We start from the raw sequence: 57,207 nt of genomic DNA on the forward strand, positions 1-57,207 counted from the left end.
ACGCGGCTACCAGCGTCCGACTAACCCACGACCTCACACGGACCAAGGAGCGACGACGTCAGCGAGCGACCGACACGATTTTCAGCCCGGAACGGGCCACCTCGCCAGAGGCGACAAGGACTAACCCTGCCTCCTCCTCACCTCTCATCCCTTTACCATCTCCCCCCTTCCCCACCCTGCGGCCTGAGCGACCCTGCGGAACCGTTCGGCAACTTCGTCCGCCGCGGCTGGCCTGCCGGATCTCGTGCTGCTCGGGATCGCCGGCATCGGGTGGAAGGTGTCCGCCTGGCCCCTGGTCGTCCTTCGGGACTCGCCACCGGGTCACCTCACTGACCCAGGTGTGACGCGCGGGGCGGGGCGTGGGGTTCGGGCCGGTTGATTTTCCGCCCCGGCGCCGTAGGCGGCCGGGGCGGCGGCTCCGCAGGAGCCGTTTGCCGCGCCCCGGCCCGCGCCGCGCGGAGCGCGCTTGATCTAGTACAGGCCAATTCGGCAACAGATCACGGACAGCGCGCCGAGCCGACCGAGCCGGAACGGCACAAGACCACAACGGCTGTCGTCATCCGGAAGCGACGCCGGGAACGAACGGGCTCGCCATGCGTGTGATGGCTCGTTGCTCTCACCGGCTCGCCCCTGGTCACTCGAAAGCTCCTCACACCGCTGACACCTTGGATCGCCTCACCATCGGCCCATGCGGACCCGAACTACCGCATCCCCTCCCTCAGAACGCCGAAAGGGCGGCTCCCTCAGAAGCCGCCCTCCGCCCTGCTGCCTGCAACTACGCCAGTGGCAATGCCTCGACGGTCCGCCACTCGTACATCTGCTGATCGCGGTGCATCTCGATGAGGTCGACATGGGTGATGGTCACAGGGGCCTGCTCGACCTTCGCCCGGCTGACCGTCTCGATGTAGGGCGCTGATGGTCCGTCCGCGGTGAGGTAGGCGACGCTGACGTGAGGCCGGAACTTCTCGGCGTTCTCGGGCACCTGCTCTTCCCCGAACACGCGGCCAATCGCAGTCCGCGTCAGCCGCCGCAACTCCTGTACTGGCTGCGGAGGTTCGGCGGGCATGACGATTGCTTCGTCCACGACGACCACCGAACCGAACTTCACCTCAAACGCCGGAACAGCGGCTAGCAGGTTGCGGGTCTCCTCCGCGAGCTGGTTGAGGTCAGCCGGCTGGATCTCGTCGGCGAAACCGACGCCCTGCATGGTGAGGTGCAGCCACTGGTCCGGGATCAGGGTCAGGCTGGGCATCTCGGCGAGAGCGGTCCGGTAGGTGGCGGCCAGGTCGTACAGAGCTGGTTGGTTGTCGAAAGTGATGTGGAAGGCGAAGAAGCGCCGCCCGACGTGCCAGCCAGGGCGCCACCACCAGTGGTTGCGTACCTGATCGGCGTTCTGGCCGGGCGGAAGGTCTGCGAGGGACACCTAGCCTCCTCAGATCTCGGATGGGGCGTCAGGTTCGGCCGGTTCGGGTTCCACCTCGTACTCATCGATCACGACGATGCGATCCGCCGGCCACACCGACTCGGAGACTTCCAGCACGGAGCCGTCCTCCGCTCGGGCGACGTGGATCACCTGCATCACCGGCGCTCCCGTTGGCAGCTCCAACGCTGCTGCTTCTTCGGCTGTGGGCAGCCGGGAGAACCAGTGGTCGCGGGCAGTGGTGTAGCGCTTGCCGCTCAGCTCTTCGAGGCAGAGGAACAGGGCCTTCGGCACCACCTTGGGCTCTTCGAGGTAGGTTCCGCCGGCAACCTCAGTGAGGATGTAGCTCGCCCCGATCTCCTCGGGCCGACCGGTCTCTCGGTCATAGAGGTGCCGACGGCGGACCACTACCTCTGTGCCCACCGGCAGATCCATCGCTGCGGCGATCTCGCCTCCGACCGGCGCCCGGCCTGCAAACACGATCTCGTGACGCAGATGAGCGGTGAGCAGCTTCTGATCGCTCCGAGCCCGGCCATACCGGTGCCGTGAGCGGCGTTGAAGGCGCCGGCTTTCACGCACGAACGTGCCGACACCATGTCGGGACTCGATCAGTCCTTCTGCCCTGAGAACGCCGATGGCGTTACGTAGAGTGATCGGACTGACTCGGAATCGCTCGGCCAATGCCGTCTCGGCCGGCAGGCGTTCGCCTACCTTGATCTGGCCATCGCGGATACTCCGCCGCAGCTCTGCTGCGATCTGCAGGTATTTGGGCGCCCTTGCGCCCAGGTCGTCGGTCATCGCCGTCCTAACTCGGTCGGTCCTCTCAAGGACAACCCCTCTACTTCACTGTACGTGTGTTGAACGGCTCACGCACCGGCCCTTCTCGCGACTCGCGCCAAACGAAGTCCTATAGAGGACTTGTGGACGCCTTCTCGCTCCGCTACGGTCCTCTATAGGTCTATATGAGTAGGCGGAGCGTTACAGACGCGTGGAGGTTGAGAGCGATGGCTCTTCGTGGTGGTACTCGGTTCTCTGTTCCGTTCGAGGCGGTGTTTCCGCATGGCGCGGTGTTCGTGCCGGATTCGATCGCGGAGGCGCAGGACTTCAACGAGGTGACTCGTCAGCGGACGCCGGCGAAGGACAAGGTGACGGGGCAGCGGGTGTGGCAGTGCCGGGTGATGGACATGGATCCGGAGTTGGGGTCGCGGTCGCGTGAGGTGGCGATCAAGATCCTGGCCGATGTGCAGCCGGTTCCGCCGGTGGGTCCGTTCGAGCGGGTGGAGTTCGAGGGCCTGAACGTGACGCCTTACGTCGGTTCGAATGGCCGGCTGGCGTTCTCCTACCGGGCTACGGCTCTGGTGGCGCCGAAGACCCTGGCTGAGTCGCGTGGGAAGGCGGCGTGATGGCGGGGCTGCACATGACGGCGAACGTGCACGTGAAGCCGGAGACGGAGCTGTCGTTCTCGCTGTACCCGATCGATGACCGGGTGACGGTGCAGATCGGTGGGACCGGTGGTGACGTGACCCTGTTCCTGCCGCGTAGCGAGATCGAACGGTTGGCCGGTGTGCTGGCCGAAGCGCGTGAATCCCTGTCGGTGCCGGCCGTGAAGGCGGCTGCCTGATGTTCGGCCGAAAGCGCTCCGAGTCGGAGCCGGTGCGTCGGGACCAGGTGATGAAGCTGATCAACCTGGGGATGAAGGAGACCGACGCCGCTGACCGGGACATCGAAAGCCCGGCCTTCATCAAGGCCCGCGACGCGTTCAACAGCGCGTTGGGCAACGCGACCCCGGCGGAGAAAGACGCAGTGTTCGACGCGCTCAAGCGGCACGGCTACTGAATGTGGCGCGGGGCGGCTCATGCCCTAGGAAAGCCGGCCGCCCCCGCTGCCCTCCACAACCCATCTCGACCTGGAGAGGCAGGTTCATCATGCCTGTTGTCCTGAACTGCACGCGCGGGAAGGCCGCGTGATGGCCACCGACAACGCTGGCCCGGTGCGCCGGGAGCAGGTGACGAAGCTGATCCGTCTGGCCCGCGCGGAAGACCGGGCCGCCGACCGCGACATCTTGAGCGCGGAGTTCGAGCAGGCACGCGCCGCAACGTATGCGGCTCTGCGGGAGTCGACGCCGGAGGAGAAGTACCAGGCTCGGCGGGCTCGCCGGTCCGCCAACAACTGACTGAACGTGGCGCGGGGCGGCCCATGCCCTAGGAAAGCCGGCCGCCCCGCTGCCCTCCACAACCCATCTCGGCCTGGAAGGGCAGGTTCATCATGCCTGTTGTCCTGGACTGGACGCGTACTGCGGGTGCCGGCGAGCCGGCCCCGTGTGTCATCTGCGCTAAGCCCGCCATCTGTCGGAGCCCGGCGGGCAAGCCGGTGCACAAGGTCTGCGCAGAGGCGTGGATCGAGCAGCGCAACACCAACGACCGCCGGGCGGTGGCGTGATGCGGGCGCCGCTGGTCAACTTCCGCCGGTTCCAGATCAGCGCTCCCTGGCCCCTGGTCTGGACCGTCACCGCCGTGTTTCTCCTGTTCCGGCTCGTCGCCGCCGTGGTGCGCCTCGGTGTGTTCGTAGTGCGGCACTGGCGGGCCTGGCCGCTCGTCGCCCTGGTCCTGCTCGCCGTCGACACCTACCGGGCGCACGGGTGGTGGCCTCACGCCCTGGTCGCCGTCGTTCTCGCCGCTGCTGGCGGCTGCTGGTGGTGGCGGGGCCGGGACTCGTTCCATCGCCACGTCGTCCTGCGGGCCGTCTCCCTCTGGCGGCGGCTGTGGGTGTATCGGCGGCAGTGGCACGAGGTGATGTCGCTGTGTGGGCTGGTGAAGAAGTACGACGGCGGTGAGGTGCTGCCGCGGCTGTTGTCGGTGCGCTGCTCCTACGCCACTGACGAGCTGGTGCTGCGGATGCCGAAGGGCCAGAACCCGGAGGTGTACCACAAGGCCGCCCGGGACCTGGCGTACTCGTTCGGCACCCGGCACTGCCGGGTCTTCTCCACCCGCCGCCACCCGACCCCACACCGCACCGGGCGTCTCGCCGTCGTGCTGCGGCTGATCGACCGGGTGCGCCTGCGGGATCGGCCCCGGCAGGTGTGGCTGGTGTTCATCCGCCGCGACCCGCTCACCCGCATCGTCGCTCCACTGCCGGTGCCGGCCCGACCGGACTTCACCGCACTGCCGCTCGGTCTGCGGGAGGACCTCGCCGCGTACTGCTTCCGGCTCCTGGCCACGCACGTGCTGATCGGCGGCGCTACCCGAATGGGCAAGGGCTCCGTCATCTGGTCCCTACTGCGCGCCCTGGCTGCCGGGATTCGGTCGGGGTTGGTACGGGTGTGGGCGATCGACCCGAAGGGCGGCATGGAACTGGCGATCGGCCGGCCGCTGTTCTCCCGCTACGTCGACGACGACTGGCACCGCATGGCGGACCTGCTCGAAGACGCCGTGGCTCGGATGCGCGCTCGTCAGCAGATCCTGCGCGGCAAAGCCCGCGTCCACACCCCGACCGTCGATGAGCCTCTGATCGTCGTCGTCATCGACGAAATCGCCGCCCTGCTGGCCTACCTGCCCGACTCGGAGGTGCGGCAGCGGATCGCTCAGGCGCTCGGGTTGCTGCTGTCGCAGGGTGCCGGCCTCGGCGTCCTGGTCGTCGCCGCCACCCAGGACCCGCGCAAGGAAGTCGTCTCGGTGCGCGACCTGTTCCCGACCCGCATCGCCCTCGGCCTGACCGAACGCGGCCACGTCGACCTGCTCCTCGGAGACGGCGCCCGCGACCGGGGAGCCCTGGCGGATCAGATCCCACTGTCGGGCAAGGGCGTGGCGTACGTGCTGCTCGATGGTCAGCCCGAACCGGCCCGTGTCCGTTTCTCCTACCTCTCCGATGACGTGATCCGCGACATGGCCGCCACGTTCCCGGCCCCGCCGGAGACGCAGCCCGAACCCGTCATCCAGCCCGCGCCCAAACCGCGAGCTGGCAACGGCAACGGTCGGCACACCTACCGGCCGACCCCGCCGAAGCAGGCCGCGCCGCTGCTGCCGCCGTCACTGCTCAACGCCCTGGACCTCAACGCCACGAACGGGAGTGACCCCCGATGAACCACGAGATGACCGAGGGCGCTGCGGTGCGGATGCCCTACGCCGACGAACCCGACCAGCAGACCGCGGAGCCGCGCCGCTTCTACCGGCTGCGCGCCCCGCACATCGACAAGGCATCGGTGCCAGTGACGGTCCGGGTCACCCCGGACGCCGACCTCTACATCGCCGTGGGTGCCGGCCGGCGCCGCATGTACCTCACCCCCGCTGAGGCGTGGGCGCTGTGGCGCTGCCTGTCCGAAGCCGTCGCGTCGACCGGTGAGCCGCCGGAGTGGATTCGCGTGCACGTCAACCCCACCACCCGCTGACCCGCCTGCCTGCTTGGAGATCCTGATGGCTACCCGTCGTCTCAACCTTCGGCCGATCCGCCGGACCTGCCTCGACCTGCTCCACGTCGACCCCGACCAGTCCTGCCCCTACTGCGCCCCCGACCCCGACGCCACCGACGTGATCGCTGCCGCGCTGCGTCAGCACGCCGAGATTGCCGCCGAAGACGCCGAAGCGTGGGGGTGGGCGGCATGAACCCGCAGATCTGGTCCTGGCTACTCATGGCCGTCGGTGTCACCGGCCTGTGGCTGGCCGGCAAGCGCTCCTGGACCGGCTGGGCCGTCGGCCTCGCTGGCCAAGGACTGTGGCTGGCCTACGCCATCGCGACCCGCCAGTGGGGCTTCCTGGCCTCCTGCTTCGTCTACGGCGCGGTCTACCTGCGCAACCTGCACGCCTGGCTCCGCCCCACCCCGTCGACGCCGGCCGTCCCACCGGCCCCGGCTCACGTGGAGCACAACCCCCCGGCTGCGGCGCCGCGTCCCCGCCGCCAGCACACCGGCCCGGCCCGCTGCCTCACCCCGTACTGCCTGCTGCACGCTACGCACTGGCACGACGGCGCACCGCGCTGCCTGCCCTGCGCCAACGCCTGCATCCGCGAGGAAGGACTCACCGGCGTCGAGCCGGTCCCCGGCAGTGATGCCGACTTCGCCGCCTACTACCTGACCCGCGACATGAACCCGGCCCTGCGCACGGACGGTGCCCGCTGATGCGCCGCTACCTCACCACCGACGGCCTCGAAGCCGTCGCCCTGGTCCTCATCCTCCTCGTGGTCGCCGGAACCGCCGGGTGGGCGTCGTTCTCCCACGTCCACGACTGGACCATGCGCCACGTCCCCGACGGCACCCCCGACGCCTTCGGCTGGGCCAACGCCGTCCTGTCCGACCTCGTCCCGGTGGCGTGCCTGCTCGACATCCGCCGCCGTCGACGCCGCCGGGACCCGATCGGCTACCCGGTGTTCCTGATGCTGGCCTTCGCCGCGTTCTCCCTCGCCGCCCAGCTCGCCGTCGCGGATGCCAGCCCGTCCGGGTGGCTGTTGTCCGCGCTCCCGGCGTTGGCGTTCATGGCCCTGACCAAGCTCGTCTTCACCGGCACCCCCACCCCGGCACCCGCCCCCGCCCGGCCGACCCCGGCACCGGCACCGGCTCCCGTGCGGGAGGCCGTCGACGCCGAACCCGTCAACGTCCCGACCACCCCGGCGCCCGTCTTCGCCCCGCCCGCTCCGTCCTCGGCTGCGGCTGTCGGCCCGGTCCGGTCGGCGCTCGTGTCGTCGGTCGTCCAGGCACCGCGCAACGGCCACATCGTCTCCGAGGTGACCCGATGACCCGCTCACTCACCCACCGCACCCCCACCCCGCCGGCCACCCTGACCCGCCGCGTCGTCGGGACGCCGGCTGAAGTCGCCGCCGCCCTCGCCGTCCTGCGCGAGTCGGGCCGGCTGATGTTCGCCGACCGCCCCCGCCACCACCCCGACGGCCGCGTCACGGTCACCGTCCGGTTCCTCGACACAGCCCGCACCGCCCCGCCGTCCGTGGTGCGTCGGCTGCGCCGGGGCCGGGTCATCGCCGCCACCGCCATCACTACCGCGGCTGTCGGTGCCCTGGCCGGCATCGGCTACCTCGCCGTTCAGATCGCCCACACCGTCCAGCGGGCCGCACCTGCGGTCGTCGGCGTGGTCCTGGTCCTCATCGTCCTGGCTGTGTTGCTGCTGCGCCGCAAGGCCACCTGCGGCGGGCTGCACTGCTCGGGATGCCGGCACTGACCGCCATGCGTCGGCCCACCTACTGCGCGCGCTGCCGTAGGTGGGCCACCGCCCTCATCGAAGCCGGCCACCCCGGCACCGGCCGCTACCGAGCCGAAACCACCTGCCCCCGCCACGAACCCGCTGCCCGCCGCTGGGCCAGCCACGCCGGCCCACCCCGCACCACACCCATCGGCCCCGCACCCGCTGTCCTGTTCGAGCTTCCGGAGGTGACCCGATGACCGCCCCGACCCTGCCCGGCCTCGCCCCCGACCCGGTGCCGCCCGCCGACCCGGTGACCATCCCGGCCGACGTCGCACCGGCGCCCGGCACTCGTGCCGCTCGCCTCTCGCTGCCGATGTCGCGCAAGGTCCTCACGGAGATGGCCGCGGAGTACGGCGTCTGCCTACACCCGGTCACCCTGCGCCGCACCGACCTACACACCGGCCTGACCGAAGTCGTGGACCTGCCCTGCGGCTCCACCCGCGAAGACAAGTGCGAGCCCTGTGCGAAACGCGCCCGCCGGCTGCGGCAGACGCAGATCCGGGAGGGCTGGCATCGCACCGACGAACCCGCACCCGCCCCCAACCCGGCGACCGACGCGCAACGCGAGTTGATCCTGCTGCGCGCGCATCTGGAGTTCGCCCGCGACGAAGCCCAACGCGCCGCCCAGTTCGACCAGCTCCCCGACATCGACGAGGCGATCGGGGAGGTAGAGGAAGCTATCGCCGCCGAAGGACTCCGCGGCACGGTCGCCCCCGCCCACGACTCCGACGACGACGACAGCCACGGCCGGCGCAAGCGCTCCACCCGCCGCCGCCAGGACGCACCCGACCTACCCCGCAAGAAGGTCGAGCCGCGCACCGTCGGGAAGGTCTACACCGCCCCCGACGGCACCGAACACCGGCCGTCCATGTGGCTATCGCTGACCCTCGACACCTACGGGCGGGTCCTGCCCGACGGCACCCCGGTCGACCCCGCCACGTACGACTACCGGCGGGCCGCCTGGGATGCGGTGCACTTCGCCCGGCTGTTGGACCGGTTCTGGCAGAACCTGCGCCGCTGCGCCGGCTGGAACGTCCAATACGCCGGCTGCGTCGAGCCCCAACGACGCCTCGCCCCCCACGCCCACTTCGCTATCCGAGGCACGATTCCGCGTGCGGTGCTGCGCCAGGTTGCCGCCGCCACCTACCACCAGGTGTGGTGGCCATCGGCTGACGAACCCGTCTACACCCTCGACCGGCCCCCGGTCTGGGATACCGACCGCGCGGAGTGGGTCGACCCGGAGAGCAGGGAACCGCTGCGCTCGTGGGCTGACGCCCTGGACCTCATCGACACCGACCCCGACGCGCAACCCGCCCACGTGGTCCGCTTCGGCCCACAGGTCCACGCCGAAGGAGTCACGCCGGGCACCGTGCACGCGAATCGCACGATCGGCTACATCACGAAGTACATCACCAAGTCCGCGGCTGACTGCCACAAGCCCGAGACTGACCGGCAGCGGGACCACCTCGACCGGCTCTGGCACGAACTGCGGGTCACGCCGTGCAATGAGCGGTGCGCGAACTGGCTGCTCTACGGCATCCAACCGAAGAAGGCCCACGGGCGCCTGCAAGCCGGCCGCTGCAAGGCCAAGGTCCACCAGCGGGCCACCCTCGGCATCGGCGGCCGACGCATCCTCGTCTCCCGCGACTGGTCCGGCAAGACCCTCGCCGACCACCGCGCCGACGCCCGCGCCTGGGTCCGCAACCTCCTCGGCGTCACCACCGGCGCCACCGACGCCGACACCGTCGACCAGAACGACCCACCCGCCTACGCCTGGGAGATGGCCCGACCCGACGACCCTGACCTACCACCGCTGCAACACCGACTCCTCAAAGCCCTATCCCAACGCGCCCAATGGAAAGCCGCCCTGCGCGCTGCCCAGGATCGAGCGAGCACCGGTTTCCCCGAGGCAGGTCAACTTCTTCGCCGAGGACTACTACCAGCAGTACCTGGCCCCGACAGCGGTCGTGCCGCCGACCGGAAGGAGATGGCGTGATGACTATCGCCAGTCACCCCCGCGCAGTCGCGCCCAGGAGCGTCCGCCCCGCCGAAGCCGCCGCGCTTCTCGGCGTCTGCCGGGACACCGTCTACGTGCTGATGCGCTCCGGCCGTCTCCGGTCGATCAAGGCTGGTCGGGCTCGCCTGATCCCGCTGACGGCGATAGACGATTTCCTGTCGGCTGATGAGGAGTTCGCGGCATGACCGGCCGTCGTCGGGCTCATGGGGAAGGCTCGGTGTACGAGCAGCGGCCGGGCGTGTGGGCTGCGGTGATCGACCTCGGGTGGATCGACGGAAAGCGAAAGCGGAAATACGTCTACGCCAAGACCGAGGCGGAAGCGGTCCGCAAGCGCGACGAGCTGCGGCGCCAACTCCAACTCGGCGTCGACCTCACCGCCCAGCCTCGGACCGTCGAAGCCTGGTTGACCGAATGGCTGAGGGACGTGAAAGCCCACGACGGCACCCGACCGTCAACACTCGTCCGCTACCGCCTGGCCGTGACCAAGCACCTGGTGCCGGGACTGGGTCGGGTAAAGCTCGACCGGCTGACGCCTCGGGAGGTACAGCGGTTCCTCACCGGGCTCCGCGGCAAGCTCGCGCCGGCCAGCATCATCAAGGTGCACGCGGTGCTGCGCGTCGCCCTGGCCGACGCTGAGCGAATGGACCTCGTCGCGCGCAACGTCGCCAAGGCGGCCAAGCCACCGGCCCTCGGTCGGGTCGAACGACGGGCTCTGACCCCCGAAGAGGCCAAGGAGCTGCTGTCGGTGCTCACCGGCGACCGGCTGGAGTCCCTGTTCGTGCTGGCGCTGGCCACCGGGCTTCGTCGGGCGGAACTGCTGGGCCTGCGCTGGTCGGATGTCGACCTGCCCGGTAAGGCATTGTTCGTCCGCCAGACGCTCCAGCGCACCGATCGCGGGTTGGAGTTCGTGCCGCCGAAGACGCACCGGTCGAGTCGTCCCTTGCCGCTGTCCGCGCTGGCGGTGCGGGCGTTCGAGTCTCAGCGGGTTCGGCAGGCCAAGGAACGGCCCGCGGCGGGGGAGCTGTGGTCGGACTTCGGGTTGGTCTTCGCCAGCACGATCGGCACCCCGATGGAGCCGCGGAACGTCAACCGGCGCTTCGAGCAGCTTCGGGCCGTGGCCGGCTTGGACTGGCTGCACCTGCACGACCTGCGGCACGCGTTCGCCACGTTCCTGCTCGACCAGGGCGAGGAGCTGCGCACGGTGATGGAGCTGCTCGGGCACTCCACGATCCGGATGACGGCCGACACCTACGGGCACGTCCTGCCGGCGCGGGCTCGTCAGGCTGCCTCGGCCATCGACCGGGTTCTCGGTGAGGAGGAAACGGCGTGACCGCTTGGCTGTACGAATGGCTGTACTCGGACCCGAGATCAACCAAGGAAAGTGCTGGTGGAGCCCAGGGGACTCGAACCCCTAACCCCTGCCTTGCAAAGGCAGTGCTCTGCCAGTTGAGCTAGGGCCCCGAGACGGCGCTCAGCGCAGGTCGGGAGCGGTGGTCGCCTCGTGCCACAGGGCGCGCTCGTCGTTCGACGCCTTGACCTTCTTGGCCACGACGGCGGCCACCCCGACGATGCCGGCCAGGATCAGGAGCTTCTTGAACATGGGATTGACCCCTTGCGCTCGACTACCGTCGGACGATGTGCGGTGGGGCTAGCTGGAATCGAACCAGCGACCTCAGAGTTATCAGCTCTGCGCTCTAACCGACTGAGCTATAGCCCCGCGTGGCGACGAGCAAGGTTAACCCATGCCCGCCAGCGCGCCCAAATCGGGGGGCCCGTGGCGGAAGCACCCGCGCCGTCCCGAACCTACCCGGACGCGCGACGCCGGGGCGACCGCTTTACGCGGTGCCCCGGCGTCGTCGAATCAGTCCCGCTCGGCGAGCGTCAGCTCGATCCCGCCGACCAGGTCGGCGCAGACGTTGTAGACGAACGCGCTCAGCGTGGCCAGCGCGGTGAACAGCACCACGTTCACCAGGCCGATCAGTGCGGACGTGAGAATCACGCCCTTCGCGGTGATGCGGAACCCGCCGCCGCCCGAACCGCCGCCGGCGTTCACCAGGTCGGTCAGGCTGTCGTTGACGCTCTTGAACACACCCATCGCGTCGAGAGCGAGGTAGAGCACCGACGTGGCCACCACCACCACGATGAAGAGCACCACCGAGACCGCGAAGGCGAACTTCATCACGGACCACGGGTCGATGCGCTTCAGGTTCAGCCGGGCCCGGCGCGGCCCGCGCGAAGCGGCCGAACCGACCGAGGTACGCGCGGCGCGTACCGCCTCACCCACGCGCGCGGCACCGACCGCTGCCGCGCCGCTGATGCCCGGCGGCAGGCCGCCGCCGTTGGCGGGGCGTCCCGGGTTGCCGCCGGCCGGACCGGTGGCCTCGGGTGCCCCCTTCGGGGCGGTGCCCAGGCCGGCGCCGATGCGCGGCTGGGTGCCGGTGGTGCCGGTGGAGGCCCGGGCGGTGGCCGTCGGCCTGGCCGGCGGTGTGTTCGTGGCGGGCTTCGCCGCGGCCGGAGCCGCGAAGCCGTCGGCCGACGTCGGCGCGTCGATCCTGGTCTCGGTCGCCTCGCGGGACTCCGAACCGTCGGCCGGCTTGTCGGGAGGCGGGGCCATGCCGGGGGCCCGGGTGAACTTCGGGGCAGGCGCGTCGGCGGGGACCGTGGCCCGACCCACGGCCGCACGGCCGGTCGCTGGTGTACCGCCCTGCGCGGCCTCCTCGTCGACCGGGGTGGCCGAGGTCCCCTTGTTCCCCGACTTCGCCTGTGTCTCCGTCATCAACTAGTCCTGTTCGTCAGGCTCGTCGGCATTGCGAGCAATCGCCACGATAGTCACGCCGTCCGGGAGGTCCATCAGCTTGACCCCCATTGTGTTCCGGTCACGCGTACGGCGTACAGGCTTCACCGGAGTCCGGATGACGCCGCCGTTGCTCGTGATGGCGAACAGCTCGTCCTCCGGATCGATCACGACCGCGCCGACCAGACCACCGCGTCGCTCGGTGATCTTCGCAGTCAGCACGCCCTTACCTCCCCGGCCCTGGACCGGGTATTCCTCGATCGGGGTACGTTTCGCGAACCCCCCGTTCGTCGCCACCAGCACGTCCAGGCCCTCTCGGACGACCTCGACGGCGAGCAGCTCGTCCTCACCGCTGAAGCGCATGCCGATCACCCCCGAGGTGGCCCGGCCCATCGGACGCAGCGCCTCGTCGGTGGCATTGAAGCGGATCGCCTGTGCGTTCTTGGAAACCAGCAACAGGTCGTCCTCCGGCGCCACCAGCACCGCACCGACCAGCTCGTCCTCATCGCGCAGGTTGACCGCGATGATGCCGCCGGAACGGTTGGAGTCGAACTCCTCGAGCCGCGTCTTCTTCACCAGGCCGTTCTTCGTGGCCAGTACCAGGTAGGGCGCCACCTGGTAGTTCGGGATTTCGATGATCTGCGCGATCTGCTCGTCCGGTTGGAACGCGAGCAGGTTGGCCACGTGCTGGCCCTTGGCCACCCTACTGGCCTCGGGAAGCTCGTACGCCTTCGCCCGGTAGACCCGACCCTTGTTCGTGAAGAACAGGATCCAGTCGTGGGTAGAGCATACGAAGAAGTGGCTCACGATGTCGTCCTGCCGGAGCGTCGCCCCGCTCACGCCCTTGCCGCCACGCCGCTGCGACCGGTACAGGTCGACCTTGGTCCGCTTCGCGTACCCGGTGCGGGTGATCGTCACGACCACGTCCTCGCGGGCGATGAGGTCCTCCATCGAGACCTCGCCGTCGAACGGCACGATCTTGGTGCGCCGGTCGTCGCCCCACTTCGCCACGATCTCGCCCAGCTCGTCGGAGACGATCTTCCGCTGCCGCTCCGGCTTCGCCAGGATGTCCTTGAGGTCGGCGATCTCCACCTCGAGCTTGGCCAGGTCGTCCAGGATCCGCTGCCGCTCCAACGCGGCCAGGCGGCGAAGCTGCATGTCCAGGATCGCGGTCGCCTGGACCTCGTCGATCTCCAGCAGCCGGATCAGCCCCTGTCGGGCGTCCTCCACCGTCGGCGAACGCCGGATCAGCGCGATCACCTCGTCCAGCGCGTCCAGCGCCTTGCTCAGGCCGCGCAGGATGTGCGCCCGCTCCTCCGCCTTGCGCAGCCGGAACGCGGTCCGCCGACGGATCACCTCGATCTGGTGCTCGACGTAGTAGCGGATGAACTGCGCCAGGTTCAGCGTGCGCGGCACGCCGTCGACAAGCGCCAGCATGTTGGCGCCGAACGTCTCCTGGAGCTGGGTGTGCTTGTAGAGGTTGTTCAGCACCACCTTGGCGACCGCGTCGCGCTTGAGCACCAGCACGATCCGCATGCCGGTACGCCCGGAGGACTCGTCCCGGATGTCGGCGATGCCGGCGAGCTTGCCCTCCTTGATCAGCTCGGCGATCCGCTCGGCGAGGTTGTCCGGGTTGACCTGGTAGGGCAGTTCGCTGACCACGAGCGCCGGCCGGCCCCGCTTGTCCTCCTCCACCTCGACCACGGCGCGCATCCGGATCGAGCCGCGCCCGGTCCGGTAGGCGTCCTGGATGGCCTGCTGGCCGACGATCAGGCCGTAGGTTGGGAAATCCGGGCCCTTGACGATCTCCAGCAGCGCTTCCAGCGTGGTCGCCTCGTCGGCCTCCGGGTGCTCCAGGCACCACTGCACCGCCGCGCCGATCTCCCGCAGGTTGTGCGGCGGGATCTTGGTGGCCATGCCGACCGCGATGCCCTCGGAGCCGTTGATCAGCAGGTTCGGGATCCGCGACGGCAGGATGGTGGGCTCCTTGGCCCGGCCGTCGTAGTTGTCCTGGAGGTCGACGGTGTCCTCGTCGATGTCCCGCAGCATCTCCATGGCCAGCGGGTCGAGCTTGCACTCGGTGTTGTGGCTGACGAAGCCGTCAGAGATGAAGGAGTGGTCGTCGGTGTCGACCCGGATGCTGTAGACCGGCTGCACGCCAGCGTCAGTGACCTCGGTCACCTCGGCGTAGTAGAACCGGCCGTCGACCAACGGCTCGACCACGTCGAGGATCCCTGGCTCGGTGATCCGGGCCGCGATCTCGTCGCGATCCCGCTCCCACCGCTCGACCCGGTCCACGTTGTGCCGGCGCAGCCAGTCGCGTTCGGTCCACCGCGTGGCGCCGTGCTCCCGGATGAAGTCGCCGACGAACGGCACCATGTCGCCGGAGAGCGCCGTGCTGCTCGCCGGCACCTGGGCCAGCTCGGACTCCAGCTTGGCCTGCTTACGGCCGAGGAAGCCGACGTGCGCGGCGAAGATGCGCGCGTCCCGCCGGTTGGTGATGACGACCTTGATCTCGCCGTCGTCGTAACGGCACTGCCGGCTGATGACGCCGAACTCCAGCAGGAGCTGCTGGACCTCGCGGGCCAGGCGCTCGCTGCGGGTGGAGTACGAGATCTGGATGGTGCGGCGGGGCAACAGCGACGACGACCCGTCGCCCTCGAACAGCGCCTGGAGGAAGGCGCGCTTCACCGCGGCCGGCCCTCGCCAGACGAACTCCGGCACGAACTTGGCGGCGCTACGCGCCCCGACCAGGTCACCCAGCGCCGTCTTGGCAAGCTGCCGAATGCTCGCTCGCACTCGGTGCAAGGTCTTACCCGACGGCAAGACTTCTTCGCCGAACCAGCGCTTGCCGCCAACGGCAAGGTCGAAGGCCGCGACAACTCGGGTGAAGAACTCCCGGTCCGCGTTGGCGAACTCGACCCACTCGTCGGAGATCCAGCCCTCGCTTACGAGCGCGCCGGCAAGGACGGCCGCCTCGACGTGCTCCAGCATCGGGTAGCCGATCTCGTCCGGCACGGTGCGCTGAAGGACCACGCGATCGCCGGGCGTGATCTCGTCGAGCAGCTTCCACAGCAGGGTCGGCACGCCGGCCACGTTCACCAGGCAGAGCACCGGGTGGTTGTGGGTGCCGGTCAGCTCGTATCCCTCGCGGGTGCGCAGCCGCAGCGTGGGGTGCTCACCGGAGTGGAAGAACTTCGAGGCACGGACCAGGTCGCCGTTGCGGTCGCGGACCTTGAGCTCGACGTCGGTCTCGCTGCTCGGCGCGGCGTCCGGCACGACGTCGCCGATCCTGACGCTACCATCAAGGGTGCGAATGCGGACATCTGCCGTAATACAGTATCTCATGGCCGCGGCCGGATCATTTCCGGGCGAGCCGAAGTTGCCGTTGCCGTCGACCAGCGGGTAGCGCAGCGCCCAGGACTGCGCCATCCGGACCAGCGCGTCGTAGATGGCCGAGTCGCCGTGCGGGTGGAACTGGCCCATCACGTCACCGACGACGCGGGAGCACTTCACGTAGCCCCGGTCCGGCCGGTAGCCGGAGTCGAACATGGCGTAGAGGATCTTGCGGTGGACCGGCTTGAGCCCGTCCCGCACGTCCGGCAGGGCGCGCCCGACGATGACACTCATCGCGTAGTCGAGGTACGAGCGCTGCATCTCGACCTCGAGGCCGACCGGCTCGATGCGGTCGTGCTGGACGACCGCAGCCAGTGTCTCCGGGGTCTCCGGCTCGTTCGGGGTGGACTCGGGAAGATCGGTCACTGTTAACCCTTATCAGACTCAGAGTCGTGATCTAGCTGTGGATAACGGCTGTGGAAAGCGGCCAGGCTGTGGATAACTCTGTGGACCACCGGGCCGGTCGGTGGATCTCCGGCCGGCCCGGGCACGCGTCCGTCAGATGTCCAGGAACCGCACATCCTTGGCGTTGCGCTGGATGAACGACCGGCGCGCCTCGACGTCCTCGCCCATCAGAACGCTGAACAACTCGTCCGCGGTGGCGGCGTCGTCGAGCGTGACCTGGCGCAGCGTACGGGTGGCCGGGTTCATGGTGGTCTCCCACAGCTCCGGGTAGTTCATCTCGCCGAGGCCCTTGAACCGCTGGATGTCGTCCGGCTTGGCGTTGGGCTTCTTCTGCTGACGCAGCGCGATCAGCCCGTCGCGCTCCCGGTCGGAGTACGCGTACTGGGCGTCGTCGCCCTTCTTGTTCCACTTGATCTTGTAGAGCGGTGGGGCGGCCAGGTAGACGTGCCCCAGCTCGACGAGCGGTCGCATGAAGCGGAACAGCAGGGTGAGCAGCAGGGTCTGGATGTGCTGGCCGTCCACGTCGGCGTCGGCCATCAGCACGACCTTGTGGTACCGCAGCTTCTCCATGTCGAAGTCGTCGTGGATGCCGGTGCCGAGCGCGGTGATCAGCGCCTGCACCTCGTTGTTCTTCAGCACCCGGTCGATCCGGGCCTTCTCCACGTTGAGGATCTTGCCGCGGATCGGCAGGATCGCCTGGACCCGCGGGTCACGCCCCTGCTTGGCCGAGCCGCCGGCCGAGTCGCCCTCGACGATGAAGACCTCGGACTCGCGCGGATCGGTGGACTGGCAGTCGGCCAGCTTGCCCGGCATCGAGCCGGACTCCAGCAGCGACTTGCGCCGGGCCAGCTTGCGCGCCTGCTGCGCGGCGATGCGGGCCCGGGCGGCCTGGGACGCCTTGGTGATGATGATCTTCGCCTCGGCGGGGTTGCGGTCGAACCAGTCGACAAGCGACTCGTTGCAGACCCGCTGGACGAAGCCCTTCACCGGGGTGTTGCCCAGCTTGGTCTTGGTCTGCCCCTCGAACTGCGGGTCGGTCAGCTTGACCGAGATGATCGCGGCCAGACCCTCGCGGATGTCCTCACCGGAGAGCCGCTCGTCGCCCTTGAGCAGCTTCTTCTCCGCGCCGTAGCGGTTGACCACGCTCGTCAACGCGGCCCGGAAGCCCTCCTCGTGGGTGCCGCCCTCGTGGGTGTTGATGTTGTTGGCGAAGGTGTAGACCGACTCGCCGTACGACTCGTTCCACTGCATGGCGATCTCGGCCGACATGCCGGTCTCCTCGGCGCCGAACTCGACCACCGTCTTGTGGATCGGGCTCTTCGAGGCGTTGAGGTGCCGGACGAAGTCGGCGATGCCGCCGTCGTAGTGGAACGTGACCTCGCGGGGCTTGCCCTCCTCGTCCTCCGGCACCCGCTCGTCGAGCAGGTGGATGGTGAGGCCGCGGGTGAGGAAGGCCATCTCCTGGAGGCGCCGGTAGATGGTGTGGAAGTCGAAGTCGACGGTCTCGAAGACGTCCGGGTCGGGCCAGAAGGAGACCGCGGAGCCGGTCCGGTCGGTCGGCTCGCCCTTCTCCAGCGGCGTCGGCTTCGACTGGTTGTAGCGCTGCCGCCAGACGAAGCCGTCCTTGTGGATCTCCACGGCCATCCGGGTGGAGAGCGCGTTGACCACCGATACGCCGACACCGTGCAGGCCGCCGGAGACCGCGTACGCCTTGCCGTCGAACTTGCCGCCCGCGTGCAGCACGGTCAGCGCGACCTCGACGCCCGGCTTCTTCAGCTTGGGGTGCAGGTCGACCGGGAAGCCCCGGCCGTTGTCGGTGACCCGGACGCCCCCGTCGGCCAGCAGCACCACGTCGATGGTGTCGCAGTATCCGGCCAGCGCCTCGTCCACCGCGTTGTCGACGACCTCCCACACCAGGTGGTGCAGACCGCGCTCGCCGGTGGACCCGATGTACATACCGGGCCGCTTCCGGACCGCTTCCAGGCCCTCCAGCACGGTGATGGACTCGGCGCCGTACTTCTTGTTGTCCTCCGCTGCCACGCTCGGCCACTTTCTCGCACCGGCCGCGCGTGGGCGCGGGGCGCGGGTTCGGCGGACAGGACGCGACGTCGGCGTGCCCGCGCCGCTCCCGGGATCACCAGGTCACGGATCGGGTACGCCGGGCGCCGCGGTTGCCCGCGGATCGCGATCGGCTCGGACCCGATGCGGCACAATGATCAAGGGCCCTTGGGGCCCATGTCGATCGCTCCGTGCCGGGTCTTTCGTCTCGCCCCCAATCTTACTGTGCGCAGCCGACCAAACCGCCACTCGGCACCCCTGGAGAGGCGGCTGAGAATGCCGTAGCCGGACGAACCTCGCTGCCCGCGACTCCCCCTACACGCCACCGGCACCCGCCGTGCCATCGGCCACCGCGACCGGTCCGGGCCGGCGGAGCGGTGACCGGCGGTTCACGGGCCGGGGGTCGCGGTGGAACGCGACGTGCCGTACCTTTTGCGGCGCCGCCGTTGCGGTCTTGATCTTTCGCGCCCGGACCGGGGACCATCGCCTGGGATGGTCCGACAGACGCTTGGTGAGAGGTGACGCCAGATGGGGCTGGACAACGTCGCGGTGCACTGGCCGCGTACCGGCCGCTTCTACGATCCGGTCGCGCCGGCTGAGTTCGTGGACTTCGGCGAAATCGTGGACATGCCACGCATCTCCGCCCCGACCGCCGCGCTCGCCGAGTTGATCGCGAAGACCGGCACGGTGCGGGCGACCGCGTACACCGAACTGGTCGACCTGATCCTCGGGCTGGAAAATGTGCTCTACGCCACGGAGAACGCGGCCGAGGACGAGGACCCGGTGATCGACCCGGACGGCTGCGCCTGGATCGCCGAGGGCGTGGAGAAGTTCGTCGCCCGGCACCGGCCGTACGGCGAGGCGGTCACGTTCGAGTCGGTCAGCGAGGTGCTGCGCGCGCTGCTCGGCGACGGGCGGCTGGCCGAGCAGCAGCTCCGCTGGCTGGAGAGCCGGCTCGACAAGCTGCGCGACGACAGCGGCGATCCGCCGCAGTGGAACTTCACCTGCGCCGAGCTGAGCGTGCTGGCCGCGTTCTACCGGCGCTGCGCCGAGCGGGGCTTCGCGGTCTACGCCGACGTGTGACAGCCTTCGGGATCAGCCGTAGGTGTCGCGGGGGCCACGGCCGCGTACCCGCCGGGGGCCGCGCGACCAGGACGGCGCGGCCGGGCCGTGGATGTGCAGCTTGCGCACCACGTTGTGGCCGACCTCGCTGGCGATCTGCTTGAGCAGCGAGCCGGCCAGCAGCCGCAACTGGGTGGCCCAGGCCGTCGAACGGGCCTCCACGGTCAGCTCGCCGTTCTCCAGTTTCACCGGGCGGCTGTGCTGGGCGACCTCCGCGCCGACCACCTTCTCCCACGCGCCGAAGACGGTCGCCTCGGCAGCCGGCTGCTGCCAGCCACGCGCCTTGACCAGCTTGTCGAGCACCGCGCCGAGCGGCTGCGGGTCACGCGGGTCCGGGCCGGGCCCGGAGTAGCCGCGCAGCCGCTTCTCACCGTCGCCACGGACCGCGCTGCGGCGTCGGGTGCCGGCCGCGGCCTGACGCTTGGCCTTCGCCGCGTCCAGCACCGCCCGGGCCAGCTCCGGCCCGGCCGCGCCCTCCGTCGCCGCGCCCGGCTCGCCGTCCGCCGGCTTCCCCGGGGTACGCGCGGCGGGCCCACCCCGGCCAGACGTTCCCCCGTCCCGCCCCGGCCCCAGTCGTGCGGGCGGGAGCCGGACCTCGTCGTCATCCGGCACGTCGCACCGTCCCCTCGCCAACCGTGTAACGGGCACCGAGCAGCGTCACCGGCACGTCGTCGTCCACCGCGCAGGTGACCAGCAGCTGGCTGGCGCCGCCGACCAGCTCGGCCAGGCGTTCCCGCCGGCCGGTGTCCAGCTCGGCGAAGACGTCGTCGAGCACCAGTACCGGCTCGATCCCGTCGGCGCGCAGCAGGTCGTACCCGGCCAGCCGCAGCGCCAGCGCGTAGGACCAGGACTCGCCGTGGCTGGCGTACCCCTTGACCGGCAACGGGCCCAGGGTGAGGGCCAGGTCGTCACGGTGCGGACCGACCAGCGTGGTGCCGCGTTCGATCTCGGCGGCGCGGCCCGCGGCGAGCGCGGCGGCCAGCGCCTCGGCCAGCGCCGGCCGGTCGGCGGCCGGTTCGGGCAGGTCGACCGACGGCCGGTAGGTGATCCCGGCCGCACCTCGGCCGGCCGCCACCGCGTCGTACGCCTTGGCGACGTGCGGAGTGAGCGCGGCGACCAGCTCCAGCCGGCCGGCGAGCAGGTCGGCCCCGTGCTGCGCGAGGTGGGCGTCCCAGACGGTGAGCGTGGACAGGTCACCGCCACGGGAGCCGCCGGTCTTGCGGGCCAGGTACGCGGAACGCAGCAGCGCGTTGCGCTGCTTCACCACCCGCTCGTAGTCGGCGCGGACACCGGCGTAGCGGGGTTGGCGGCTGACCAGCAGGTCGTCCAGGTAGCGGCGGCGTTCGGCCGGGTCACCGCGGACGAGTTCCAGGTCCTCCGGCGCGAAGAGCACCAGCCGAAGCGCGCCGAGCACGTCCCGGGCGCGGCGGGCCGGGGAACGACCGAGCCGGGCCCGGTTCGCCTTGCCCGGCACGATCTCCAACTCGACGAGCAGTTCCCGGCCGTCGTGCACCACCGCGCAGCGGATCACCGCCGAGGTGGCGCCCATCCGCACCAGCGGGGCGTCCGTGGCGACCCGGTGCGAGTCCAGGGTCGCCACGTAGCCCAACGCCTCGACCAGGTTGGTCTTGCCGACGCCGTTGGCGCCGACGAGCACGCTCGGACCCGGCTCCAGGTCGACGCCGACCCGCTCGTACGAGCGGAAGTCGACCAGTTCGAGCCGGCGGACGTACACAGGCTGTGGACGCCGGTCAGCGCTTGTGGACGGCGTGCCCGCCGAACTGCTGGCGCAGCGCGGCGACGGCCTTCAGGGCGGGTGATTCGTCCTGCCGGGAGGCGAACCGGGCGAACAGCGCGGCGGTGATCACGTTGAGCGGCACGGCGAGCCGGACCGCCTCGTCGACCGTCCACCGGCCCTCGCCGGTGTCCTCGGTGTAGTCGCTCAGGTCGGCCAGCTCCGGGTCCTCGTCGAGGGCCCGGTCGAGCAGGTCGAGCAGCCAGGACTGGACGACGGTGCCCTTGCGCCACGACTTGACCACACCGGGGACGTTCGTCACCAGTTCGGACGCCGAGAGCAGCTCGAAGCCTTCCGCGTAGGCGTGCATCAGGCCGTACTCGATGCCGTTGTGCACCATCTTGGCGTAGTGGCCGGCGCCGACCGGGCCGGCGTGCACGAAGCCGAACTCGCCCTCGGGCCGGAGCGCGTCGAAGATCGGCATGAGCCGGTCGACGTGCTCCTGCGCGCCGCCGACCATCAGGCCGTAGCCGTTCTGCCGGCCCCAGACGCCGCCGGAGACGCCGACGTCGACGTAGCCGATGCCGTGCTCGTTGAGCCGCTCGGCGCGCGGGGCGTCGTCGCTGAACCGGGAGTTGCCGCCGTCGATGATGATGTCGCCCTCGCCGAGCACGCCGGCGAGTTCGTCGATGGTGGCGTCGGTGACGCCGGCCGGGACCATCACCCAGATGGCGCGCGGTGCGTCGAGCTTCTCGGCCAGCTCCGCGAGGCTCGCGGCGTCGCTGAGCTCCGGGTTGCGGTCGTAGCCGACCACCTCGTGCCCGGCGGCGCGCAGCCGTTCGCGCATGTTGCCGCCCATCCGGCCGAGTCCTACCAGGCCGAGCTGCATGTGCTGCTACCTCCGTACGTCAGGGTGGTGCTGCCGGCGATCAGCGGGAGACGCGGATCGGCATGATGAGGTACCGGTACCCCGGAATGACCTCGCCATCCTCGCCGGCCGGAGAAAGGACCGCGGGCTTGAAGGCGTCGACGAACCGCAGCAGGGCGTGCTGGGCACCCAGGTTGGACAGGCCGTCGATCAGGTACTGCGGGTTGAAGCCGATGGTGAGCGGGTCACCGCTGAACGTCGCCTCCATGGCCTCGCTGGCCCGGGCCTCCTCGGTGCCGCCGGCCTCCACGACCAGACCGTCGGCGCTGAAGCTGAGCAGCACCGGGGTGGTGCGCTCGGCGACCAGCGCCACCCGCTTGACCACCTCGATGAGGGTGGCGACCGCGACCCGGGCCTCGGCGTTGTGGTCGGCCGGGAACAGCGAACGCACCGGCGGGTAGTTGGCGCCGTCGAGCAGGCGGCTGGTGGTCCGGCGGGTGCCGCCGGAGAAGCCGATCATGCCTTCACCGGCGCCGCCGGCGGAGAGCGCCATGGTGACGTGCCCGCCGAGCGGGCCGAGCGCCTTCGCGGTGTCGTTGAGCGTGCGGGCCGGCACCAGCGCGTTGAGGCTGATCTCCGGGTCGTCCGGGTGCCACTCCATCTCGCGCAACGCGAGACGGTAGCGGTCGGTGGCGAGCATGGCCATGGTGCCGCCGGACAGCTCGATCCGGACGCCGGTCATCATCGGCAGCGTCTCGTCGCGGCCGGCGGCCACAGCCACCTGGGCCACGGCGGCGGCGAAGGCGGCGGCGTCGACGGTGCCGGCGCTCTCCGGCATCTCCGGCAGGGTCGGGTAGTCCTCCACCGGCATGGTGGGCAGCGTGAACCGGGCGCTGCCGCAGACCAGCTCCAGGTGGGAGCCGACGGCGGCGATGTCCACCGGCTTGGCCGGCAGCGCCTTGGTGATCTCGGCGAGCAGTCGACCGGAGACCAGTGCCGCGCCGTCCGCGTCACCCTGCACCTCGACGGTCACCTGGCTGGAGACCTCGTAGTCGAAGCCGGAGACCTGGAGGTTGCCGTCGGTCACCCGGAGCATCACCCCGGCCAGCACCGGCACGGAGGGTCGGTTGGGCAGGCTCTTGGCGGTCCACGCGACCGCCTCGGCGAGCGCGTCGCGCTCCACTCGGAACTTCATCAATGCCTCCGCGTCGACGTCAGCGACAACTCTCTCATGCCGACCGCTGCCACCCGTCCCGCCCGACCGTGCGGGTACCCATCGCACCTTAGGGCGCGTGGGCATCGGCTGTGCGCCCGACCCCGTGGATCCAGGTGCCCGGCCGACTGCCGACGGCAGTGCTGCGGCCCGATCCACAGGAAGTCCAACGGTGATGATTGGTTTTTGTTGTTTAGAAGAGATAACTCATCGTCTTCATCGCACCTGTGCAAACTGTGGAGAACCGGCATCTGCGCAGGTCAGACACGTTGTCCACAGGTGGATTTCCGGTGGATAACCCGGGGTACAACCCGGGTGGTGGTCCACAGGCCCCGCCGGCCGCCGGGTTTTCCACCGCTGTCCACCGGTTGTCCACCGGTAATCCACCGGTTTTCTCCCCAGCGCTGTGGACAACGCCGACGGCCCGGACCCCCGTCGTCCCCAGAACCTTCAACAGGATCCCCACAGGCGGGTCGACGTCGGTGGACAACGTGACCGTTGTCCCCAGGCGTCCACAGGCTCGTCCCCAGGAGTTGTCCACAGTCTGTGGGTAACCGGCCAGGTGCACAGGGTGGTTATCCACCACCTGTGACACAGGGGATGTGGACAACCGGTACGAGCTGTGGACAACCACGGCGCCGATTCTGGGCCCTCCACCGGGTCGAGGGTCAACCGGCAGCGTCCACGGGCGGCCCGACGCCGCCGACGCGGCGCCCGACGGGCACGAAGAAGCCCGGCCGGGAACGTCGTCCGGCCGGGCTGTCGTGACGGGTACGAGACGAGCGTCTCAGGTGTTCTGCTTGATCCGGTTCGTCAGCTCGGCGATCTGGTTGTAGAGCGAGCGCCGCTCCGCCATCTGCTGCCGGATCTTGCGGTCGGCGTGCATCACCGTGGTGTGGTCGCGTCCGCCGAACGCCTGGCCGATCCGGGGCAGCGACAGGTCGGTCAGCTCGCGGCACAGGTACATGGCCACCTGGCGGGCGTTGACGAGCACCCGGGACCGGGAATGACCGCGCAGGTCCTCCAGGCTCACCCCGAAGTACTCGGAGGTCGAGACCATGATCTGGTCCGCGGTGATCTCCGGACCGGCGCCGTCCGGGATGAAGTCGCGCAGCACCTCCTCGGCCAGCGACAGCTCGACCGAGGACCGGGTGAGGCTGGCGAACGCGGTGACCCGGATCAACGCGCCCTCGAGTTCCCGGATCGAGTTCGACACCCGGGAGGCGATGAACTCCAGCACGTCCGGCGGGGCGTAGAGCCGCTCCTGCGCCGCCTTCTTCTGGAGGATCGCGATCCGGGTCTCCAGGTCGGGCGGCTGGATGTCGGCGAGCAGGCCCCACTCGAAGCGGGTCCGGAGCCGGTCCTCCAACGTCGCCAGCTGCTTCGGCGAGCGGTCGGAGGTGATCACGATCTGCTTGTTGGCGTTGTGCAGCGTGTTGAACGTGTGGAAGAACTCCTCCTGCGTCCGTTCCCGGTTCTCCAGGAACTGGATGTCGTCGATCAGGAGGATGTCCACGTCGCGGTAGCGGCGCTGGAAGGCGCTGGTCTTGTCGTCCCGCAGCGAGTTGATGAAGTCGTTGGTGAACTCCTCGGTCGAGACGTACCGGACCGAGCGGGCGTTGCCCAACGTGGTGGCGTAGTGCCCGATGGCGTGCAGCAGGTGGGTCTTGCCCAGCCCGGAGCTGCCGTAGATGAAGAGCGGGTTGTACGCCTTGGCCGGCGACTCGGCCACCGCCACGCTCGCCGCGTGCGCGAAGCGGTTGGACGAGCCGATGACGAACGTCTCGAACATGTACTTCGGGTTGAGCCGGTTGCCGCCGCTCTCCACGCCGGGCAGCCGGCGGTCCGCCTGCCCGCCCGGCCGGTGGTGATCGGGGGCGCCGCGGCCGGGGCCGTTGTCGCTGGCGCCGCGCCCCGGACCGTTGTCGGTGACACCGCGCCCCGGACCGTTGTCGGTGACACCGTCACGGGGCAGTCCGCGCAGCGGCGGGGAGTCGACCGGCCCCGGAGCCTCCCGGTAGCGGGGCTCGTACCCACCCCGGTCCGGGGCGGTCGGCTCCAGGTCGGGGCGGTCGTCGAAGGACCGGCGGTCGGGCGCGGCGCGCAGCGGCTCGGCGAACGCGGCGCCGAAGAGCGTGTCCTGCCCGTCCCGGCCGGCGGGGATCAGGTGCGGCCGGCCGCCGTCCGCGTTCCGCTGCCGGGGCGCGGGCTCCTCCATCGGATGCTCCGGCCGGCCGTCCGCCGCGTACTGGGGCTCCGGGCGGGGCGCGGGGTAGGCGGACTCGGGAGGCGGGCCCGCCCGGTCGAATCCGGGGAGCAGACCGACCGCGCCGTCCCGGTCGGGAAGCGGTTCCGGGCCGCTGCGGTACACCGTGCCGGCCGGTCGCCCGCTCGGGTCGTCGGCGACCCGTACGGTGACGGCCACCTGGATCGGTCGGCCGAGCCGGCGGCTCAACGCCTCGGTGATGGCCGGGCGGAGCCGGGACTCGATCACGTCGCGGGTGAACGCGTCCGGCACGGAGAGCAGCGCGGTGTCCTCGACGATCGCGCGGAGTCGGGTGAGCCGGAGGTAGGCCCGCTGCTGGGCGGAGATGATCTCGTCGGCGAGTTCCTCGGTGGCCGCCGCCCACACCGCGGCAAGGTCTGTCGCTCCGGTCACCGTCGTGCCACCCCCTCGCCTGATCCTCACGCCCGCCCGGACGGCTGACCGGTCGTCATCCACAAGTTATCCACAGCCTGTGTACCGACCGATTGTGGCCGCCCACCGGACGCGGGTCGGACCTGCCCCCTGATTGGTGGAGGCGCTGAAGCGGGTTCACCGTGCCGAACGATTCAACAGCTTGTCCGGTCTTGCCGGTCGGCGACAAACCCGGGCACCCGACGCCGACCGCAATCGCGCACGCTAACAGCGCGGACCCCGCGCCATCAACCGCCGACACCCTGGAGGCGGTGACGATCGCACCGGAAACGACCCCGTCGGCCGCCGTCGCGGCGCAGGTCGGGGCCGGGCCGGAAGGGTTTGACGGTCATTGCGGTGCTGCGTAGGCTGGAGCGGATGCTCTCTCGCCCTCTGCTAGGGTGATGGATGCTCGTTGCCCGTGGCCACCTCTCCAGCACCACCGGAGGCCGGCTCACCGGGCAGCGTCGATCAGCGGTCACCGTCGAGGTGATCGGGACCAGCACAGGACCCCGGGCGATCCGCCGCGCGGGGCGTACGACAACGGAGAGCCTGACGTGAGCAAGCGCACCTACCAGCCGAACAACCGCCGGCGCGCGAAGACCCACGGCTTCCGGCTGCGCATGCGCACCCGTGCCGGCCGCGCCATCCTTTCGACCCGTCGCGCCAAGGGCCGCACCCGCCTGGCGGCCTGAGGCCGACCGGTCCGGGGGCGTGGGCAGTCGTGCTGGCCGCCGCACAGCGACTGCGGCGCAGTAGCGACTTCGCCGCAGCGGTCCGTGGTGGCCGACGCGTCGGCCGTGGCGCCGTCGTGGTCCACCTGACGCTCCCCGAGCCGACCGAGTCCACCGCGACACCTTCGCCGGAGCCGGCGCGGAGCAGCGGTGCGGAGATCTCCGCACCCCGCCGCGCCGGCTTCGTCGTGTCCAAGGCCGTCGGCGGCGCGGTGGTGCGCAACAAGATCCGCCGCCGGCTGCGGCACCTGGTCCGGGAGCGCCTGGCCGAGCTGCCCGCCGGCACCACCCTGGTGGTACGCGCCCTGCCCCCGGCCGCCGACGCGGCGTACGCCCGACTCGGGGCCGACCTGGACGCCGCGCTCGCCGCCGCACGGGCCCCCCGGGGACGGCGGTCGCGATGAACGGCGGCCCCAGGACCCCATCGCCGACACCCGGTGCCCGCATGCTGCTGGTACCCATCATCGCGTACCGTCGGTGGATAAGTCCGGCACTGCCGGCCCGCTGCCGGTTCTACCCGTCGTGCAGTGCCTACGCCGTGGAGGCGGTGTCCCGGCACGGCGCGTTGCGGGGAGCCTGGCTGACGGTCCGGCGGCTGTCGCGCTGCCACCCCTTTCACCCAGGTGGACACGACCCGGTGCCGGAGCCGGGCGGTCGCCGCCGTGCCGACGTGACTGGAGCCTGAGAATTGAGTCTCGACTGGATCTACTACGCGATCTCGTGGATCCTGCTGACCTGGCACTCGGCCTGGGACGCCATCGGGGTGCCGGTCGGCGCGGTCATCGGCACGAACTGGGCCTGGATCCTCGCCATCATCTTCCTGGTGGTGACGGTCCGGGTGATCCTGTTCCCGGTCTTCGTCAAGCAGATCAAGTCGCAACGGGCCATGCAGGCGCTCCAGCCGAAGGTGAAGGAGCTCCAGGAGAAGCACAAGGGTGACCGGGAGACGCTCCAGAAGGAGATGATGGAGCTCTACCGGAAGGAAAAGGCCAACCCGCTGATGGGCTGCCTTCCGATGTTCCTCCAGATCCCGGTCTTCCTGGGCCTGTTCCACACGCTCAAGCGGCTCAACCCGACGAACCCCGGCAAGACGCTCTACGGCTGGACGGCCGACCAGTTCAACAGCGCCTCCAGCGCGAAGCTCTTCACCGCCCCGATCTCCGGCCGGTTCGGTTCCACCGCCGCCGACCTGGCCCCGCTGGGCGCGAACACCGGCACCGTGAAGCTGATCGCCGGCGTCCTGGTGCTCATCATGATCGCCACGACCTACCTCACCAGCCGGCAGATGATCCTCAAGACCGGCTGGGCGGAAGACCCGCAGCAGCGCATGGTGCAGCGGCTGATGCTCTACGGCATCCCGGTCTCGCTGCTGGTCTCGGGCTCGATCTTCCCGATCGGTGTGATCATCTACTGGGTCACCAACAACCTCTTCACGCTCGGCCAGCAGCAGTGGGTGCTGCGGAAGTTCCCGCCGCTGGTGCCGCCGAAGAAGGCCACCGCCACCGCAGGCAAGACCACCGCCCAGCCGGCCAAGACCAGTGGCCTGTTCGGCCGCAAGGCCGCCGCGCCGGTGGCCAAGGCTCCGGCCGCCGCGCCGAAGGTGGCCGGTCCGAAGCCGGGCGCCAAGCCGACCAACCCGAAGAAGGGCGGCAGCCGCCCCGCCAAGCGGCAGGGCTGAGCCGCACCGGGCCGCCGCCGCGACCGGTGGCGGCCCCTCCGGACCCGAGCAGCACCCGAGGAGTCGGCGCCGGGCCGGAACCGCCGCGCGACGCGCGGTCACGGGCGACACTGGCCCGTACGGACGTGCCCGAGGGGCATCCGGCGAACCTCCCGCCGGCCCCCGGGAGACAAGCGGACCTCGACGGTCCGGCCGAGCGAGTACGGAGATGAGACCCGTGACCGACACCAGCATCCCCAGCGCCGACCAGTCCGTGGACGAGGAGATTCCCGCGGCTGCCGCCACCGAGACCGACGAGGGCACGGCCGGGACCCGGGAGAAGAAGGCCCCGGCCGACAGCGACCTGTTCCGGCAGAGCGAGATCGCCGCCGACTACGTCGAGGGTCTGCTGGACATCCTCGACTACGACGGCGACATCGACGAGTTGGTCTCCGGTGGCCGGCCCGTCGTCGAGGTGGTCGGCGGTCGACTGCAGAGCCTGGTCGGCCAGCGCGGCGCCACCCTGGAGGCACTCCAGGAGCTGGCCCGGCTGGCGGTGTTCCGGCAGACCGGCACGCCGAGCCGCCTGCTCCTGGACGTCGGCGGCTACCGGGCCGCCCGGCGCAAGGAACTGGCCGCGGTCGCCAAGAACGCGGTCGAGAAGGTCAAGGAGCACGGCGAGTCGGTGCGTCTGGAGCCGATGTCGGCGTTCGAGCGCAAGTGCGTGCACGACGTGGTCAACGCGATGAGCGGCGTGGAGAGCGAGTCCGAAGGCGTGGAGCCGAACCGCCGCATCGTCGTCCGGCCGGTTGCGGACTGAGGTCAGTGGCCTCCGACGACACGACGGCGGACGCCGTGGCCGGCCCGGGTGGTACGCCACCCGGGCCGCCGGCTGTGCGGCCCGAAACGACCCCCGACCCGTTCCGCTCCGACGAGGACCGGCCGGCTGATCCGGCGTACGCGCCCGGGACTGCGGTCGATCCCGAGTTCTCCGGCGACACCACGACGGTGGACGGCGTCGAGCTTCCCGCCGCCACCGAGGTGACGCCGGCCTTCTCCGGTGACGTGCCGGCAGGGGCCGAGCCCGTCGACGCCGATGCTCCGGCCGGGACGGTTGACCCGTTCTTCGCCGAACCGGACGTGGTGGCGGTGCCGGCCTTCGCGGATCCGGCAGCCGATCCGGAGCCATCCACGGTGGACGGGCCTGTCACGGGTGCCGCGCCCGACCCGGCCGACGCCACGTTGCCGCCGGAGCTGGCGGAGGCCGCGCGCGCACTCTTCGGCGACCGGCTCGACCTCGCCGCCGCGTACGCCGAACTCCTGGCCACCGAGGGTGTGCTCCGGGGCCTGATCGGGCCCCGCGAGACGCCCCGGCTCTGGGACCGGCACCTGCTCAACTGCGCAGTGGTGGCGGAGCGGGTCCCGGCGGACGCCCGCGTGATCGACGTCGGTTCCGGTGCCGGGCTTCCCGGCCTGGTGCTGGCGATCGCCCGTCCGGATCTCACCGTGACCCTTGTCGAACCGCTTGCCCGGCGGGTCGCCTTCCTGGTGGAAGCGGTGCAGCGCCTCGGCCTGACCCGGTCCGTCCGGGTGTTCCGGGGGCGGGCCGACGAGGCGGCGGCCGGTTCCCGGGACCGCGATCCGCTCTCCGCCGACATCGTCACCGCACGGGCCGTGGCTCCGCTGGACCGGCTCGCCGGCTGGTGTCTCCCGCTCACCGTGCCCGGCGGCCGGTTGTTGGCGCTCAAGGGCGCCTCTGCGGCCGAGGAGATCGCCGAGCACGCCGATGCGGTGACCCGTCTCGGCGGCGGCGAGCCCACGCTGCACCGGTGCGGGACCGGCTTGATCGAGCCGGCGGCAACCGTGGTCGAGGTGGTCCGGGAACGGGTGGTCAACCCGAAGAAGCCGAAGGCGCCCAAGCGCTCGCGTGGCGGTCGCCGACGTGGCGACCGTAACCGGGATCGCTGAGTGGAGCAGGCTTTCCGGATGCCTCACCGGGTCGTTGGACCGGTGGGGCGTGACCGGATCGATCACAACCCGACATGGACCCGCCACGCCCGTCGGCCGTAGGCTGACCGCGCGTCGATAGTGTGGAGCGGCGGTGCCGGGCGGCACCCGACCCGACCGTTTCCGCCGGCCGGTGACGCCGCGCACAGCGGAGGCCCGATCGACGGTGCGAACCGACCATCCGGAGCGGGTAGGGATGACAGGTGCATGACGACGGCAGGTACGACGAGCCACGGCTGACCGGCGCCGGCGGGCGAGCCCCGGACGGTTCCGTTTCACGTGAAACCAGCTACCAGGAGTGGGCGGTGAACGATTCCCGTGACGCCTCGCCGCCGTCTCCCGTCGATCCGACCCACCGACCGGAGGCGTCGGCCGCGGGCGCTCTCCGGCCGGTTTCGTCCGCGCCGGCCAATGTCCCACCGGTCCGCGAACCGCGCGACCCGAGCGACGGCCCGGTGAACGCCCCGTCCCCGCGGCCGGCATCGGCGCGGGCGAACGTCGCGATCCCCGCCCGTTACGAACCACAACCGCCGGTCTCCGCCGTACCGCATCAGCCCGTCCCGGACCCGGTGTCGGCCGACACGCCACCGGTCGCCGGATACGCGGCCGAGGCCGCAGCCGACACGTACGTTTCACGTGAAACCCCGACGCGCGAAGAGGATGACCCACCGTTGGCTATGGAGGCGATGCGCGCCGTGCAGATCCTGAATCCCAGTGGCGAGGTCAACATGCCCCGCCCTGACCGGACCCGGGTGATGTGCGTCGCCAACCAGAAGGGTGGCGTGGGCAAGACCACCACCACCGTGAACCTGGCGGTGGCGCTCGCGCTGCACGGCAACCGCGTGCTCGTGGTCGACCTCGACCCGCAGGGCAACGCGTCCACCGGGCTGAACGTGCCGCACCACACCGGTGTGCCGGACGTCTACGACTGCCTCATCGACAGCGTGCCGCTGGAGGAGGTCGCCCAGGCGGTCGAGGGCATCCCCAACCTGTGGTGCGTGCCAGCGACCATCGACCTGGCCGGCGCCGAGATCGAGCTGGTCTCGGTGGTCGCCCGGGAGTCCCGCCTGTCACGCGCCATCGAGGCGTACCCGGGCCACTTCGACTACGTGTTCATCGACTGCCCGCCCTCGCTCGGCCTGCTGACCGTCAACGCGTTGGTGGCCGCGCAGGAGGTGCTGATCCCCATCCAGTGCGAGTACTACGCGCTGGAAGGGCTCAACCAGCTGATCAACAACATCAACCTGGTACGCCAGCACCTCAACCCGAAGCTCGACGTCTCCACCATCCTGTTGACCATGTACGACCGGCGTACCCGGTTGGCCGACGCGGTGGAGCAGGACGTCCGGAACCACTTCGGGGACAAGGTGCTCCAGGCCGTCATCCCCCGCAACGTGCGTGTCTCCGAGGCACCCAGCTACGGCCAGTCGGTCATGACCTACGATCCCGGTTCGCGGGGTGCCACGAGCTACTTCGAGGCCGCCCAAGAGATCGCTGAGCGAGGGGTCAAGGAGCCGGTGAGCCGGAATGCGTAGTGCGGAGAAGTCGCTGGGAGGCGTCGCATGAAGAACCGTCCCCGCGGCGGTCTGGGTCGAGGGCTCGGCGCCCTCATCCCCACCGGGCCGGCGCCGGGTATCGCCCCGCCGGAGGCTGATGAGGCATCCGTCCCGACGGTGGCCACCCCGGCCTTTCCTGTCGCGGACCCGCCCCCCGCCGGGGCCGGCGCGGTCCTCGACCGTGGAACGCCGGCGGCCGAGCCGGAGTTCGAGCTGAGCCCGGTGCCGGGTGCCCGCTTCGCCGAGATCCCGGTCGACACCATCGTGCCGAACCCGAAGCAGCCGCGGCACGTCTTCGACGAGGAGGCGTTGGAGGAGCTGAAGACCTCGATCCAGGAGGTCGGCTTCCTCCAGCCGATCGTCGTGCGGCAGCTCGACGGCGAGAAGTACGAACTCGTCATGGGTGAGCGGCGCTGGCGTGCCGCCCAGGCGGTCGGTCGGGAGAGCATTCCCGCCATCGTCCGGGAGACCAAGGACGACGCGATGCTCCGGGACGCGCTGCTGGAGAACATCCACCGCGCCAACCTGAACCCCCTCGAAGAGGCGGCGGCCTACCAGCAGTTGCTGGAGGAGTTCGGTGCCACCCACGAGGAACTGGCACGCCGGATCGGCCGCAGCCGACCGCAGATCTCCAACACCATTCGCCTGATGAACCTCCCCGGAGCCGTGCAGCGGCGGGTCGCCGCCGGGGTGCTCTCCGCCGGCCATGCCCGGGCGCTGCTCAGCCTCGACGACGGTGAGGCCCAGGAGAAGCTCGCCACGCGGATCGTCGCCGAGGGCATATCAGTACGCGGCACCGAGGAGTTGGTGGCTCTGGCGCTGGCTGAGGGGCCGGCAAAGCCCCCTGCGGCCAAGCGCCGGACCAAGGCGCATGCTCCCGCGCTCACCGACCTCGCCGACCGGCTCTCCGACCGCTTCGACACCCGCGTGAAGGTCGACATCGGCCGGAGCAAGGGCAAGATCACGATCGAGTTCGCGACCGTCGACGACCTGGAGCGGATCGTCGGCATCATCGGCGTGGGCCAGGAGGAACAGCCCGAGGAGTGACTCACTGCTCGACCCGACCCGGCCGCATTCCCGTTGAGGGATGCGGCCGGCGGCATTCCGGCATCCGTTCACCGGTGCGGTTCGCCCACGGTGCCGTGCCTCGCACCCCGTTGCCTCTCGCCCGACGTGCTGTACGCCGCACCCGTTGTCCTTCGCTCGCTCGCTTCCGTTGTCGTTCGCTCGACGCGCTGTGCCTCGCTTCCGTTGTCGTTCGTCGGACGTGACGCGCCCCGACCGGTTGGGTGATCCGGGCGTGCCGCACTGCCACCGACGCCGTTCGTTGGTCGTGCCGCGCTCTACGCGAGGATCGTCGGCCCGCCGGCACCCCCTGTCGTGGAGGGTCGCCGGGCCGGGGCAGCGTGGGGGCCGCCCAAGCGGTGGGGCCAGTGGTGCGGTTTCACGTGAAACGGGCTTGGCTTGCCAGGGCCGCAGGACCGGGTCCCGTCCGCCTTGGAAGTCCCGACCCGAGAACAGGCGCGGGTTTGCCAGCGGGGCGGCGGGGAGCGGTGTCCTTGCGTTTGCTCGTCGCATGCGAATGAGCCGTGGCGACGGCGGCTTGTCTGTCGCCGGAATTGCTCGGTCGCCTTCTCTTCCGGCAGAGGCTTGCCGTGCCGCCTAGGCCGGCTGGTCATCGGCCTCGCCGCCATGCTGTCCCGTGACGGCATGTGCGGTGAGCCCTGGCCCGCACCCCGATCGGTCACCCGGCGGGCCTCGCGATGCGGCCCATGACGACATGCACGGCGCGACAGACGGGTGCGCGGTACGCGTGCGCGGCTTCGAGAACGGCGCGTCTCAAGGCAGTCACCCCGCAGCCCTCGCGGCGATATCCACCACATCCTGGCCGAGTCACCGGCTTAGCGCGGGCCCGAGCCCTGGACGCAGCAGACCCAGCGGTTTCGATGCCGCGCGACGGCGGAGGCGGGCGTCGCGCTCAGGCCGTACATCCTGCCGGCCGACCCGCGTGTGGGCCGGCATCGGCCCGTGGCTTCGGAATGAGGTCTCCACCCTTCCGCCCGGGCAATGCGGTGCCGTTCTCACGGCCCGCTGAGGAGACCCGAGCAGATTCGACCGCGCGGTGCGGTCGGCCAAGGCGCTTCATGAGCCGACCGGTGGGGCGCATCGAGCCGGGGTGGAGCACACCGACGGGTTCCCGCGCATGCGTGAGGTGCAGCGCGAAGCGGGGCCTCTTCGTGCGGGCCGACGAGTTCGGACTGCACGACATCGGGCGAGTGCTCGTGGCCGGCGACGGCCCGAACCCCGCGGGATCCGCGTAGCGCGTTTCACGTGAAACGGAAGGGACCGCGTCCAATCAGGCGCGGTGCTTCCGCCAAGGGCTTGAACCGCCACGGGCGCCCCGCGCTGTCAGGAATCACGGAGTGCTCCGTTTCACGTGAAACGAGCCAGCCCGAGCGGCGGGATCGAGCCCCTGTTGAGCCGCTGCGTCGGAGCCCTCCGCTCGTTGAACGGAAGGGTCGACGGGAGGCCCCGCGACCGCAGAAGTTATCCACAGCGGTTGTCCACAGGCTCACTCCGTTTCACGTGAAACAACACCCGGAAACCCTTGCTGAGCTGTGGATGACGCACTGTGGTGGTGATCTCGGCGGCCTGTGGACAACGTGGTGGACAACGCGTTGTGGATCGTCGAAGCGGCCTCGACTCCGGTGGGAACGGGGAGGGACAGGCGTCGCCAACTCCGTTAGGGTCAGCGTCGTGCAGGACACCCCTCCCTCAGTCCCGGACTTCACCCAGTGGCCCTCCTTCCCCTTCGAGGGCGAGCTTCGCGTCAAGCAGCTCGACGATCCCGTGCCGGTCGAACCTCCCCGTCGGGGTGAGGAGGACCGGGAGTGCACCGCCTGCAACGCGCCCGACGAGGCGTACATCTGGGTCGGAGAGCGGTGGCGGGTCCGGACCATGGACCGGCCCACCGGCCTGCCGATGGTGTTGATCCTGGAGTCCCGCTCCCACCTGGACCTCGGGGACCTGCCGAACCTGCTCGCCGCCGAGCTGGGGGTGATGACCGTCCGGCTGGAGCGGGCCATCCGCTCGCTGGACGGGGTCGCCCGGGTGCACGTCAACCGCTGGGGCGACGGGTCGGCGCACCTGCACATGTGGTTCCTGGCCCGTCCGTACGGGCGGCTGCAACTGCGGGGCACGTTCCTGTCGCTGTGGGACTCGATCCTGCCGCCGATCTCCGAGGAACAGTGGCGGGAGAACCTCGCCATGGTGGCGGCGTGGCTCGCCGAGTTCGGTGGCCGGCCGCTTGCCGAGCCGCCGCGCATCCGGTGGCAGGCGCCGTCGAGCCTGTCCTCGCCGGCGCCGACGGACACCATCGAGGAGCCCGACGAGGAGACGGCGTCGGTGATCGAGGCGGCGGACGAGATCCCGGAGGCCGAGCCGGTGGGGCCGGCCGACGACACCGACGATGACCCGCCTTCCGCGCATACCCCCGACGGCGACCCTCGCGACGCTGATGGCGGGCCCGCGACCGGTGACGCCGGGCCCACGGCGTTGAACGGCGACGCGGAGCCGGCGACGGGATCGGCCGGACCGAACCGGGAGTGAAAGTGGTGGTGCCGGCCGGGTCAGCTCAGCGGCGGGCGGCGGCCCGGCCCACCAGCGAGCCCAGGGCGCGACCGAAGTCGAGCCCGGCGGCCTGGATCGCCAGCGGCAGCAGTGAGGTCTCCGTCATGCCCGGCGAGACGTTGACCTCCAGCACGTGCGGTCGGCCCTCCGCGTCGACGATCAGGTCGACGCGGGACACGTCCCGCAGGCCGAGCGCCGTGTGCGCGGCGAGCGCCACGTCGGTCACCTGCGCGGTCGTGGCGGCGTCGAGCCGAGCGGGCGCGTGCCAGGTGGTGCGCCCCGCCGTGTAGCGGGCCGCGTAGTCGTAGACGCCGTTGCGGGGCACGATCTCGACCGGGGGTAGGGCCTGCGGGCCGTCGCCCAGGTCCAGCACGGACACCGCCACGTCCATGCCGGGTACGTAGCGCTCCACCAGCGCTGTCTGGTCGTACGCGAAACAGCCGACCATCGCGGCCGGCAGCGACGCGGCGTCCCGGACCACGGCGGCGCCCAGCCCGGAACCACCCTGCGCCGGCTTGACCATCAACGGCAGCCCGAGGCGGTCGACGATCCGGTCCAGGACGGCGACCGCGCCCAACTCGGAGAAGCGGTCGTGCGGCAGCGCCACCCAGTCGGGCGTCGGGATGCCGGCCTCGCGCAGGACGGCCTTGGCGGACGGCTTGTCCCAGGCCAGCCGGGAGGAGCGGGCGTCGCAGCCGACGTAGGGCACGTCACACAGGTCGAGTACGCCGCGCAGCGAGCCGTCCTCGCCGGTGGCGCCGTGCAGGGCTATGACCACCGCGTCCGGCGGGTCGGCGGCCAGCGCGGGCAGCAGCGCGACGTCGGCGTCCCGCAGCTCCGCCTGCACGCCGACCGCGCGTAGCGCGTCCAGCACGCGACGGCCGGACCGCAGGGAGACGTCCCGCTCGTAGGAGAGACCGCCGGCGAGCACGAGCACGTGCAGCTCGTCGGCGGAGGATCCGGTCACGGGTGTCGGTGCGGCGGGGGTGACGGCCATGCCGGCATCATGCCAAGTCGGGGCCGGGCGCGTCGGAGCCGCCCTGGCGTCGGCGTGGCCCGGCGTTGCCGACCGCTCCGAAGACCTTCCGCATGGCGATCTCCTGCTCCATCACGCCGGCCAGCCGGCGCACGCCCTCCCGGATCCGCTCCGGCGGCGGGAAGGAGTAGTTGAGCCGCATGTTGCCGGTGCCCGTCCCGTCGGCGTAGAAGCCGGTGCCGGGCACGTACGCGACCCGGGCGGCGACCGCCCGCGGCATCATCGCCTTGGCGTCCAGCCCGTCCGGCAAGGTGGCCCACACGAAGAGGCCACCGGTCGGGGTGGTCCAGGTGGTGCCGGCCGGCATCAGGTCGGTCAGCGCGCCGAGCAGCGCGTCGCGACGCTCGCGGTAGACCTCCCGGTAGGTCTTGAGCTGCTCCCGCCACGGCATGGTGCCGAGGTACGTCGAGACGGCGGACTGCGCGAAGACGCTGGGGCAGAGGATCTGCGCCTCGCTGGCGATGACCAGCTTGTCGCGCACCGCGTGCGGGGCGAGGATCCAGCCCACCCGCAGGCCGGGGGCGAACGTCTTGGAGAACGTGCTCAGGTAGAAGACCCCGTCGCGCCGCCGGGCCCGCAGCGGCGCCGGCGCCTCCCCCTCGAAACCGAGCTGACCGTACGGGTCGTCCTCCACCACCAACAGGCCGGCGCGCTCGCAGATGTCGAGCACCCGCTCGCGCCGCTCCTCGCTCAACGTCACGCCGGCCGGGTTCTGGTACGTCGGGATGGTGTAGAGGAACTTCACCCGCCGGCCGGCCCGGGCCAGGTCGGCGATGGCCACCTCCAACGCCTCCGGGATCAGGCCCTGGTCGTCCATCGGCACGTGGGTCACCTGCGCCTGGGCGGCCTGGAACACCCCGAGCGCGCCGACGTAGGTCGGGCCCTCGGCGAGCACCACGTCACCCGGGTCCAGGAAGAGACGGGCCACCAGGTCGAGCGCCTGCTGCCCGCCGACGGTCACCACGACGTCCTCCGGGGAGGCCCCGCAGGAGGCGTCGATCCCGGAGAGGGCCATCACCTCGCAGATCCGTTCGCGCAACTCCAGGGTGCCCTGGCCGATGCCGTACTGGAGGGTGGTGGCGCCGTGCTCGGCGCCGAGCCGGCCGAGCATCTCGCCCACCGCGTCGAGCGGCAGCGCGGCGATGTAGGGCGCTCCGCCGGCGAGCGAGACGACCTCCGGCCGGCTGGCGACCGCGAAGAGCGCCCGGATCTCGGAGGCGGTCATCCCCCGGACGCGGCGGGCGTACCGGTCGGTGTAGTCGTCGAGCGTCGTGCCGGTCATGACATCACCTCGGTCGGGGTGTCGGCGGGGCTGCCGCCCGGTGTGGTACCCGCGATGCCGGCATCCAATGGCGGCGCGCGGCCGATTGGTCGATCGTAGTCCCTGATGACCGGCGCGGAACCCGCCGTGTGGACACGTCCACATCCCGGACCCCCGGGTCCGTCGCCCGGGTGGGCGTTCGCGCGTCCTCTCCCGCGTCGGCGGGCGGAAGCGTACGATCGCTCGTCGGGAGCAGGAGCGGCGGCGGCACACCGCGGTGGCCGACGCTCCGAGACTGGTGGTGGGGTGCGCTCATGTCGCGACGTCTGGTCAGCCTGACGCTTGACACCCTGGAGGACCTTCCCCGATCCTGCCGGCGGTGCGTCTACTGGGAGCTGGATCCGGTCTCCGCGGAGCGGGCCTGCGCGGCCGGCGACCCGGGCCTGGAGAAGGAGGCGTGGGTCTCCCAGACGCTGCTGGAGTGGGGTTCCTGCGGCAAGTTGGTCTACGTCGACGGCATGCCGGCCGGTTTCGTCATGTACGCCCCGCCGGCGTACGTCCCGCGTTCGATGGCGTTTCCGACGTCGCCGGTCTCGGCGGACGCGGCGCTGCTGATGACCGCGCACGTGGTGCCCGCGTTCGCCGACGGCGGTCTGGGCCGGATGCTGGTGCAGGGCGTGGCGCGGGACCTCACCAAGCGCGGCATCAAGGCCATCGAGGCGTTCGGCGACGCCAAGTTCGGTGACGAGCCGGACGGCCCCACCCGGGCGTGTGTCGCGCCGGCCGACTTCTTCCTCTCGGTGGGCTTCAAGACGGTCCGCCCGCACCCCCGCTACCCCCGCCTGCGGCTGGAGCTGCGCACGGCGCTGAGCTGGAAGTCCGACGTCGAGTACGCGTTGGAGAAGCTGCTCGGCTCGATGAGCCCGGAGACGCTGCTGCGTCCGGTACGGCCGGCGCCGGCCACCCGCTCGACGAGCTGACCGGCTCAGTCGACCACGGTGCCGGCGGCCACGATCGCCCGCAGCTCGCTGACGTCGATCGAGCCGGTCGGCACGTCCCGTTCGATCGGCAGGTACATCCGCTGCACCCCGGCCACGATCGCCTCGACCACCCGGTCGCGGAAGCGCGGGTCGATCAGCCGACCCCGGTCGGTGGGGGAGGTCAGGTAGCCCACCTCGACGCGGACCGCGGGCATCCGGGTCAGCCGGAGCAGATCCCACGCCTTGGCGTGGGTGCGGCAGTCGCGTAGCCCGGTGCGGGCCACGATCTCCCGCTGTACCAGCCCGGCCAGGCGCTCCCCGGTGGCTGAGGTGACGCCGTTGTCGGTGCCGTAGTGGTAGGTGGCGACGCCGTCGGCCGCCGGGTTGGCGTGCCCGTCGGTGTGCAACGAGATGAACACGTCCGCGCCGAGCGAGTTGGCGAGCTGGGCCCGGTCCGCGTCCGGCAGGCAGGTCGGGGACGACGGGCCCCGGGTGAGCTGTACCCGTACCCCGGCCGCCGCGAGCCGCCCCTCCAGCCGGCTGGCGAGGTCGTGCACGAGGTCCGCCTCGGTCCAGCGCAGCGAGCCGTCGGGCACCACCACGCCGCTGTCGGTGCCGCCGTGGCCCGGGTCGATCACCACGGTCCGGCCGACGAGCGTCGGCCCGGCCTGGCGGATGGCGTCGGACTCGCGTAGCCACTGCGGGCGCCCGCCGACCACCTTGCGGCCGAGCCGGCGCAGCGCGTTGACGGTGTGCGGGCCGCACGAGCCGTCCGGTTTCAGCCCCATCTCGCGCTGGAACTGGGCCACCGCGCGGGAGGTGCGGATGCCGTAGATGGCGTCGGCGCGGCCCACGTCGTACCCCATCTCCAGCAGGCGTTCCTGGAGCGAGCGGACGTCCTCGCCGGTCAGGGGCTCGGGCACCGCGTGGTAGAGCGCGCGGGCGCCGAACCGCCAGCGGGCCGCGTCCAGCGCCCGCCAGGTCTCCGCGCCCACCCGCCCGTCGACGCTGAGGCCGCGGGACTGCTGGAAGGCGCGGACCGCGCGTTCCGTCGCGGCGTCGTAGTCGTCGGCGCGGCCGTCGGTGGGCAGCAGTTCCAGGCCGGCGAGCACGGTTCGGATCTCGGCCACCGCGGGGCCCCGGTCACCGGGTCGGATCGGACGCACGACGACCCCCTCTGCACGGGCGCTGGCGGAGGCGGTAGCTCCGACGGACGCTTACGGAGCGTACCGTGACCGGTTACCCGCCGGGTTGGGGTTCGCGCAGGTCAGGAACGCCGGAGCCCCCGACACCCGGGTGGGGGTGACGGGGGCTCCGGCGGTGTCGGGTCGCTCAGAGCGCCGACTCGATGAGCTTGACCAGCTCGCCCTTCGGCTTGGCGCCGGCGATCGACTGCACCGGCTCGCCGTTCTTGAAGATGGTCAGCGTCGGCACGGACATCACCCGGTAGGCGCGCGCCGTCTCGGGGTTCTCGTCGATGTTGAGCTTGACGATGGTGACCTGGTCACTCATCTCGCCCGCGATCTCCTCCAGGAGCGGCGAGACCTTGCGGCACGGACCGCACCACTCCGCCCAGAAGTCGACCAGGACCGGCTTGTCGGACTTCAGCACGTCGCTCGCGAAGCTCGCATCCGTGACCGCCTTGGTTGCTCCCACTATGAACCCTTTCTCCCTTTGGTGAAATTCTCAGCCCTGCAGGGTGGCGATGAACCGCTCGGCGTCCAGCGCGGCCGCACATCCGGTGCCAGCCGCCGTGATGGCCTGCCGGTAGGTGTGGTCGACCACGTCGCCGGCGGCGAACACGCCCGGCACGTTGGTGCGGGTGCTCGGCGCCTGCACCTTCACGTAACCCTCGTCGTCCAGCTCCACCTGGTCGCGGAACAGCTCGCTGCGCGGGTCGTGGCCGATCGCCACGAACACGCCGGTGACGTCGAGCACCTTGGTCTGGCCGGTGTGCACGTCACGCACCCGTACGCCACTGACCTTGCCGTCGTCGCCGAGGATCTCCTCGACCGTGGTGTTCCACTCCACCTTGATCTTCTCGTTGCCCAGCGCCCGCTCCGCCATGATCTTGCTGGCCCGGAACGAGTCGCGCCGGTGGATGATCGTCACCGACTCGGCGAAGCGGGTGAGGAAGCTCGCCTCCTCCATGGCCGAGTCGCCGCCGCCGACCACCACGATGTGCTGGTTACGGAAGAAGAAGCCGTCACAGGTGGCGCAGGACGACACGCCGTGGCCGAGGTATTCCTGCTCGCCCGGCACGCCCAGCGGACGCCACGCCGAACCCGTGGAGAGGATGACGGCGCGGGCCCGGTAGGCGGTCTCGCCCACCCAGACCGTGCTCACCGCGTCCGAGCCGATCTCGCCGGTGTCCTTCAGCTCGACCCGGGTCACGTCGTCGGTGAGGAACTCCGCGCCGAACCGCTCGGCCTGCTTGCGCATGTTGTCCATCAGCTCGGGGCCGAGGATCCCGTCGGCGAAACCGGGGAAGTTCTCCACCTCGGTGGTGGTCATCAGCGCGCCACCGGACTGCACGCCCTCGATCACCAGCGGCTTGAGGTTGGCGCGCGCGGCGTAGACCGCCGCGGTGTAGCCGGCCGGCCCGGAGCCGATGATGATCAGGTTGCGGACCTCGTCCACTGCCGTCTCCCGATGTGTGTGTTCGTCACCGGTACGCACCGATGTCGATCCGAGTGCCGACCGCGCGGAGGCGTCGGCGCCTGACTTCCAGAACGTCATCGTACGAAGCGGGGATTCCCGAGCCGGTCATCCGGTGGGTCACGTCACGTGGCGGGACAGGACCGCTGACCGCGGTTTCACCCTACCCGCGTGCGGAACCGGGTGTCCGCGCCGGACCCGGGTACGCCGCATTCCGGCCCGCTCACCCAGCCCCAGCGGGCGCCACCGGCGTCCGAGAACGTCACCACCAGCGCCGGGCTGCCCTGGAACCGGGCGTAGTCGACCAGGTCGACGGTGAGCGGTGCCGCGCCGTGTTCGGCGCCGATCGCGGTCAGGCAGGCGGCCAGCGCCTCCGGCCGGGCGAGCCGGTCCAACCCGCCCACGGCGCCGAGGCGGTTCGTGTCGGCGGCCAGAGGTGTCTCCCGGCCGCCGTCCGGCGCGCCCGACGGCCCGGCCATGTCGGGTCGGGCCGACGCCGCCTTGGCGTCCCGGCCGAGGCGTTCCGGGGTCCAGTCCGTGCCGCTGCGTACGGTCGGCCCGGTGGTCCGGTACGGCGCGCCCGCCGCCGGCGCCGCCTCCCCGGCCGGTCGACCGACGGTGCTGCTGTCCCCGCCCGTGTCGGCCAGCCGGCCGACGCCGAGACCGACCGCGGCGACCGAGGCGGCGGCCAGCGCCACCGGCCCGGCGACCCGGGCCCAGCGCCGGGAACGTCGACCCGGCCCGGTGTGCCGGTCGGGACGGGTGACCGTGCCGGGCGGGCGGGTCGTCCGGCCTGGCTGTGCCGGCACGGTGACCGGCGTCGCGTCAAGACCGGCGTGTTGGGGCACGTGGTCGGCGGCCGGGGCGGGGCCGGCGCCGGCGAGCGCGGCCGTGATCCGGTCGGAGACCGCCACCGGCAGCTCCGGCGCGGGCGACGACGCCCAGTCGGCCAGGTCGGCGTGCACCAGGTCGAGCGCGCCGGCCAGGGCCGCGTACGCCGCGCGCCAGGCCGGGTCCTGCTCGACCAGCCGGGCCACGGTGGCCTGCTCGGGGGTGCCGTCCAGCGCCCCGCCGAGGTAGTCGGCGAGGAGGTCGTGGTCGACCTCGCTGAACTCCCGCGAACTCACGGCTCCTCCTGGCTGGCGTCCGGCCGGGTGAGTCCCGACGAGGATCCGACGCCCTCGGGCCGCCGGCGGTTCCCTGCGGTGACCCGCGGCACGTGCCCGGCGTCGTCGGCGCCGGTGCGCAGGTGCCCCAGCAGCACGGCGAGCCGCGCCCGACCCCGGGCGCACCGGCTCTTCACCGTCCCCTCGGCGACGTCGAGGATCCGGGCCACCTCGGCCACCGGGTAGCCCTGCACGTCCACCAGGACCAGCGCGGCCCGCTGCTCCGCCGGCAGGGCCGCGAGCGCCTGGCGGACCACCAGCGCGGTGTCGTGGTCGGGGGCGGGCGCGGCCGGTTCGACGCCGCCGGTGTGGCGTCCCGGCTCCCCGTCGGTGTGCACCCCGTCGGGCAGCGGGACGGTGGCGTGGGTCTGGCGTCGCCGCATCCGGTCCAGGCACGCGTTCACCACGATCCGGTGCAGCCAGGTGGTGACCGCCGAGTCGCCCCGGAAACGGGCCGCGGCGCGGTGCGCCGACAGCATCGCGTCCTGGAGCGCGTCGGCCGCCTCCTCGCGGTCCCCGATGGTCCGCAGCGCCACCGCCCAGAGGCGGTCGCGGTGCCGGTGGAACAGCTCGGTGAAGGCGTCCCGGTCACCCGCGACGTGGGCGCGGAGCAGCTCCAGGTCGGAGCCGGCCGGCGGGCCGTCACCGGTCGCCGACCAGCGGCTCACGAGCCCTGGACCGTGATCTCCTGGACCCCGATCTTCCAGCCGCTGCCGTCGTCCTTCTTCGGCAGCTCGGTGATCCAGAAGAGGAGGTACTGGTACTTCTGGGCGGGATCGAACCCGTTGAACGTCATCTTGGTGCCGTCGTGGTCCTCGAACGGCTGCCCGATCACGGTGGGGTACGCCGCGACGAGGTCCTTGTCGCCCTTGGAGGTGGAGGGGAACTCACCGTTGGTGCCGGCGCGCAGCTCGGCCGAGGCGCCGGTGGACGAGAGCGTGGCCTGGAGCGACTTGACCGTGTGCGGGGCGCCCAGGTCGATCCAGACGCCCATGCCCTTCTTCAGGCCGCCGAACTTGCCGTTGTTCCGGTAGGTCTGGGTCTCCCAGCCCTCGTCGTCGCTGCCGTCGATGACCTTCTCGGCGTTCCGCACCTCGGCGCGGTCCCCGCTCTCCGGGTCGATGATCCGGACGTCGGAGACGGTGAGCTTGCGGACCGGCGCGGCCGCCTCGGTGCTGCCGCCCGTGGCGGGGGCGCTGTTGGTGGGCTGGGCCACCGGCTCCTTGGCGTCGTCGTCACCGCCCCCGAGCACGCTGATCCCGACGAACAGACCGACCAGCGCCACCACCAGCAGACCGGCGACGCCCAGGGCGACCTTGCGCCCGCCGGCCGCGGCCAGCGGGGACGGCTCCTCGCCGGGGTCGGCGGTGAAGCGCAGCGGACCGGCCTGCTCCAGGAACTGCTCGTCGGCCGGGATGTCCAGCCGGCTCAGCTCGGCGGACAGCACGTCCGACGAGGGCGGGGCGATCTCCGGGTCGAGCAGGTCCATGGTGAGGTCGTCGAGGTACGCCGGCACCCCGGCGCGGACCTGCCGGGGCGCGGCGATGCTGCCGCTGGCGTCCCGGACGGCATCCGGCAGGGCGGCCCGGCCGTGCCCGGCGGTGGCGCCGTGCAGCGGGGCCTCGCCGTGCGGCCAGTGCCCGGTCAGCGCGAAGTAGAGCACCCCGCCGACGGCCCGCAGGTCGTTCTCCTGGCTGTCCGCCCCGTCGGTGCGCGCGTCGGCCACCACCACCCGGCCGTCGTCACTGATCATCACGGTGCCGGGGTGGAGGTTGCCGTGCACCATGCCGGTGGCGTGCACCGCGGCCAGGGCGCTGGCGACGGCGTTGCCGATCGCGGTCGCGCGGGCCGGGTCCAGCGGCCCGTCGGCGGCGACCAGCTCCCGCAGCGACTGGCCGTCCACCCACTCGCGGACCACGTAGGCCCGGTCGTCCTCGTCGATGGCGTCATAGACGCCGACCAGGTTGGGGTGGATGACCCGGCTGGCCGCGACCGCGGCCTGGAGCATCTCGGTGGCGGAGTCGCCGCCGGGGTAGCGGAGGACCACCGCGACGGGGCGGCGCAGCACCACGTCGACCCCGCGCCAGACCAGCCGGCCGGCACTGTCGTTGTTGATGTGCTCGACCAGTTCGTAGCGCTCGGCGAGGAGCTCACCGACCGTGGGAGCACCGAGGGTCACGACCGCGGGAGAACTTTCCTCCGCTTCCTGACCCTCGCCGACCTGGGTCACCCGTCCTCCCTCGGTGATCGTGTCGATCGATGGACCCGTGCTGCTGGGCATGTGGCTTCCCGCTCTGGCTTCGGTGGAACCGGCACGGTCGGCGTCGACGCCCACGTCGACGCCGGACGTACCCGTCGAGAGCGACCTTACCCGGCATGCCCGGTTCTCCGACATGTCATCTTCCCGCTGCGGCGGGCGGGAAGCCAGCCGCAGCGAACACGCACCGCCAATCTAGAGGTTGACGGCAAGTGAGCGGTGCAGGGGCGTGCCGGTGTGGCGTGCCGGTGCTTTCCCCGTCCCGGCCTGGGCACCCTCGTCCGTACGGTTGGTTGTCCACAGGCCGAGAGGCCTACTGGACGGCGGAATCCCGAGTTATCCACAGCCGTATCCCCAGCCTGGTGATCCTCGTTCACCGTCGGTCACGGGTGGGCGCTCAGCGCCCGAGCCGCCGTCGCACCATGCCGACCACCTCGGTGATCTCCCCGATCCGCAGCAGCATGGCCAGCCCGAGGTACGTGCCGCCGATCGCCGCGCCGCCGACCACCAGTTGGACCGCGGCGGCGAACCAGCTCAGCTTCGCCGGGTCGCCCGGGAGCACCGCGAGCACGAGCAGACCGACCAGCGCGGCGCCGAGCGCGGCCACCACGACCCGGCCGAGCGTGCGCATGATCCGCCCCAACCCGATCCGCCCCACCCGGGGGCGCAGCAGCATCGCCGAGATGATGGCCGCGGCCAGGTACGACACCGCGTTGCCGAGCATCATCCCGGCCGCCGCGAACGTGTTCGAGAAGATCAGGAAGAGGCCGACCTGGAGCAGCACCCGCAGGATCACCACCGGAATGTTGATCAGCGCCGGGGTGCGCGTGTCGGGCAGCGCGTAGAACGCGAACGTGAAGAGCTGGCTGACCGCGAACGGCACCAGACCGAGCGCCGCGACCAGCAGCACGGTCGAGGTGGCCACCGCGTTGTCGCCGGTGAACGCGCCGTACCGGAACACCACCACGGAGATCGGCGCGGCCAGCACCGCGTAGCAGACCGCGATCGGGGCCAGCACCGCGGTGACCATCCGGGTGCCCCGGGACAGGTCGGCGGTGACGTCGCCGAACCGGCCCTCGGCGGCGGCGGCGCTCATCCGGGGCATCAGCGCGGTGATGATCGAGACCGCGATGATGCCGTGCGCCATCATCAGCAGCAGGAAGACGTTGTTGTAGATCAGCAGACCGGCGTTGTTGCCACCGGCGGCGCGGGTGAGCAGGTTGACCACCACGAAGAGACCGAGCTGGTTCACCCCGACGTAGCAGAACATCCAGCCACCGAGCCGGGCCAGCTCGGCCAGGCCGAGCGCCCGGAAGTCGAACCGCCACCGCCACCGGAAGCCGACCTTGCGCAACGCCGGCAGCAGGCCGGCGGTCTGGACCGCGACACCGAGCAGCGTGCCGCCGCCGATCAGCAGGATCCGCTCCCAGCTCATCTCACCGGGCTGGACGATGTTGGCGCCGAAGACCGCGATGTAGAGCGCGCAGACGCCGATGACCACCAGATTGTTGAGGATGGGCGCCCACATCGGCGCGGCGAAGTGCCCGCGGGTGTTCAGCACCGCGGCGATCAGCGCGCTCACGCCGGTGAAGAACAGCATCGGCAGCATCAGGTACGACAGGCTGGTGACCAGGCCGCGGTAGTCGGCGTCCTTGCCGCCGGCGTAGATGGCGGTCAGCACCGGCGCCGCGACCAGGGCGAGCAGCACGGTGGCGGCCAGCGCCAGCACCGCGAGCGTGAGCAGCCGCTGGGAGTACGCCTCGCCCCGGTCCGGGTCGGACTTGCGCCGCCGGACCAGCACCGGGATCAGCACGCTGGTGAGCACGCCGCCGAGCAGGAACTCGTACACCTGGTTCGGCAGGAAGATCGCGGTGGTGAACGCGTCACCGACCAGCGCGCCGCCCAGCGCCGCGCCGATCATCAGGTTGCGGATGAAGCCGGTGCCGCGGCTGACCAGGCTGCCGATCGCCATCACCGCGCTGTTCGCCGCGGCGCTGGTCTCGGCGACCACCTCCTGCGGCGGCGCCACCGACTCGACGCCCGGCTGGTTCAGCGGCTCCGCCGAGATGAAGGTCGCGCCGTCGTCCGGCGGCAGGCCGCCGTCGTGCGCGTTCGCGCTGCGGTAGAGCCCGCCGCCGCTCATCTCACAGCCTCCCAGGGGGATGTCGGAACCGGGCCCGACGGCCCCGCACCACCGGAACCTTAGTCAACCTCGCCCGGTTACCCACGCCCGGCGCGGTCGATCCACCCCCGGCCCGCTAGGCTGGCGATCCCATGTCCGAAGCCTCCGCCTCCGCCGCCGATCGCCGTGAGCTGACCGCCGCGCAGCGCAACGCCGTCGCCGAGCTGCTCCGCGTGTCCCCGGTCGCCGACGAGCTGGGACGGCGCTTCGCCCGTGCCGGTCACGAACTGCACCTGGTGGGCGGATCGGTCCGGGACGCGCTGCTCGGCCGGCTCGGCAACGACCTCGACTTCTGCACCGACGCCCACCCGGACGAGACCGTCAAGATCATCCGGGGCTGGGCCGAGTCGATCTGGGAGACCGGGCGGGAGTTCGGCACCATCGCCTGCCAGCGCGACGGGCTGACCCTGGAGATCACCACCTTCCGGGCCGAGGTCTACGACCAGGTGAGCCGCAACCCGGTGGTGCAGTACGGCACCAACCTGGCCGATGACCTGAAGCGTCGCGACTTCACCGTCAACGCGATGGCGGTGAGCCTCCCCGACCACCGGTTCACCGACCCGTACGGCGGTCTGGACGATCTTGCCGCCCAGATCATCCGTACCCCCGGGACGCCGCGGGAGTCGTTCCGCGACGACCCGCTGCGGATGCTGCGCGCGGCCCGGTTCGCCGCGCAGCTCCGCTTCGCCGTCCACCCCGACGTCCGGGACGCGATGGCCCGGATGGCGTCCGACCTCGACCGGATCACCGCCGAGCGGATCCGGGACGAGTTCACCAAGCTGCTGTGCGGCGTCGACCCGGTGACCGGGCTGCGCCTGCTCGTCGACACCGGCCTGGCCGAGCGCTTCCTGCCGGAGCTGACCGGGCTGAAGCTCACCATCGACGAGCACGCCCAGCACAAGGACGTCTACGAGCACACCCTCACGGTGGTCCTCAACGCGATGTCGATGGAGGAGCAGGGCTGCGACTTCGTGCTGCGGATGGCCGCGCTGATGCACGACGTCGGCAAGCCCGGCACCAAGGCGGTCGGTCCGGACGGCCGGGTCAGCTTCCACCACCACGAGGTGGTCGGCGCGCGGCTCACCAAGGCCCGGATGAAGGCGCTGCGCTACCCGAAGGACGTCACCTCCCAGGTGGTCAAGCTGGTCGGGCTGCACCTGCGCTTCTACGGGTACGGCCGGGGCGAGTGGACCGACTCGGCGGTGCGGAGGTACGTCACCGACGCCGGTGAGCTGCTGTCCCGGCTGCACAAGTTGACCCGTTCCGACTGCACCACCCGCAACCGGCGCAAGGCGGCCCAGCTCGCGGCCGACTACGACGCGTTGGAGGAGCGGATCGCCCGGATCGCCGCCGAGGAGGACCTGGCCCGGGTCCGGCCCGACCTGGACGGCAACGCGATCATGGAGCTGCTCGGCGTGCCGCCGGGCCCGGTGGTCGGCCGCGCCTGGGCGCACCTCAAGGAGCTGCGCCTGGAGCGCGGCCCGCTGGACCGGGACGAGGCCGAGGCGGAGCTGCTGCGCTGGGCCCGCAGCGAGGGCATCGTCGGCTGATCCGCCGGCTGGGGAAAAAGCGACGACGATACGCCGGCGTGTCGACCGAACGGTTGACCTGTTCCGGTCGATCTCTCCCGCATGATGTTGGTCATCGCCAGCCCTCCCGTTCGACGGGCGCGGCTGTCCTGATCTCATCCGCCCGTCCGGTCCGGACGGTCGCTGGACACGGGGAGACAATTCGGTGTCACGTCCCGGCGCGCTGCGCCGCTCCGCGCTGGTGGGGCTCGCCCTCACCTCCGCCACCTCGATCATCTGCGTCGCCACCGGGGGCGCCGCCCTCGCCGACCCGGTCACCCCGCCGCGCGGCGAGGTCCGGGGCGCCGGCACGGCCAGCGCCGTGCCCGGCAGTTACATCGTCGTCCTGAAGGACGGCAAGGCCAGCCCGGCCAAGGTGCGGTCCACCGCGTCGGCCCTCGCCGGCGAGCACGGCGGATCCGTCCGGCAGGTGTACAGCCGGGCCCTGCACGGCTACTCCGCCGCCATGGACCGCCGGCAGGCGGAGCGGCTCGCCGCCGACCCGGACGTCGCGTACGTCCAGCAGGTCCAGCGTTGGAAGACCTCCGGCAGCCAGACCACGCCGCCGTGGGGGCTGGACCGGATCGACCAGCTCAAGCCGAAGACCGACGGCCGGTACACCTACCCGGCGACCGGCGCCGGAGTCACCGCCTACGTCATCGACACCGGCATCGACATCGACCACGACGACTTCGGCGGGCGGGCGAGCTACGGCTACGACGCCGTCGACGGCGACGACGTCGCGCAGGACTGCAACGGCCACGGCACGCACGTGGCCGGCACGCTCGGCGGCACGAAGTACGGCGTGGCCAAGGACGTCGATCTCGTCGCCGTGCGGGTGCTCGACTGCGACGGCGCCGGTCGCACCGACAAGGTGCTCGCCGGCATCGAATGGGTCACCGCCAACGCGGTCAAGCCGGCGGTGGCCAACATGAGCCTCGGCGCGGACGGCACCGACCGGGTGCTCAACGAGGCGATCGCCCGCTCGATCGCCTCCGGCGTCACGTACGCGGTCGCGGCCGGCAACGAGTCGGCGGACGCCTGCACGGTCTCGCCGGCGAACGTGCCGACCGCGATCACGGTCGGGGCCACCGACCGGCTCGACTTCCGGGCCCGCTTCTCCAACTACGGGTCCTGCCTGGACACGTTCGCGCCGGGCGCCGGCATCGTCTCGGCGGAGCAGGGCACCACCGACGGGTCGGTGGCGATGAGCGGCACCTCGATGGCGTCCCCGCACGTGGCGGGCGCCGCCGCGCTGCTGCTGGAGGCACACCCGACCTGGACGCCGCAGCAGGTGCGCGACTCCGTCGTCACCACCGGCATCGGCGGCGCGGTGCACGACAGCATGGGCTCGCTGGACCGGCTCCTGCACCTCGGCGCGGTGCCCACCGCGCGGGGCTCGTACGGGCTCAAGGCCCGGTCCAACGGTCGCTACGTCGTGGCGGAGAGCGCCGGGACGAAGCCGTTGATCGCGCGTGGCACCACCATCGGCGCCTGGGAGAAGTTCGACGTGGTCGACGCCGGCGGTGGCCTGTACGGACTGCGCGCCCGGGTCACCAACAAGTTCGTCACCGCGGAGAGCGCCGGCGCGAAGCCGTTGATCGCGCGTGGCACCACCATCGGCGCCTGGGAGAAGTTCCAGATCGTCGACAACACCGACGGCACGGTCAGCCTGAAGGCCACGGTCAACGGCCGGTACGTCACCGCGCCGAGCGCCACCTCCCCGCTGATCGCCAGCAAGACCTCGATCGGCGCGGCGGAGAAGTTCGACTTCGACGCGCCGGCCCCGATCGTCGGCATCAAGGCGGTGGCCGGCGGCCGGTACGTCACGGCGGAGAGCGGCGGCGCGAAGCCGCTGATCCCCCGCTCGACGACGGTCGGCGCCTGGGAGAAGTACGAGGTGGTCAGCGACGGCGACGGCTTCTTCGGCCTGAAGGCGCTGGCCAACGGCAAGTTCGTGGCGGCGGAGAGCGCCGGGGCGAAGCCGCTGATCGCGCGCAGCACCTCGATCGGCGCGTGGGAGGCGTTCGTCTTCCTCGACTACTACGGTGACGGCTCGGTGAGCCTCTACGCCAACGCCAACGGCAAGGCGGTCACCGCCGGCAGCGCCGGCACCAGCCAGCTCGTCGCGAGTCGCGTCATCGACTGGAACAGCGACACCCTCGGCCTGAGCGCCGGCGAGAAGTTCGTCCTCGCCGTGCTCTGACCCGTACCACCGCACGGCGCCCGCCGGCTCCCCGAGGGGAACCGGCGGGCGTCGTCGTTCACGGGGTGACCGTGCTGCCGTCCACCGCGTTCTTGCCGTTGGTGTGCGCGCTGCCCAGCCGGGCGAGCAGGCCGGCCAGGTCGATGCCGGTCAGGTCGCTGCCGAGCTGCAGGCCCTGGGCGACGTTGCCGGCCACCGACTTGGTCAGCGACGAGGCACCGTCGGTGGAGATGACGGTCATCTTGTCGATCGCGCCGATCGGGGCGCTCGCCGCACCGACCACCTCGGGCAGCACCTTGACCAGCAGGTCCAGCACCGCTGCCTCGCCGTACGCGGCGAACGCCTCGGCCTTGCGGGCCATCGCGTCGGCCTCCGCCTGCCCCTTGGCCAGGATGGCCGCGGCCTCGGCCTGACCCTCCCGCTCGACCGCCTCGGCGATCGCGGACCGCCGGCGCTGCTCCGCCTCACCTTCCTTGGCGCCCTCGATCGCGTTCGCCTCGGCCAGCGCGGCGCGGCGGGCCCGCTCACCCTCACCGGTGAGCCGGGACTGCTCGGCGATGGCCTGGGCGGCGGCGATGGTGGCCTGCCGCTCGGCGTCGGCGCGCAGCACCGCCGCGTTGCGGGCCGCCTCGGCCTCCTGCTCCACCTTGTACCGCTGCGCGTCGGCCGGCTTGCGGACCTCGGTGTCGAGCTGGCGCTGCTTCAGCTCGGCGTTGCGCTCGGCCACCTTCTGCTGCTCGGAGAGGATCGCCTGGTCCCGCTCGGCCTGGGCGAGCGGCCCGGCCGCGGCCGACTTCGCCTTCGCCGCGTCGATCTCGGCCTGGATGCCGGCCTGCTTGAGCGACAGGTTCCGGTTCGCCTCGGCGATCGCCTCCTCGGCGAGCAGCCGCTCCTGCTCGGCGGCCTGCCGGGCGCGGGCCTCGGCGATGGCGGCGTCCTTGAGCACCCGGGCGGCCTCGGGCCGGCCCAGGTCGGCCAGGTAGGACCCCTCGGCCAGGATGTCCTGGAGCTGGAACGTGTCCAGCACCAGGCCCTGGTTGGTCATCGAGTGCTCGGCCTCCTCGGCCACCGCGCTGGCGAACGCGGCCCGGTCCCGGATGACCTCCTCGACGGTGAGCCGACCGACGATCGAGCGCAGCGCGCCGGCCAGCACCTCGCGGGTGAAGTTGTCGATCTCGTCCTGCTGGTGCAGGAAGCGCTGGGCGGCGGCCCGGATGGCGTCCTCGGTGCCGCCGACCTTGACGATCGCGACGCCGTGCAGGTCGGCGCGGATGCCCTGCTTGCTCACCGCGCCCCGGATGCCGACGTCGATGCGCCGGCTGGACAGGTCGAGCGACTGGAGCTTCTGCACCACCGGCAGCACGAACACCGAGGCGCCGAGCACGACCTTCTGCCCGGACATGTCGGTGGACCGGATGCCGTCGGCGGTCTGGGTGGTGCGGCCCTTGCGGCCGGTGACGATGAACGCCTCGTTGGGCCCGGCCACCTTGATCCGGGAGAGCACGAAGAAGACGAGCAGGACGGCGAGGAGGACCGCGCCGCCGATGGCGACGAGCAGGGGCATGGGGGTTCCCGTCTGTGCGGAGGGATCAGTAGGTCTCGACGTGCACGCTGGTCTCGCTGAGCGCTTCGACCACGAAGATCCGGGCGCCGACCGGGATCGGCCGGTCGGACCGGGCGTTGAGTTTGACCGGCTGGCCGGCGAGGCGGACCCGGACCTCGCCGTAGCCGTCGCGGGGGATCGGGGTCACCACCAGACCGATCGCGCCGGCCAGGTGGTCGCGGGTGGGGGTCGGATCGGTGCGCATGTCGCGGGCCGCGCGGCTCAACCGGGCCGCCAGCCAGCCGGTGGGCACGGCGGCGAGCGCGCCGCCGGCCACCGCCGCCGCGATCATGCCGGGGGTACGCGCCCCGAGCATCTCGTTGACGATCGCGCCGCCGAACCCGAACGCGCCGACGAACCCGGCGACCGCCTCCAGCGACACCGGCCCGTCGATGTCCGGGTGGCCGAGGTGCAGCACTCCCGACCCGAGCAGGGCCAGCGTCAGCACGCCGACGCCCACTCCGCCGATGATCAGGAAAACGAGCGTCCCCGTGGCCACGACCTGCACGGTATCGACCTGGTGCAACGTTCTGCGCACTGAGCGGACGCTCAGTACGGTGCGATCGTCACCGCCAGGTCGACAAGTTGCTTCGGCAGCGGCTGACGGACCAGTTCCCGGCCGGTGCGGTCGGCGAGCACGAAGTCCCCGGCGCCGAACGGCCGGCGGTAGAGCAACCGGTCGTCGGTGACCCAGGCGACGTCGGCGCTGGGTAGCGGGTTCACCACCCGGCCGGTCGCGGTCTCCACCAGCAGCGGCTCCTGATGCCCCTGGACGACCACCAACGTGCCGTCCGGCGACCAGGCGTCCGGGCCGACCGGCCCGCCCGGCAGCTCGACCAGTCGGGTGGGCCGGCCGTCGTCGACCGACAGGAGCTGCACCCCCTTGGCGAGGTCCCGGGGCCACGCCTCCGACTTCTTCCTGCTCAACGTCAGCGCGACCGACCGGCCGTCCGGCATCCAGGTGAATTCGCACCGGTCGGCGCAGGGCCAGCCGAGCAGTCCCACCGGATGGGTCTTCTTCTTCCCGTCCAGGTCCAGCACGATGAAACCGAAGTGGTCGAGCTGATGGGTGGTGAACAGCAGGCGCCGGCCGTCCGGCGACCAGCTCGGCGTGGAGAGCGCGCGGCCCACCTCGTACCAACGGGTCTTGCCGGTGGCCAGATCGAACAGGCCCACGTCCCGGGGACGGCCCTCGTCGCGGACCGCGACGAGGGAGCCGGTCGGCGCCGGGAAGATGCCGTCGTACTTGTCGGTGGCGAAGTAGCGCCCGCGCCCGCGGTCGAGCAGGAACCCGCTGCCGGAGCCGCCCACCACCTGGGCCCGGGTGACCACCCACTCACCGGGCAGCACCAGCGGCCGGTCCGCCCAGTTCGCGCCGGGTTCGGCCCGGAGCGCCGGCGAGGGGGAGACGGTGACCGGTGGGGTCGTGGGCGGCGGGGCGGAACGGGGACGCAACAGCACGAACGGCAGCGTCACCGCCACCACCGCGACCAGCGCGGCGGCGGTCGCGGCGACCCGTCGGCGGCGACGCAGCCGACGGCCCCGCCCGAGCGCCCGCAGCGCCAGGTCCGGCGCGGGCGCGACGCCGTCGGCCAGATCGCGTACGGCCGTCCGGAGCGTCTCCTCCAGCGACGTGCTCATCGGGTCACCTCCGCCCGGGTGGTCAGCTCGTCGAGGGCCGGCACCAGTTGCCGCAGCCGAGCCAGTGCCTTGGCGCTCTGGCTGGCCACCGTGCCCGGCCGGCAGCCGAGCAGCGCGGCCGTCTGCTCGACGCTCAGGTCCTCCAGGTAGCGCAGCGTCAGCACCGCGCGCTGCCGGGGTGGCAGCGCCCGGAGCGCGTCCCGCAGCAGCATCCGCAGGTCACTGTCGTCCCCGACCGCCGGCCGCTCCGGCACGTCCGCCACCGGCACCTCCGCGCGCCGCGCCCGCCGCCGCCAGCCGGAGACCTGGTCGTGGTAGAGGATCCGTTTCACGTACGGCTCCGCGTCGCCGCGGATCCGGGGCCACCGGGCGTACGCCTTGGCCAGCGCGTTCTGGAGCAGGTCCTCGGCCGCGTGCTGGTTGCCGGCCAGCGCGTACGCGACCCGCAGCAGGACCGGCCCCCGTTCGTTGACGAACGCGGTGAACTCCCCGTCGACCTCCGCCACCGTCCACCTCCGTGTCTCAGACGCCCCGGGGCGGGGGAAACTTTGCCCACCGCGCGACAATGGGTGGCATGCGCTGGACCGTGCTCGACTCGCCGATCGGGGAGTTCTCCGTCGGCACCGACGCCGACGCCGTACGCGGCGCGCACTTCGGCCGGGTGGCGTCGGCGTCCGACGAACCCGGCGACGACCTGGCCCGGCGGGCGGTGGCCGAGTTGCGGGCCTACTTCGCCGGCGAGCTGACCGAGTTCGGCGTGCCGGTGGCGGCGCCGCGCGGCTCGGAGTTCGAGCGCGCGGTCTGGCGGGAGATGACCCGCATCCCCTACGGCGAGACGACCACCTACGGCGAGGTGGCCCGCGCGCTCGGTGACCCGGGCGCGGCCCGGGCGGTGGGGGTGGCGTGCAACCGCAACCCGGTGCCGGTGATCGTGCCCTGTCACCGGATCGTCGGCGCGGGCGGCAAGCTGGTCGGCTTCGGCGGCGGGCTGCCGCGCAAGGTGACGCTGCTGGAGCTGGAGGCGGGCGTCGCCCTGCGCCGCGCCTGGTCCTGACGTACGGAAGAGGGAAGGCCGGGTCCGCGCGGACCCGGCCTTCCCTCGGTGTGGTTCAGCGCGTCAGCGCTCGATCTCGCCCTTGATGAAGGACTCGACGGCGGCGTGCGCGTCGTGGTCCGCGTACTGCTGCGGCGGGGACTTCATGAAGTACGAGGAGGCGGAGAGGATCGGGCCACCGATCTTCCGGTCCAGCGCGATCTTCGCGGCGCGGACGGCGTCGATGATGACACCGGCCGAGTTCGGCGAGTCCCACACCTCGAGCTTCAGCTCCGCGTTGAGCGGGGTGTCGCCGAAGGAGCGGCCCTCCAGGCGGATGTACGCCCACTTGCGGTCGTCCAGCCACGGCACGTGGTCGGACGGGCCGATGTGCACGTCGCTCTTCTGCATCTCGTGCGGGATCTGGGAGGTCACCGACTGGGTCTTCGAGATCTTCTTCGAGACCAGGCGGTTGCGCTCCAGCATGTTCATGAAGTCCATGTTGCCGCCGAAGTTGAGCTGGTACGTGCGCAGCAGCTCGACCCCGCGGTCCTCGAAGAGCTTCGCCAGCGCGCGGTGCACGATGGTGGCGCCGACCTGGCTCTTGATGTCGTCACCGACGATCGGCAGGCCCGCGTCCTCGAACTTCTTGGCCCACTCCGGGTCGGAGGCGATGAAGACCGGGAGGGCGTTGACGAACGCGCAACCGGCGTCGATCGCGGCCTGGGCGTAGAACTTGTCGGCCTGCTCGGAGCCCACCGGCAGGTAGGAGACGACCACGTCGACCTGCGCGTCGCGCAGCGCCTGGGCCACGTCGACCGGCGTGGCGTCCGACTCCTCGACGATCTCGCGGTAGTACTGGCCCAGGCCGTCGAAGGTCGGGCCGCGCTGCACGCTGACGCCGGTCGGCGGCACGTCGCAGAGCTTGATCGTGTTGTTCTCGCTGGCGACGATCGCCTCCGCGAGGTCCATGCCCACCTTCTTGGCGTCCACGTCGAACGCCGCGACAAACTCCACGTCCGAGACGTGGTAGTCGCCGAAGGTGACGTGCATGAGACCCGGGACGCGGTCGTTCGGGTCGGCGTTCCGGTAGTACTCCACGCCCTGCACGAGGGACGAGGCGCAGTTACCCACACCGACGATGGCGACGCGGACGGAGCCCATAGCGTCTGCCTCCTTCTTCTTCATCACGGCCGCTCTGTCCTGGACGTTCCAGGCGTGGGCGGGCTGTCGTTGTCTCCTCGGCCGCCGACCGTCCGGGAATCCGGGGCGGTCGGGGCCCGGCCGGAGCGCTCGTTGGCGATGAGCTCCTCCAGCCAGCGGACCTCGCGCTCGCAGGCGTCGAGCCCGTGGCGCTGCAGTTCCAGGGTGTACGCGTCGAGGCGCTCGGCTGCCCGGCCGAGCACGTCACGAAGACCTTCGCGGCGCTCCTCGATCTTGCGACGGCGACCTTCCAGGATCCGGAGCCGGGTGGCCTGGTCGGTCCGGGCGAAGAACGCGAAGTGCACGCCGAAGCCCGTGTCGTCGTACGTCTCGGGTCCAGCCTGCGCTATGAGCTGGGCGAAGCGTTCCTTGCCCTCCGCGGTAATGGTGTAGACCACCCGACCACGTCGGCTGGTCAGCGCGGGAACCTCCTCGGCGGTCGCGGGTGTCTCGGCGGCTTCGGTGATCCACCCCGCCGCCTGCAGCCGTCGCAGGGTCGGGTAGAGCGAGCCGTAGCTGATCGCCGCCCGGATGGCGCCGAGCTTGGCGGTCAACTCCTTGCGCAGCTCGTAACCGTGCATCGGAGCCTCCTGCAGGAGGCCCAGGATGGCGAACTCGAGCACGGGCGCCATCCCTTCTTTCCCCCTGCGCGGAGGGCTTAACCGCCGCGATGTATCGGGCCGATACATCGAACGTTAGCCGAGACCGGTGGCCAGGGCAAACCTCTGGTTACGCGACGCGATCCTCACTGATCGTGACCATGGTCGCCTCGGTTCCTCGGAGCGCGTACCCTTTGCCGCATGCGTACGCAGCGCCAGGTCGTCGACTACTCGCTCCAGAAGCGAGCGGTGCTGCGTGAACTCCTCGCCGGGCGGATCGGCACGTACGACGTCTGCGACGCCTCGCCGTACCTGAAGAACGCCGCCCGTTTCCACGGCG

General features: G+C 71.3%; 54 protein-coding genes and 2 tRNA genes (1 of these 56 only partly in view). 28 read left to right on the forward strand and 28 right to left on the reverse strand.

The genetic code is table 11. The features are described from left to right. Nucleotides 1-775: 775 nt before the first annotated feature. Nucleotides 776-1,423 (reverse strand): 2'-5' RNA ligase family protein, encoded by a 648-nt coding sequence (locus tag C8054_RS27595; protein ID WP_107161921.1) that lies wholly within the window; start codon nt 1,421-1,423, stop codon nt 776-778. Between the two features lie 9 nt (nt 1,424-1,432). After that, nucleotides 1,433-2,218: a GntR family transcriptional regulator gene (locus C8054_RS27600; protein WP_107161923.1), complete on the reverse strand. Its 786-nt coding sequence runs from the start codon at nt 2,216-2,218 to the stop codon at nt 1,433-1,435. A gap of 206 nt (nt 2,219-2,424) precedes the next feature. Here C8054_RS27600 and C8054_RS27605 point away from each other — a divergent pair, with 206 nt between their 5' ends. The 13 genes from C8054_RS27605 (at nt 2,425) to C8054_RS27665 (ending at nt 10,952) form a co-directional block, all read left to right on the forward strand. Next, nucleotides 2,425-2,823, forward strand: a complete 399-nt coding sequence (locus C8054_RS27605; protein WP_107161925.1) for a transcriptional regulator — start codon at nt 2,425-2,427, stop codon at nt 2,821-2,823. Beyond that, nucleotides 2,823-3,041: a hypothetical protein gene (locus C8054_RS27610; RefSeq protein ID WP_107161927.1), complete on the forward strand. Its 219-nt coding sequence runs from the start codon at nt 2,823-2,825 to the stop codon at nt 3,039-3,041. Before C8054_RS27605 ends, C8054_RS27610 begins: the two co-directional genes overlap by 1 nt. A gap of 50 nt (nt 3,042-3,091) precedes the next feature. After that, a complete protein-coding gene (locus tag C8054_RS32150) occupies nt 3,092-3,256 on the forward strand; it encodes a hypothetical protein (protein ID WP_158273901.1) in 165 nt (54 codons plus the stop codon). Between the two features lie 127 nt (nt 3,257-3,383). Then, nucleotides 3,384-3,593 carry a hypothetical protein gene (locus C8054_RS27620; RefSeq protein WP_107161931.1) on the forward strand — a complete coding sequence of 70 codons (210 nt, stop codon included), beginning with the start codon at nt 3,384-3,386 and terminating at the stop codon, nt 3,591-3,593. Nucleotides 3,594-3,858: 265 nt separating this feature from the next. Then, nucleotides 3,859-5,499 carry an FtsK/SpoIIIE domain-containing protein gene (locus C8054_RS27625; RefSeq protein WP_233220208.1) on the forward strand — a complete coding sequence of 547 codons (1,641 nt, stop codon included), beginning with the start codon at nt 3,859-3,861 and terminating at the stop codon, nt 5,497-5,499. Then, nucleotides 5,496-5,804: a spread protein gene (locus tag C8054_RS27630; protein WP_233220209.1), complete on the forward strand. Its 309-nt coding sequence runs from the start codon at nt 5,496-5,498 to the stop codon at nt 5,802-5,804. Before C8054_RS27625 ends, C8054_RS27630 begins: the two co-directional genes overlap by 4 nt. Before the next feature lie 25 nt (nt 5,805-5,829). Then, the gene (locus tag C8054_RS27635; protein ID WP_107162016.1) at nt 5,830-6,018 is read left to right on the forward strand and encodes a hypothetical protein; all 189 of its coding nucleotides are present in this window, start codon (nt 5,830-5,832) and stop codon (nt 6,016-6,018) included. Then, a complete protein-coding gene (locus C8054_RS32910) occupies nt 6,015-6,530 on the forward strand; it encodes a hypothetical protein (protein WP_233220210.1) in 516 nt (171 codons plus the stop codon). Before C8054_RS27635 ends, C8054_RS32910 begins: the two co-directional genes overlap by 4 nt. Next, nucleotides 6,530-7,144 (forward strand): hypothetical protein, encoded by a 615-nt coding sequence (locus C8054_RS27645; RefSeq protein ID WP_107161936.1) that lies wholly within the window; start codon nt 6,530-6,532, stop codon nt 7,142-7,144. The genes C8054_RS32910 and C8054_RS27645 overlap by 1 nt, the downstream gene beginning before the upstream one ends. Continuing rightward, a complete protein-coding gene (locus tag C8054_RS27650) occupies nt 7,141-7,581 on the forward strand; it encodes a hypothetical protein (RefSeq protein WP_107161938.1) in 441 nt (146 codons plus the stop codon). The genes C8054_RS27645 and C8054_RS27650 overlap by 4 nt, the downstream gene beginning before the upstream one ends. Nucleotides 7,582-7,798: 217 nt before the next feature. Continuing rightward, the gene (locus tag C8054_RS27655) at nt 7,799-9,601 is read left to right on the forward strand and encodes a replication initiator (RefSeq protein WP_233220211.1); all 1,803 of its coding nucleotides are present in this window, start codon (nt 7,799-7,801) and stop codon (nt 9,599-9,601) included. Next, nucleotides 9,601-9,807 carry a helix-turn-helix domain-containing protein gene (locus tag C8054_RS27660; RefSeq protein WP_107162018.1) on the forward strand — a complete coding sequence of 69 codons (207 nt, stop codon included), beginning with the start codon at nt 9,601-9,603 and terminating at the stop codon, nt 9,805-9,807. The genes C8054_RS27655 and C8054_RS27660 overlap by 1 nt, the downstream gene beginning before the upstream one ends. Next, entirely contained in the window at nt 9,804-10,952 is a 1,149-nt protein-coding gene (locus C8054_RS27665) for a site-specific integrase (RefSeq protein WP_107161940.1), read from the forward strand. The genes C8054_RS27660 and C8054_RS27665 overlap by 4 nt, the downstream gene beginning before the upstream one ends. A 55-nt stretch (nt 10,953-11,007) precedes the next feature. Here the strand turns inward: C8054_RS27665 and C8054_RS27670 are convergent. The 6 genes from C8054_RS27670 to gyrB all read right to left on the reverse strand — a co-directional run bounded on the left by C8054_RS27670 (nt 11,008) and on the right by gyrB (nt 18,257). Beyond that, nucleotides 11,008-11,083, reverse strand: a tRNA-Ala gene (locus C8054_RS27670). A 10-nt stretch (nt 11,084-11,093) separates the two neighbouring features. Beyond that, nucleotides 11,094-11,222: a DLW-39 family protein gene (locus C8054_RS32915; RefSeq protein WP_013283222.1), complete on the reverse strand. Its 129-nt coding sequence runs from the start codon at nt 11,220-11,222 to the stop codon at nt 11,094-11,096. Between the two features lie 43 nt (nt 11,223-11,265). Beyond that, a tRNA-Ile gene (locus tag C8054_RS27675) sits at nt 11,266-11,339 on the reverse strand. 144 nt (nt 11,340-11,483) lie between these two features. Next, nucleotides 11,484-12,398, reverse strand: a complete 915-nt coding sequence (locus C8054_RS27680; protein WP_107161943.1) for a DUF3566 domain-containing protein — start codon at nt 12,396-12,398, stop codon at nt 11,484-11,486. Between the two features lie 3 nt (nt 12,399-12,401). Next, nucleotides 12,402-16,178 carry an intein-containing DNA gyrase subunit A gene (gene gyrA, locus C8054_RS27685; protein WP_107161945.1) on the reverse strand — a complete coding sequence of 1,259 codons (3,777 nt, stop codon included), beginning with the start codon at nt 16,176-16,178 and terminating at the stop codon, nt 12,402-12,404. Between the two features lie 132 nt (nt 16,179-16,310). Beyond that, nucleotides 16,311-18,257, reverse strand: coding sequence for a DNA topoisomerase (ATP-hydrolyzing) subunit B (gene gyrB / locus C8054_RS27690; RefSeq protein WP_107161947.1), 1,947 nt, complete (start codon nt 18,255-18,257; stop codon nt 16,311-16,313). 546 nt (nt 18,258-18,803) lie between these two features. Here gyrB and C8054_RS27695 point away from each other — a divergent pair. Further along, entirely contained in the window at nt 18,804-19,358 is a 555-nt protein-coding gene (locus C8054_RS27695; protein WP_107161949.1) for a hypothetical protein, read from the forward strand. A 12-nt stretch (nt 19,359-19,370) separates the two neighbouring features. Here the strand turns inward: C8054_RS27695 and C8054_RS27700 are convergent, their stop codons facing one another. The 5 genes from C8054_RS27700 to dnaA form a co-directional block, all read right to left on the reverse strand. After that, the gene (locus C8054_RS27700; RefSeq protein WP_107161951.1) at nt 19,371-20,009 is read right to left on the reverse strand and encodes a DUF721 domain-containing protein; all 639 of its coding nucleotides are present in this window, start codon (nt 20,007-20,009) and stop codon (nt 19,371-19,373) included. Then, nucleotides 19,999-21,132: a DNA replication/repair protein RecF gene (gene recF / locus C8054_RS27705; RefSeq protein ID WP_107161953.1), complete on the reverse strand. Its 1,134-nt coding sequence runs from the start codon at nt 21,130-21,132 to the stop codon at nt 19,999-20,001. The genes C8054_RS27700 and recF overlap by 11 nt, the downstream gene beginning before the upstream one ends. A gap of 16 nt (nt 21,133-21,148) precedes the next feature. Continuing rightward, nucleotides 21,149-22,021: a phosphogluconate dehydrogenase (NAD(+)-dependent, decarboxylating) gene (gene gnd, locus C8054_RS27710; RefSeq protein ID WP_107161955.1), complete on the reverse strand. Its 873-nt coding sequence runs from the start codon at nt 22,019-22,021 to the stop codon at nt 21,149-21,151. 40 nt (nt 22,022-22,061) lie between these two features. Next, entirely contained in the window at nt 22,062-23,195 is a 1,134-nt protein-coding gene (dnaN, locus tag C8054_RS27715) for a DNA polymerase III subunit beta (protein ID WP_107161957.1), read from the reverse strand. 805 nt (nt 23,196-24,000) lie between these two features. Continuing rightward, the gene (gene dnaA, locus C8054_RS27720; protein WP_107161959.1) at nt 24,001-25,872 is read right to left on the reverse strand and encodes a chromosomal replication initiator protein DnaA; all 1,872 of its coding nucleotides are present in this window, start codon (nt 25,870-25,872) and stop codon (nt 24,001-24,003) included. A gap of 575 nt (nt 25,873-26,447) precedes the next feature. Here dnaA and rpmH point away from each other — a divergent pair. The 9 genes from rpmH to C8054_RS27765 all read left to right on the forward strand — a co-directional run bounded on the left by rpmH (nt 26,448) and on the right by C8054_RS27765 (nt 35,453). Then, complete coding sequence (rpmH, locus tag C8054_RS27725; protein ID WP_091061882.1) at nt 26,448-26,585, forward strand: 50S ribosomal protein L34; 138 nt, start codon at nt 26,448-26,450, stop codon at nt 26,583-26,585. A 29-nt stretch (nt 26,586-26,614) separates the two neighbouring features. Continuing rightward, a complete protein-coding gene (rnpA, locus tag C8054_RS27730; protein WP_107161962.1) occupies nt 26,615-27,028 on the forward strand; it encodes a ribonuclease P protein component in 414 nt (137 codons plus the stop codon). 41 nt (nt 27,029-27,069) lie between these two features. Then, nucleotides 27,070-27,309, forward strand: a complete 240-nt coding sequence (gene yidD / locus C8054_RS27735) for a membrane protein insertion efficiency factor YidD (RefSeq protein ID WP_233220212.1) — start codon at nt 27,070-27,072, stop codon at nt 27,307-27,309. Nucleotides 27,310-27,312: 3 nt separating this feature from the next. Further along, entirely contained in the window at nt 27,313-28,302 is a 990-nt protein-coding gene (gene yidC / locus C8054_RS27740; protein WP_107161967.1) for a membrane protein insertase YidC, read from the forward strand. A 208-nt stretch (nt 28,303-28,510) separates the two neighbouring features. Continuing rightward, a complete protein-coding gene (locus C8054_RS27745; RefSeq protein WP_107161969.1) occupies nt 28,511-29,101 on the forward strand; it encodes a R3H domain-containing nucleic acid-binding protein in 591 nt (196 codons plus the stop codon). Between the two features lie 374 nt (nt 29,102-29,475). Continuing rightward, nucleotides 29,476-30,249: a 16S rRNA (guanine(527)-N(7))-methyltransferase RsmG gene (rsmG, locus tag C8054_RS32380; RefSeq protein WP_233220215.1), complete on the forward strand. Its 774-nt coding sequence runs from the start codon at nt 29,476-29,478 to the stop codon at nt 30,247-30,249. A 242-nt stretch (nt 30,250-30,491) separates the two neighbouring features. Next, the gene (locus C8054_RS33290) at nt 30,492-31,823 is read left to right on the forward strand and encodes a ParA family protein (protein WP_107161973.1); all 1,332 of its coding nucleotides are present in this window, start codon (nt 30,492-30,494) and stop codon (nt 31,821-31,823) included. A 27-nt stretch (nt 31,824-31,850) separates the two neighbouring features. Beyond that, the gene (locus tag C8054_RS27760; RefSeq protein ID WP_107161975.1) at nt 31,851-32,891 is read left to right on the forward strand and encodes a ParB/RepB/Spo0J family partition protein; all 1,041 of its coding nucleotides are present in this window, start codon (nt 31,851-31,853) and stop codon (nt 32,889-32,891) included. A gap of 1,710 nt (nt 32,892-34,601) precedes the next feature. Further along, on the forward strand, nt 34,602-35,453 hold the full coding sequence (locus C8054_RS27765) for a hypothetical protein (RefSeq protein ID WP_233220213.1): 852 nt from the start codon (nt 34,602-34,604) through the stop codon (nt 35,451-35,453). A 25-nt stretch (nt 35,454-35,478) separates the two neighbouring features. Here the strand turns inward: C8054_RS27765 and C8054_RS27770 are convergent, their stop codons facing one another. Continuing rightward, on the reverse strand, nt 35,479-36,471 hold the full coding sequence (locus C8054_RS27770; protein WP_107161977.1) for a D-alanine--D-alanine ligase: 993 nt from the start codon (nt 36,469-36,471) through the stop codon (nt 35,479-35,481). A gap of 7 nt (nt 36,472-36,478) precedes the next feature. Then, the gene (locus C8054_RS27775; RefSeq protein WP_107161979.1) at nt 36,479-37,792 is read right to left on the reverse strand and encodes a PLP-dependent aminotransferase family protein; all 1,314 of its coding nucleotides are present in this window, start codon (nt 37,790-37,792) and stop codon (nt 36,479-36,481) included. Nucleotides 37,793-38,085: 293 nt separating this feature from the next. On the opposite strand from C8054_RS27775, the gene C8054_RS27780 reads away from it, so the two are divergent. After that, the gene (locus C8054_RS27780) at nt 38,086-38,751 is read left to right on the forward strand and encodes a GNAT family N-acetyltransferase (protein ID WP_107161981.1); all 666 of its coding nucleotides are present in this window, start codon (nt 38,086-38,088) and stop codon (nt 38,749-38,751) included. A 5-nt stretch (nt 38,752-38,756) separates the two neighbouring features. On the opposite strand, the gene C8054_RS27785 is transcribed toward C8054_RS27780, so the two are convergent. The 7 genes from C8054_RS27785 to murJ form a co-directional block, all read right to left on the reverse strand. Beyond that, nucleotides 38,757-39,917, reverse strand: coding sequence for an N-acetylmuramoyl-L-alanine amidase (locus C8054_RS27785; protein ID WP_107161983.1), 1,161 nt, complete (start codon nt 39,915-39,917; stop codon nt 38,757-38,759). Nucleotides 39,918-40,083: 166 nt separating this feature from the next. Beyond that, a complete protein-coding gene (gene trxA / locus C8054_RS27790) occupies nt 40,084-40,407 on the reverse strand; it encodes a thioredoxin (protein ID WP_107161985.1) in 324 nt (107 codons plus the stop codon). 30 nt (nt 40,408-40,437) lie between these two features. Then, entirely contained in the window at nt 40,438-41,391 is a 954-nt protein-coding gene (gene trxB / locus C8054_RS27795) for a thioredoxin-disulfide reductase (protein WP_107161987.1), read from the reverse strand. Nucleotides 41,392-41,567: 176 nt separating this feature from the next. Then, a complete protein-coding gene (locus C8054_RS27800; RefSeq protein ID WP_107161989.1) occupies nt 41,568-42,536 on the reverse strand; it encodes a hypothetical protein in 969 nt (322 codons plus the stop codon). Further along, a complete protein-coding gene (sigM, locus tag C8054_RS27805) occupies nt 42,533-43,243 on the reverse strand; it encodes an RNA polymerase sigma factor SigM (protein WP_107161992.1) in 711 nt (236 codons plus the stop codon). The genes C8054_RS27800 and sigM overlap by 4 nt, the downstream gene beginning before the upstream one ends. After that, nucleotides 43,240-44,856 carry a protein kinase family protein gene (locus tag C8054_RS27810; RefSeq protein WP_107161994.1) on the reverse strand — a complete coding sequence of 539 codons (1,617 nt, stop codon included), beginning with the start codon at nt 44,854-44,856 and terminating at the stop codon, nt 43,240-43,242. Before C8054_RS27810 ends, sigM begins: the two co-directional genes overlap by 4 nt. 373 nt (nt 44,857-45,229) lie before the next feature. After that, a complete protein-coding gene (gene murJ / locus C8054_RS27815) occupies nt 45,230-46,975 on the reverse strand; it encodes a murein biosynthesis integral membrane protein MurJ (RefSeq protein ID WP_107161996.1) in 1,746 nt (581 codons plus the stop codon). Nucleotides 46,976-47,106: 131 nt separating this feature from the next. Here murJ and C8054_RS27820 point away from each other — a divergent pair, with 131 nt between their 5' ends. Both C8054_RS27820 and C8054_RS27825 read left to right on the forward strand, forming a co-directional pair. Then, a complete protein-coding gene (locus C8054_RS27820; RefSeq protein WP_107161998.1) occupies nt 47,107-48,564 on the forward strand; it encodes a CCA tRNA nucleotidyltransferase in 1,458 nt (485 codons plus the stop codon). A 184-nt stretch (nt 48,565-48,748) separates the two neighbouring features. After that, on the forward strand, nt 48,749-50,788 hold the full coding sequence (locus tag C8054_RS27825) for a S8 family serine peptidase (protein ID WP_107162000.1): 2,040 nt from the start codon (nt 48,749-48,751) through the stop codon (nt 50,786-50,788). 58 nt (nt 50,789-50,846) lie between these two features. Here the strand turns inward: C8054_RS27825 and C8054_RS27830 are convergent, their stop codons facing one another. The 4 genes from C8054_RS27830 to C8054_RS27845 are packed head-to-tail and all read right to left on the reverse strand — an operon-like array spanning nt 50,847 to nt 54,538. Then, on the reverse strand, nt 50,847-52,352 hold the full coding sequence (locus C8054_RS27830; protein ID WP_107162002.1) for a flotillin family protein: 1,506 nt from the start codon (nt 52,350-52,352) through the stop codon (nt 50,847-50,849). Between the two features lie 25 nt (nt 52,353-52,377). Then, nucleotides 52,378-52,899, reverse strand: a complete 522-nt coding sequence (locus C8054_RS27835; protein ID WP_233220216.1) for an NfeD family protein — start codon at nt 52,897-52,899, stop codon at nt 52,378-52,380. A gap of 41 nt (nt 52,900-52,940) precedes the next feature. Beyond that, nucleotides 52,941-54,032, reverse strand: coding sequence for a PD40 domain-containing protein (locus C8054_RS27840; protein WP_107162004.1), 1,092 nt, complete (start codon nt 54,030-54,032; stop codon nt 52,941-52,943). Then, entirely contained in the window at nt 54,029-54,538 is a 510-nt protein-coding gene (locus tag C8054_RS27845) for a SigE family RNA polymerase sigma factor (RefSeq protein WP_107162006.1), read from the reverse strand. The genes C8054_RS27840 and C8054_RS27845 overlap by 4 nt, the downstream gene beginning before the upstream one ends. A 68-nt stretch (nt 54,539-54,606) precedes the next feature. Between C8054_RS27845 and C8054_RS27850 the strand changes: the two genes are divergently transcribed. After that, a complete protein-coding gene (locus C8054_RS27850; protein WP_107162008.1) occupies nt 54,607-55,086 on the forward strand; it encodes a methylated-DNA--[protein]-cysteine S-methyltransferase in 480 nt (159 codons plus the stop codon). A 63-nt stretch (nt 55,087-55,149) separates the two neighbouring features. Here C8054_RS27850 and C8054_RS27855 read toward each other — a convergent pair whose 3' ends face one another. Together C8054_RS27855 and C8054_RS27860 are read right to left on the reverse strand one after the other, a co-directional pair. Then, a complete protein-coding gene (locus tag C8054_RS27855; RefSeq protein WP_107162010.1) occupies nt 55,150-56,229 on the reverse strand; it encodes an inositol-3-phosphate synthase in 1,080 nt (359 codons plus the stop codon). Between the two features lie 23 nt (nt 56,230-56,252). After that, a complete protein-coding gene (locus C8054_RS27860; protein WP_107162022.1) occupies nt 56,253-56,891 on the reverse strand; it encodes a PadR family transcriptional regulator in 639 nt (212 codons plus the stop codon). Nucleotides 56,892-57,068: 177 nt separating this feature from the next. On the opposite strand from C8054_RS27860, the gene C8054_RS27865 reads away from it, so the two are divergent. Beyond that, nucleotides 57,069-57,207: the start of a DUF5318 domain-containing protein gene (locus tag C8054_RS27865; RefSeq protein ID WP_107162012.1), read on the forward strand. 308 nt of this gene lie beyond the right edge of the window; 139 of the gene's 447 nt are visible here — the first part of the coding sequence; it begins with the start codon at nt 57,069-57,071; its stop codon lies off the right edge, out of view.

Origin of the sequence: Micromonospora sp. RP3T, from assembly GCF_003027925.1 — a bacterium.
Lineage (GTDB): Bacteria > Actinomycetota > Actinomycetes > Mycobacteriales > Micromonosporaceae > Micromonospora.

Coding starts and splice junctions, on each gene's coding strand:
- C8054_RS27600 (WP_107161923.1), bottom strand. CDS start 2,218: ATGACCGACGACCTGGGCGCAAGGGCGCCCAAATACCTGCAGATCGCA.
- C8054_RS27605 (WP_107161925.1), top strand. CDS start 2,425: ATGGCTCTTCGTGGTGGTACTCGGTTCTCTGTTCCGTTCGAGGCGGTG.
- C8054_RS27610 (WP_107161927.1), top strand. CDS start 2,823: ATGGCGGGGCTGCACATGACGGCGAACGTGCACGTGAAGCCGGAGACG.
- C8054_RS32150 (WP_158273901.1), top strand. CDS start 3,092: ATGAAGCTGATCAACCTGGGGATGAAGGAGACCGACGCCGCTGACCGG.
- C8054_RS27625 (WP_233220208.1), top strand. CDS start 3,859: ATGCGGGCGCCGCTGGTCAACTTCCGCCGGTTCCAGATCAGCGCTCCC.
- C8054_RS27630 (WP_233220209.1), top strand. CDS start 5,496: ATGAACCACGAGATGACCGAGGGCGCTGCGGTGCGGATGCCCTACGCC.
- C8054_RS27635 (WP_107162016.1), top strand. CDS start 5,830: ATGGCTACCCGTCGTCTCAACCTTCGGCCGATCCGCCGGACCTGCCTC.
- C8054_RS32910 (WP_233220210.1), top strand. CDS start 6,015: ATGAACCCGCAGATCTGGTCCTGGCTACTCATGGCCGTCGGTGTCACC.
- C8054_RS27645 (WP_107161936.1), top strand. CDS start 6,530: ATGCGCCGCTACCTCACCACCGACGGCCTCGAAGCCGTCGCCCTGGTC.
- C8054_RS27650 (WP_107161938.1), top strand. CDS start 7,141: ATGACCCGCTCACTCACCCACCGCACCCCCACCCCGCCGGCCACCCTG.
- C8054_RS27655 (WP_233220211.1), top strand. CDS start 7,799: ATGACCGCCCCGACCCTGCCCGGCCTCGCCCCCGACCCGGTGCCGCCC.
- C8054_RS27660 (WP_107162018.1), top strand. CDS start 9,601: ATGACTATCGCCAGTCACCCCCGCGCAGTCGCGCCCAGGAGCGTCCGC.
- C8054_RS27665 (WP_107161940.1), top strand. CDS start 9,804: ATGACCGGCCGTCGTCGGGCTCATGGGGAAGGCTCGGTGTACGAGCAG.
- C8054_RS32915 (WP_013283222.1), bottom strand. CDS start 11,222: ATGTTCAAGAAGCTCCTGATCCTGGCCGGCATCGTCGGGGTGGCCGCC.
- C8054_RS27680 (WP_107161943.1), bottom strand. CDS start 12,398: ATGACGGAGACACAGGCGAAGTCGGGGAACAAGGGGACCTCGGCCACC.
- C8054_RS27695 (WP_107161949.1), top strand. CDS start 18,804: ATGGGGCTGGACAACGTCGCGGTGCACTGGCCGCGTACCGGCCGCTTC.
- gnd (WP_107161955.1), bottom strand. CDS start 22,021: ATGCAGCTCGGCCTGGTAGGACTCGGCCGGATGGGCGGCAACATGCGC.
- dnaN (WP_107161957.1), bottom strand. CDS start 23,195: ATGAAGTTCCGAGTGGAGCGCGACGCGCTCGCCGAGGCGGTCGCGTGG.
- yidD (WP_233220212.1), top strand. CDS start 27,070: ATGCTGCTGGTACCCATCATCGCGTACCGTCGGTGGATAAGTCCGGCA.
- C8054_RS27745 (WP_107161969.1), top strand. CDS start 28,511: ATGAGACCCGTGACCGACACCAGCATCCCCAGCGCCGACCAGTCCGTG.
- C8054_RS27760 (WP_107161975.1), top strand. CDS start 31,851: ATGAAGAACCGTCCCCGCGGCGGTCTGGGTCGAGGGCTCGGCGCCCTC.
- C8054_RS27770 (WP_107161977.1), bottom strand. CDS start 36,471: ATGGCCGTCACCCCCGCCGCACCGACACCCGTGACCGGATCCTCCGCC.
- C8054_RS27775 (WP_107161979.1), bottom strand. CDS start 37,792: ATGACCGGCACGACGCTCGACGACTACACCGACCGGTACGCCCGCCGC.
- C8054_RS27780 (WP_107161981.1), top strand. CDS start 38,086: ATGTCGCGACGTCTGGTCAGCCTGACGCTTGACACCCTGGAGGACCTT.
- C8054_RS27810 (WP_107161994.1), bottom strand. CDS start 44,856: ATGCCCAGCAGCACGGGTCCATCGATCGACACGATCACCGAGGGAGGA.
- murJ (WP_107161996.1), bottom strand. CDS start 46,975: ATGAGCGGCGGCGGGCTCTACCGCAGCGCGAACGCGCACGACGGCGGC.
- C8054_RS27820 (WP_107161998.1), top strand. CDS start 47,107: ATGTCCGAAGCCTCCGCCTCCGCCGCCGATCGCCGTGAGCTGACCGCC.
- C8054_RS27830 (WP_107162002.1), bottom strand. CDS start 52,352: ATGCCCCTGCTCGTCGCCATCGGCGGCGCGGTCCTCCTCGCCGTCCTG.
- C8054_RS27840 (WP_107162004.1), bottom strand. CDS start 54,032: ATGAGCACGTCGCTGGAGGAGACGCTCCGGACGGCCGTACGCGATCTG.
- C8054_RS27850 (WP_107162008.1), top strand. CDS start 54,607: ATGCGCTGGACCGTGCTCGACTCGCCGATCGGGGAGTTCTCCGTCGGC.
- C8054_RS27855 (WP_107162010.1), bottom strand. CDS start 56,229: ATGGGCTCCGTCCGCGTCGCCATCGTCGGTGTGGGTAACTGCGCCTCG.